Raw genomic sequence first — 57,671 nt, 5'->3', positions numbered from 1 at the left:
AATTTTGTTGCCCTGGCTGAAGGAAATATGGAAAACGATGCAAAGCCACAGGGGAACCCTTATTATGATGGATTAAAATTTCACAGAGTCATAGCAGATTTTATGATTCAAGGGGGGTGCCCACAAGGAAGTGGATTTGGAGGACCCGGTTATCAGTTTGATGATGAATTTCACCCGGAACTTACCCACAACCGAGCAGGGGTATTATCAATGGCAAATAGCGGACCAGGTAGTAATGGGAGTCAGTTTTTCATAACCCATGTGGAAACACCTTGGTTAGATGGTAAACATACAGTATTTGGATTTGTTGAAAGTGGTCAGGATATTGTAGACGCTATCGCTCAAGGTGATTTGATCGAGACTTTGGAAATTATCAGAGTAGGAGATGAAGCTGAAAACTGGAATGCTATTGAGGCATTCAGAACTTTTGAAGGTGAGCGCGAAAAGCGTATCGCCGCAGAAAAGGCCCAAAAAGAGGAAGAACTTGAAAAAGTTTCAGCCGGATTCGATAAAACAGCTAGTGGTTTACGCTATAAAATTATAGAAAAAGGAAATGGTCCTAAAGCAGAAAAAGGGCAAACTGTTTCTGTACACTATGAAGGAGCGTTAACTAACGGACAAGTATTTGATTCTTCATTTAAAAGAAAACAGCCTATTGACTTTACCCTGGGTGTAGGACAAGTTATTCCTGGTTGGGATGAGGGTATTGGATTATTGAATGTGGGAGATAAAGCACGTTTTGTAATTCCATCTGAACTGGCTTACGGTAGTCGAGGTGCAGGAGGGGTAATTCCTCCAGACGCTGTATTGGTTTTTGATGTTAAACTCGTTGATGCCAAGTAAGTTAAAACTTTTGTAAGAACCATATAATTTTACCAAAAACGCTCCTGCTTCAGGGGCGTTTTTTTTATCTTTGAGTATGACAACAGCAGCACAACTAGAATTATTGAAATATCCGATTGGTAAATACAATCGTCCATCGACTATTTCAGAAACAAAATTGGCGGAATGGATAGGGGATATAGAGGCCTTACCTTCGAAACTCAACAACTTAGTGTCGGATTTTACAGAACAGCAATTAGATACTCCCTATAGAGTAGACGGTTGGACCGTTAGGCAGGTTGTTCATCATTTAGTAGACAGTCATGTTAATAGTTATGTGAGGTATAAATGGACACTTACAGAGGATAAACCAACCATTAAGGCCTATCATGAAGACCGTTGGGCAGAACTCGATGATTATAAAGCTCCTATAGATACTTCCCTCCAAATGCTGGAAGCTCTACATAAGCGTTGGGTATATCTCTTAAAAAGGCTGACTAAGGATGATTTGTCCAGAACTTTTATACATCCAGAACATAATACTGAAATTTCACTTGCAGTGTTGACCAGTATCTATTCCTGGCACTGCAGGCATCACTTCGCACACATTGAGCATTTAGCTAAGCGAAAGGGATGGATTTGATAAATAAATGCCAGCCAGGGCTTGCTGATGGAAAAGGATAGGATGGTATAATTACAACAAGCCAAGCTTGACATTTATTTATAATATTTTTCTCAAATTAATCCAGATTCGGTTGTGGTGTAAGACGTAAATAAGGTCTTATTTCTTTAAACCCTTTAGTGAATAATTTTTCTGCCTCTTCGTTTGAAACGGCAGGACTAATTACAACTTCTTCACCATGCTTCCAATTTGCAGGTGTAGCTACTTTTTGATATGCTGTAAGTTGCAAGGAATCAATTACCCGTAATAACTCTTCAAAGTTTCTACCTGTTGAAGCAGGATAAGTAATTATGAGTTTAATGCTTTTATCGGGCCCGATTACATAGACAGATCGTACTGTAAGCGTCTCATCTGCATTTGGGTGAATCATATCATAAAGGCTCGAAACCTTACGATCTTCATCGGCTATAATCGGAAAATTTACCGTAGTATTCTGGGTTTCGTTGATATCATTAACCCATCCTTTGTGAGACTCTATTCCATCCACACTAAGGGCCAATACTTTTGTATTTCTTTTGGCGAACTCGTCTTTATATTTGGCAACGGCGCCCAGTTCGGTGGTGCAGACTGGAGTATAATCTGCAGGATGAGAGAACAGGACTCCCCATCCGTCACCTAGATAATCGTAAAAATTAATTTCACCTTCTGTGGTTTGTGCTGTAAAGTTTGGGGCTTTGTCTCCAAGTCTTAATGTAGCCATGATCTTATTTTTTAGATTCTCTATTTACTCTACAAAATTAGTAGATTAATGAAATAAATCACTTTAATCTTAAAATAATTTCATGTTAATTTTATGCTAATGGTTGTAAATAGCCTGTTAATCAGTGATTAACATTATTTTTTCCATTTGATATTACAGCCGATGCTGGGTTTTTGGTCTATTTTAAGAGGGACTCCAGTGAGTAAGCTGTTAATGGCAGTTCTCAAATCTTTACCCGTAACGGGTAAATCGTTTTGAGGTCTGGAGCTGTCTAATTGCCCTCGGTATATTAATTCCATACGATCATTAAAAACATAAAAGTCGGGGGTACAGGCAGCATCAAAGGCTTTGGCAACTTCTTGACTTTCATCGTACAGGTACGGGAAAATAAAATCTTGTTCTTTGGCATTCTCTTTCATTTTATCCGGAGCATCATCAGGGTAGTTTTCTACATCATTACTAGATATTGCAATGAACTTAATGCCGACAGGAGTATATTGTTTAGCCATACGCGATATTTCTTTGTTCACATGCTTGACAAAAGGACAATGATTGCATATAAACATTACTACGGTACCTTTATCGCCTTTTAACTCATCGAGTGAGTACATATTTTCAGATACGGTATCATAAAGTGTAAAATGGGGCGCTTTGGTGCCCAATGGTAACATATTACTTTCGGTATTAGCCATAGAAGTTTGTATTTAAATGAAACTACAAAATATAAAAATCTCTTGAAATTTCAACATATACTTTAAACGAATAAATTTTGATGCTACATCCTTAAGTTGTAAATTAAGGTAAAAAATAAAAGGTCATGGAAAGGTCATACGAAACACTCTCAGAAGCTATAAATTCACTGAAGGCAGATGGTTATGTTGAAGATTTTAACTTATGCGATGCAGGGGTAGAGAACAAGCATAAAAAAACTATTCATAATTCAGATGAGTTAAAAGTAGTTGCTTTTTATCGATTTGAAGGTCAAACCAATCCGGATGACAGTTCTGTACTTTATGTCATAGAAACGACTTCAGGTGAAAAAGGCTTGTTAATAGATGCCTATGGGATGTACTCAGGAAATGTATCCCAAGACATGATTGATAAGTTAAAAATGCGCTGATATTTCTTTTAAACCTATCAGGTACTTGACTAGTTTAATGCGTTGAGAATTTTTCCATGTCCAACAGGTTGTTTTAAGAACTCAAGAAACACAAATAAATCGCACTTGTAAAGGTGCGATTTTTTTGTGTTATGTCCTCTGGGTAATAGTTAATGGTTAGCAGATGAAATACTTTATGATAAGGATACAATAGGGAAAATATGGGGATAACATGGGGATAACATGGGGATAATATAGGGATAACTTAGAGATTACTATGGAGGAAGCATATTTTTAGTATATCTTTAATATGGATTAAGGTTAACTTTAAGACTACGGATTTGTACAGGGAACACTATATTTTCGTGTAATTTTCTTTATGGATTTTTTTTGGACTTTTAAAGTTCTTCTAATCTGACAGATGTAGATAATTTACAACGGTTTTCTTTACTTTATTTCATTGTGTATATTTGAGTTTCGTCGGGCTAAATACGGCTAATGGCTATTTATATGTATTTGCTATCACAATGATTTGCTATTATTTAAATCCACAGAAAAATTGAATTCTAAATATCTTTTTACCTCAGAACGATTAGGCTTCCGCAATTGGAATGACAATGACCTCGAAGAATTTGCAAAAATTAATGCTGATCCGGAAGTCATGGAGCACTTCCCAAAACAACTTACGGTAACAGAAACTTTCGATTTTATCCAGCGACTCAAAAGGCATTATGACATGCATGGTTACAATTACTTTGCAACTGAACTTTTGGGTACGGGCGAGCTTATAGGGTTTATTGGTTTAGCTTATCAAACCTATGAGTCAATGTATACTCCTTCGGTGGATATTGGGTGGAGACTTAAAAAAGATGCCTGGGGATATGGATATGCTACTGAGGGCGCTAAAAAATGCCTGGATCTGGCATTTAATGAATTAAATATCGATTCTCTAATTTCTACGTGCACCGAGAGGAATATAAGATCAGAAAATGTTATGAAAAAAATCGGGATGAAGAGAGAAGGTCTATTTAACCACCCGAATCTGAAAGCATACCCGGCTTATGAAAAATGTATTTGTTATCGTATAAGAAAGGATCATTAAGTGAGGTGGAAAGCAAAGATTTGGCATCCCGATACTCTTCTTTGAATTACGATACATTATTAATTTATATTGGTCCGAAAGAATCGTAGGTTTTCATTAAGGTGTTAACTATGGGTGTTTTTTTTGAGGTATTTTCTTATAAAATTACTATATTAGAAGAAAGGACTTGCTTTTGTCTATGACTTAATTTAGCTACTTTTTAATTGTCAGTAGCGTTATGAATCTATTAAAATTATGAGTTTTGGAGCCGGCCACATACAAGATATGATCAATCGAATGAAGCAGAATCGATCGCTTCGCCCTTCTGCCCGTGCTAAATTTAAGGATCATAACAGAGCTGTTATTTATGGCGATGGTGAAACCCAGCTGCAGTTTAAAACGGTATCCAGGGAAAAACTTATTCAAATAAAAAAGAATATTCAGCAACGTGCCAGGCTCGATCGACGTCGTGAACTTATAGTATATGGTTTGATTCTGGGAATCATCATTTTTTTACTTCTTCTTTGGTGGTAGTTTTCTTTTTAAAATGATTTAGATTAGGGCATTGTTTTTGATGCATACGCGGAAACGTTATTCATGAGATTTTTCGGATTGCTTCTGGTTTTTTTGACGGCCTCCTCCTGTATTCCTTATAGTTTTGCTCCTAAAATAGAAAGCTATAAAGTTCTCAAGGCTAATAAAATTAAAAGAAATATTAGTCCCCATCATGTATTTGCTTTTAAAGATACAAAGGAGGCTAATGCGTTTTATGATTTTTTATATATGAAATACCCAGATCACGATGGTCCTGTAAATCAAAATATAGCGGTTACCATCGCAGGAAGGATGTATTATATGTCGTTTTATGAATGTGAACGAAGTACCAATACGGTAAATATTTTACCCATGGCGCTCGATGGCGTCTTGGCCTCTAAAGATATGGATTCGGTTTTAGAAGAACACCATACTTCCAGATTTGGGAATTGGTATATTTTGATAACCATAGAGGATTTAGGTTTTAAAGATGGTCTTCAACCAAATTATATCCACCAGGAGAAAATTGTGAGTTTCCTTAATCGTTTACGCGAATTGTATTATGCTACAGATAATTATAAAGAGTTACTTTTTAAAAGTAAGTAATTCATCGTGAATTTTCGTCGGGTCATTCTGTTTTATTTTTCGGAGCCTATTGATTAATTAACTTTAATAGAAGTGGATTATACGGGCTGTAATGATTTTAAAATTGAATCTATTACCGTTTTAAATAAATTATTATGATCAGGTTGATTTGGCTTTTCATTTTGACGAATAGTTTTCTTCTTGGAGGTGTATTATACGCTCAGCCTACAGTGAGGGTCAATAATGAAAAAACAACTGTAGAGAGTTTACCTGATTTATTGACCTTAAAGCATGGTGAGCCTGTAAACAGTCCTGAAGTTTGGGAACGATTAAAGCGACCTGAGTTACTGCATCTTTTTAAAAATGAGGTTTATGGAATGGTTCCGGATGGTGATCCCATTCCTTCATCTATAGAAGTAATAGAAGAATCAGATGCTGCTTTTAATAATAAAGCGCATCGTATACAGTTTGCTCTCGATTTTAAAAAGGGGCATCGTAATTTAAGAGTACACATTTTATTATATCTTCCAAAGGACGTTTTTAACCCGCCTGTATTTTTAGGTTATAATTTTTACGGAAATCATACGGTGGTTCACGATGATAATGTCTTAGTTTCAGATTCCTGGGTTCGAAATAACGAAACTTTAGACGTATACAACCACAAAGCCAATCAAAAATCAAGAGGGAAGCGGAGTTATCGATGGCCCGTAGATAAAATACTTCAGGAAGGTTTTGGTATTGCCACGGTATATTATGGAGATATAGATCCGGATCGAAATGATTTTACAGATGGAATTCATCCATTTTTCTATAAAGAAGGACAGGATGAACCGGGTTTGAATGAATGGGGCTCGTTGACTGCCTGGGCATGGGGTTTGTCGCGAATTTTAGATTGTTTAAAGGGATATGAGGCTACGGCAGACTCAAAGTATATACTTTTTGGTCATTCCAGATTAGGGAAAACGGTATTGTGGGCAAGTGCTTTAGACCAACGATTTGATATGGTTATCGCTAATAATTCAGGATGTGGTGGTGCAGCTTTGTTTAGAAGAAAAAACGGAGAAACCATTCAACTTATAAATAATCGGTTTCCTCATTGGTTTAGTAAAAGCTTTAAAAAATATAATGACAAGGAGGCGATGTTGCCTCTTGATCAGCATATGCTAATAGCTTTAAATGCCCCAAGACCTGTATATATAGCCAGTGCAATTAAGGATAAGTGGGCAGACCCGGAAGGGGAGTATTTATCAGCCTATTACGCAAGTCCTGTTTATGAACTCTACAACAAAAGAGGGTTGTCGGATAGGAATTTTCCGGATGTAAATAAGCCCATCCATCAAACCATTGGATATCATGTTCGAAGTGGGAAGCACGATGTAACAGCTTATGATTGGAAGCAATTTATGATATTTGCAAAAGGACATTTAAACGATTAAGCAGCGATTGCGGTAGTCGTACTGATTATTATGAAGCACCAATCAAGATTAAGTGAAGTAGCCAGGGTATTTTTTAAATTAGGGTGCGTTGCATTCGGTGGTCCTGCAGCCCATATCGCCATGATGGAACATGAAATCGTGGATAAAAGGAAATGGATTGACCGGCAGCATTTTTTGGATTTAATGGGAGCTACCAATTTGATTCCTGGTCCGAATTCAACTGAAATGACCATGCATTGTGGGCATGAACGTGCTGGAGTTCCCGGATTATTTGTAGCTGGCATATGTTTTATATTTCCTGCTGTTGTTATAACCGGAGTTTTTGCCTGGTTATATGAGTCCTACGGTTCGCTCCCTTCCGTATCACCATTTATATTTGGTATTAAACCTGCAGTATTAGCTATTATTGTAGCAGCCATATTAAAGCTGGGGAAAAAAGCACTAAAAAATTGGGAGCTTGGGTTTTTGGGTATTCTGGTGTTAATGGCAAGTTTGTTAGGTGTTAATGAAATACTGGCCTTGCTCGTGGGAGGTGTTTTAGGAGCCTTGTATTTTTATTTAAAAACCAGCTTCTCAGGTAGCCTGAAATCTTTTTTGCCTTTTTTAATGGTAAATTTTACCGGCACCAGTGATTCCGGGTTGACGAGCTTAAAAGTATTTTGGGTTTTTGCGAAGGTCGGAGCGGTGTTGTACGGTAGTGGATATGTTTTGTTTGCTTATCTCGATGCAGAACTGGTAACAAGGGGATGGTTAACCAGGCAGGAGTTGATTGATGCGGTGGCTGTTGGACAGTTTACTCCCGGTCCGGTATTATCGACTGCTACTTTTATCGGGTATCAGTTAAGTGGATTCTGGGGAGCTGTAGCCGCTACCCTTGGAATATTTCTACCTTCTTTTCTGTTTGTTCTTGTTTTAAATCCGCTGGTGCCAAAAATGAGAAAATCGAGATTGCTTGGCTATTTTTTAGATAGTGTAAATATTGCAGCGGTTGCTGTAATGGTCGCTGTTCTTTTTAAAATGGGAGCCGATACCTTAATTGGGTGGCGGAGTATTTTAATTGCAGTTGTTAGTTTGGTGATAACATTCGGCTTCAAGAAAATCAACGCCATGTGGACCGTAATAGGCGGATCGTTGCTAGGTTACCTTCTTAATTTGATTTGACACAATTTTATTCTTCATTCAGTAGCTGATCTAAAAACGTGGTGAATTCTTGCTGAAATGATTTGTATTTATCCCCTGTTGCTGGTCCGTTGAATCCAGTATGTATTTTACGAACCTTTCCTTTTTTGTCTATAAAGATGCTGGTAGGGTAAGAGAGTACATGATTGAGCATTGGTAGTTTTTCCTGGGCTTTTTCTTTGCTAGTTGTGCCGTACTGGGCAAGAAGTATTGGGTATTCAACATTTACACGATCCTTTAAGCGATTGATCGCTTTGAAAGCAAGCGTATCACTTTTTACATATTCAAAAGCCAGGCCAATGAATTCAAGGTCTTTGTCTTTATTCGCTTTGTAATATTCGCTGTAATATCGGGTTTCATCAAGACAGTTAGGGCACCAGGTACCCATGATTTGTACAACCACCACTTTATTTTTAAATCGATCATCACCTAATGAAATCATGTTGCCATTTTCATCCGGAAATGAAAAGGCGAGTTTGTCATACCCCTCTTTTAAATGGGTAAGGGTATCGGCATTGGCCAGTTCAAATGATTCATTTCTTTTAGCGGTAAAAGGTTCTTTGTAATGATTTCCAGAATAAAAGTTACCGCTCATTGTGCTGTCGGTAACCGTCGCAGTAAACAAATAAGCATGTGCGCCATCGAAGGTAGAAAGTTGAAGTTGGTTATTGTTTATAACGCCTTCGAGGTATCGATAGTCGCCTGTGGTGGTTCTTATAGTACCGGTTACACGATTTCCATTTTGCTCGAAAATACCTTTGGCTGCATTGGTTTCTTCATGATCATTCGGGCTGAATTTAACCTTCCAATTTCCTGAAATATTTTCGTTCGCTTTCGAATTAATTTCAAATCTGTCTTCGTTTGGACTGGCATTAAAAGGAACTATCCTGTTAAGATTTGGTTTTATATAAAAGCCTGTCAGGCTACTATCTTTATTGACAACGGCCTTGATAACACTTTCAAAAACCGGCATTTTAATTATAATGGTATCTTTTTCATAGGTTATTTCATCGACAGTAATGATTTCATCTGCATTATAAACTTTAAGGGATTGCTCATCGGTTACCTTAAAAATAAATTGAATATTTTTTTCATCCTGTGCTTCAATTGATCCTCTATAACTGACTAATGGAAGTTTGGATGTGTGCGTGTCATTTTTACATGAAAAAAGAAGGGATAGCACGATTAGCAAAATGCATATATATAATCTCATGAATCTTGTTTTATAAAGTGGTAAATATAAAAATCATATTCAGTACTTTAATGAAATCGACTTAGAATAGTTTAATTACCGAGTTTGGCTAACGCCATGAAATAGTATATTTTTACGTAAAAATTTGAAATGGAAATAGACTGGAACGATTTTGAAAAGATAGAAATGCGTGTTGGAACGATTACCGAAGTAAGGGATTTTCCTGAGGCTCGTAACCCTGCCTATCAATTGTACATAGATTTTGGAGATGAAATCGGGCTGCGAAAAACTTCGGCGCAAATAACCAAATTATATACAAAAGACAGTCTTTTGGGAAAGCAGGTTGTAGCTGTTGTAAATTTTCCTAAAAAGCAAATTGCGAATTTTATGAGTGAGTGTTTGGTTATAGGAGCCGTGAATGGTAAGGAGGTAACCTTGTTGAGTACCGATATGAAGGTGTCGAATGGTTTGCGTATCCTCTAAAAGAATAATCGTATAAGGTGGGTAAAGACTAATTACCCACTATAGGTGGTGTTTCACTTTTCTTCCGTACTTTTGCACTCCAAATAAAAAGCGATGAGAACCAAGTCTTTAAAAAAGAATAAGATTAATGTTGTAACACTGGGATGCTCAAAAAATGTGTACGATAGTGAAGTGCTCATGGGGCAGTTGAAAGCCAGTGGGAAAGAAGTGGTACATGAGGAGGAAGGAAACATTGTTGTAATTAATACCTGCGGTTTTATTAACAATGCCAAGGAGGAGAGTGTGAATACCATTTTGGAATATGTTCAGAAGAAGGAAGAGGGGGTTGTAGATAAAGTGTTTGTATCCGGATGTTTGAGTGAACGTTATAAGCCAGATTTGGAAAAAGAAATACCAGATGTGGATCAGTATTTCGGTACGTCAGATTTACCGATATTATTGAAGGCATTGGGAGCTGACTACAGACATGAATTGGTTGGGGAGCGATTGACGACTACCCCTAAAAATTATGCTTATTTAAAAATAGCAGAGGGATGCGATCGTCCGTGTAGTTTTTGTGCCATTCCTTTAATGAGAGGAAAGCATAAAAGTACCCCTATTGAGAATTTGGTAAAGGAGGCAGAGAAATTAGCGGAGAAAGGAGTAAAGGAATTGATCCTTATTGCTCAGGATTTAACCTATTATGGGTTAGATTTATATAAAAAACGTCGTTTAGCCGACTTGTTAAGATCATTAGTACAGGTAGAGGGGATTGAGTGGATACGTTTACATTATGCTTTTCCAACTGGTTTTCCGATGGATGTACTTGAGGTCATGAAACAAGAACCAAAAGTGTGTAATTATATAGATATTCCTTTGCAGCACATAGCGGACCCTATATTAAAATCAATGCGCAGGGGAACCACCAAGGAAAAAACGACAAAACTTTTACAGGATTTTAGAGCGGCGGTACCAGAAATGGCTATCAGGACTACCCTTATTGTGGGCTATCCCGGAGAAACCGAAGCTGATTTTCAAACCCTTAAGGAATGGGTAAAGGCCATGAGATTTGAACGTTTAGGTTGTTTCACCTATAGTCATGAGGAAAACACGCATGCTTATTCTTTAGAGGATGATGTTCCGGAAGCTGTAAAACAGGAAAGAGCTGCTGAAATAATGGATCTTCAATCACAAATTTCCTGGGAGTTGAATCAAGAGAAAATCGGTAAAACATTTAAGTGTATTATCGATCGAAAAGAGGGGACTCATTTTGTAGGAAGAACAGAATTTGATTCTCCTGATGTGGATAACGAAGTAATGATAGATGCTACCAAGCACTATGTTCGCGTTGGGGAGTATGTTGAAGTGAAGATAGAAGAGGCTGCTGATTTTGATCTTTATGGTGTTCCGTTGACTTCGGAATAAAAGCATGAAATAGATTATAAGGTATATAATTGTCCGCGGTGAGGTTTTAATTCATCGCGGATTTTTTTCATATATACTTCCTCAACCGCGATATAGGCTATGGTGTGAAATTCAGATAGAGATTCTATATCCGTAACAATAAATGGAATTTTTTCCAGAGCTAAATATTCTTGTAAATGGATGAGGTGATGCTCAGCTGTTTTTTTAGCGGCAGGGCCTCTGAAATCCCAAATCAATTTAATTTTTTTCATTTGCTACCGAAATGTCATTTTCTGCAAAGTTCTTAAAATCTACCATATAAGCATAGCTTTGCTTTTTAAAAACATTAGGCATTAGGGTTCCAATTATTTTCATGATTAGATTTGTGAATTTAAATTCAGAAATAGCTATCCATTTCGTATGGTAATCATCAATTATTTCAAAATAGTTTTCCTGGCGGTTAAAGACTCCTTCGGTTTCATATGTTACATGAAAAGCATCAGGTAAATCATTTTTTAATACCGTTTCGGTCATATCTATTTTTCTATTTCCCAATTGATATTTTATATAAGATTTAGCATTCATTTTACGCGGAGTTCCTTCGAGATGTTCAAAGCTTATGAACCCCTTTTGCCAATGTCGCAGATTGTCAACGCTGTTAAATTTTTCAACAACTTCATTCCGGGGAAGATCTATGATGATAATATGCTGATATTTCATACGGTAACCAGATTTTTTTGGTATATATAAGATACAGAATTAAAATTAATCCTAAGGCACTTCCTTTGATAACTTGCACGGAAAGTTTTAATGTTTAAATTTGTGAACCCCCAATGATCTTAACATTTATCTTATGTTGTTTAAACTCATTATTTAAGAGAACTTTAAGTGTTTTAAGTAAAATAAAGTATTTAAAGTTACGATATTAAAGATAAAATTTTTCATGATGATAAAGCGGCTGGTAGTTACAATGCTCTTGTCGGGATCTTTGCTTAGCTCCTGTAAATTCTTTCAAAAGGAAGCTGAAGGTACCATTATAGCCAGGGTTAATGACGAATACTTATTGGAGCAGGATGTAGAGGGCATTGCAGGAGAAGGACTCTCAAGTGAGGATAGTTTAAATATTGTGACCAACTACATAAACAATTGGGCGACGACTAAACTACTATTGCAGAAGGCTCGAATTAATCTTTCTGAAGAGAAAACGCTGGCATTTGAAGAGTTAGTGAATCAGTATCGTGCTGATCTGTACATTAATGCTTATAAAGAGGCTCTGGTAACAAAATCATTAGACACTTCAATAACCAAAGAGGAGCTGGAGCAATATTATGAACAAAATAAAGATAATTTCAAACTAAATGAGGAGTTGGTTCAACTTCGATATATAAGTGTTACCAAAGATTATAATGAGTTGGAAGCTTTAAAAGAACAATTTGACCGTTTTGATGCTCAAGACCAGGAATTGTTGCATGATCAATCGCTTCAATTTAAATCTTATTCATTAAATGACTCCGCATGGGTAAAAGTGTCGGATGTAGTTCAGAAAATACCAATACTAAATACTGAGAATAAGGATGATTATTTAAAGGCATCAAATAAATTTGAGGTAACCGATTCACTTGGAGTTTATATGGTAGTGGTAAAAGATATTCTTAAACGGAATGAAATATCTCCATTAAGTTACATACAGCCCACTTTAAAACAGATTATCTTAAATAAGCGAAAGCTTGAGTTTATAAGGAAACTAGAAAAGGATCTTATTAATGAGGCCTATCAGAAGAAACAATTTAAAATTTATGAGTAGGTTCGGAATACATCTTTTAATCTATATAGTTAGTTCTTTTTTAGTGCTTTAATTGTTAAGTTAATGTAAAATATAAATTTGTACATTAGCGCCTTTCGCAAAAAGGATAGAAGTGAAATTAAATGATGGTATCGTTTCTGAAATCTCTAATGGAAATTATTTGGCTTTCAAAAGTTTGTTCGATAATTTTTTCACTTCCCTTTGTCTTTTTTCCAGTCAAATTGTAAAATCTAATGTTGCTGCTCAAGATATAGCCCAGGAGGCATTAATAGCCTATTGGAAGCGAAAGTCGGATTTTGAAGAGCTTATAAAAGTCAAAGCTTTTTTATACATAACTACAAAAAATTTAAGTCTTTGAGTCGTCCTAATATAGGTTGACAGTTTTTAAAAAAGTTAAATCAAACCAGAGTAGTTCGCTTCTCTGGTTTTTTTATATGTACAAAATTAGGTGTTTTCATGTTAAGACTTAAATGTGGTCTTACATTATTGTAAGTATCAATAGACTCTTTAACCAGGAGTTCAAGTTCTTTCTTGTTATTGCATTGATAAATTAAAAATTCACTTTTTAAGATACCGTTTATTCTTTCGGCTAATGCATTTTGATAACAGTCATCCCCTGTAGTCATGGAAGGTCTGATATTGTTTTTTCTCAATTCCGTTTGATAAACCTCGGAGCAATATTGTAGCCCTCTATCCGAATGATGGATGAGCTTAGTGTCGTTTACTCTATTGTTGATGGCCATTTTAAGAGCCTTGACCACATTATCACTATTCATGTTGTCACTTAATTGATACCCCATTATCTTTCTACTGTAGGCGTCAGTAACTAACGATAGATAATGTGTGGCCTTCCTGGATTTCACATAAGTAATATCGCTTACAAAGTACTGTTCTGGCCTGTTGATTACTTGATCCTTCATAAGGTTGTCATGTTTTCTTAACCAGTGTTTGGAATCGGTTGTTTTTGTATAGTTCTTCTTTGGCTTAACAAGTAAGGCTTCTGATCTTAAGTAAGTAAATAGGGCATCTCTACCTATTTTTATACCCTGTAGCCTAAACTCGTCCCTTAGTAGATAATACAGCTTTCGCGTACCTATTCTTGGCATCTGCATACGCAATTGAAGTACTAATGCTTTTATTTTGGCAAGTTCCTTGGCTCGGGACTCCTGACGCTTTATGGACTGATAGAACCCTTGACGAGATATCTCAAACAACCGGCAACAACGTGATAGGCTCACTTCTTGTTCTTGCCTGATGCGTTGGATTGTTGAGATGAAAACTTTTTTCTGATTGAGGTACCATATTGACTGTCTGAGATATCAATCATCGTATTAAGAATCTTGTTCTTTAGTTTTTCATCATCTAACTCACGCTCTAAACGTTTAATTTTCTGTGCAGGTGTTTCTTTGGATTTCATAAATAGGTTTGGTTTGCTCCAGTCTAAGGTACCATGTTTTCTTAACCAAACCAAAACTGTGCTTCTACCTTGAATCCCGTAGTGTTTTTGAGCTTGCTTGTAGGTCATCTCGCCTTTTTCTACCTGCGAGACCACAGCTAATTTAAAGCCTAGGTTATAATCGCGCTGTGTGCGTTTGTTCCCTTTGTTCGTCTTGTCTTTCATAAATAAGTCGTTTTTGTGTCAACTTATTTCAGGACGGGACAAAATAATGAAAAAAGGCATAATCTTTATTATGCCTTTTCTTTCCAAATGCTATTTAGATGAAAAGAAATTTATGTAACCGTTTGATAATTTGGGCGGTATATGCCTTGTTGCCTCTTGTAATGATGTCGTGTAATGAAGTAGAGGTTGTAAAGCCCAATGAGTTTGTACTGAAGGGTACGATAGAAGGATTGAACTCCCCTTATATGCTATATTATTATAAACAGGATAATATATGGAAGGCGGATACGATTAAGGTGGAGGATGCTTCATTTTACTACAAAAAAGAAATCGATGAGATGACTTATATGAAGATCAACCCAAAGATGGAATCGGTTGTGGTTTCTGTTGAGGGAGGAGGGTATATTCCAGCGATGTCTTCTTATATCAATTTTTTTGCAATTCCGGGTCATGTTACGGAAGTGAATGGGCATATTAAAGATTTTGTGGCTGCCTATCCTTCTGGTAATTCTGAGAATGAAGATTTGGCAATGTTGCATAAGGTGTTAGTCCCATTGAGTAATGAGGCAGCAAGATTAAGGGCAGGTATGAATTCTGAACCAAATGAACAATCTCAGGATAAATATGAAGAGTTAATGCATCAGATTACAGATGTTAAACGTCATTTTATAAGAGGTAATCCAGCTTCAGTGGTTAGTGCCTACTATTTAATGGATATGATTACAAGGAGGGAGTTAAAGGAGGAGAAGGCTATCGAACTTTATGATTTAATAAAAGAAGAACAGCCTGAGAGTCCGTTTTTCGAAAAGTTATCTCAGCGTATAGCAGGAGCCAGAGCTATAAAGGTTAACAATGAATTACCGGAAATAGAGGCTGTAAATGTGCTTGAGAACACCAGGTTTTCTTCTTCAGATTTAAAAGGTAAATATTTGTTGATTGATTTTTGGGGGACATGGTGTGGACCGTGTGTTGCTGAGATGCCTAAAATTAAGGAGTATTATTTGAAATATGAGGATAAATTGGAGATCGTAGGTGTCAATAATGGAGATAATATTTCTAAAATATTGGATTATACATCGAGTAAGGAATATACATGGCCGCAGTTAATGGATAAACAGGAAGACTTTGTTTATACAAGTAAATTCAATGTGGTAGGATTTCCTACAAAAATATTGGTCGACCCGGAAGGGAAGATTATTTATAAAAAAACCGGAGGTGGAGAAGAAATTTTTGAGATGCTGGACGAACTTTTGAATTAGTTGTTGAATGCCTACTAAATGTAGGCATTTTTTTATTTTAATTGATCTGTAATTTGAGACTATCAAGAGTCTCAAATACCTTGTGCAAATACAACATTTGGTTAGTGTAAATGTATCTCTAACTTCAATATTACCAGCTTACACGTATAAAATAATCACAAAATTTTGAGTTAACTGATTCTTTAAGGTATATTTGGTGGCTGTGAACTATTTTGGCACCTTGAAAATGTTTAAAAAAGATGCCAGGATAAAGCGTTTAGGCGGTTTTTATGAGATAAAGGTTGCCTAATATTAATAATAAAAAAAGGACCTTTTTGAAGGATATTTAAAAAGAATCAATTTAAAATTTATGAATAGGATACGTATTGCTCTTTTAGGAATAATGATGATTTTGAGCCATGTGGCACTGGCGCAGGAAGATAGCTTACAGACCGAAAACAATACTAAGGCAGTAACTTTAAAGGACTCTGTTTCTGAAACCAAGGTGATCAGCAAAAGAATTAAGGTTGATGGCGTAGCTTCAGTGGTGGGAGATTTCGTTATTCTGGAATCTGATATTGATAAAAGCTTTATCGATATGGAAACCCAGGGTATGCCGACGGATGGAATTACGAAGTGTCAGGTTTTAGGGAAACTGATGGAAGACAAATTATATGCACATCAGGCTATTCAGGATAGTATTGTTGTTTCTGATGCTGAAATAAGTGGAGAAGTTCAAGGTAAAATAGAATATTTGGTAGGTGCTATAGGCTCTATGGAGAAATTGCTTAACTACTACAATATGGAGGACGAGCAAACCTTCAGAGAAGAGTTAACAGAGATCACTAAAATGGCGATGTTATCTCAAAGAATGAGGGCTAAAATTTTGGAGGAGATGGAAATTACTCCTGAAGAAGTTCGTATTTGGTTTAACGGTATTCCGGAAGATCAGCGACCTGTTTTTGGAGATGAGGTTGAGGTGGCTCAAATTGTTAAAAAGCCAAAGCCTAGTAAAGAAGAGGTTGAAAAGGCAATTAACCGTTTAAAAGAGATTAAAAGGGATATTGAAGAAAATGGGTCGAGTATGGCTATAAAGGCGACTTTATATTCTGATGATCCAATGGTTACCGAAAATCAAGGTTTTTATTCATTCTCTAAAAAAGATCAATTTGTAAAAGAATTTAAGGATGTAGCATTTAGTACGCCGGAAGGAGAGATTTCTGAGCCTTTTGAATCAGAATTTGGATGGCATATTCTAAAAGTTGAGAAGATAAGAGGTCAGGTGGTAGATGCACGCCATATCCTAATTCAGCCTGAGATTTCAGACGAGGCCCGTGAGCAGGCAAAAACTGAGTTGGATAGTATTCGATCTAAAATATTAGCAGGTGAATTTACTTTTCAGACTGCTGCCCGTAATTTTTCTGATGAAAAGGAGACTCGTTTTGACGGAGGTGTTTTGAGAAATCCGGTAGATTTTAGTACGCGATTTGAATTGACAAAAATGGATTCAAAGCTATACAGTCAGATTGGAGATTTGCAAGGAGACGAAATTTCCCAGCCATTGATGGAAGAGACCAGATCGGGAATCGTATACAAATTAGTTAAGGTAATCAAACGTTACCCATCGCATACTGCGGATTTTTCACAGGATTATTTAAAGATTCAGGATCTGGCTTTAAAAGATAAGCAGCTTGAAACCATAAGAGAGTGGATGAATGATAAAATAAAAGATACGTATATTAGCGTTGGGTCGGATTTTAAAGAGTGTGATTTTACCAATAACTGGCTCAAAAAATAATATGCCTCATGTCTGATACTATAGCTGTAAATAATTTAGTCGAACGTCACCGTGCACTAAAAAATGAAATTTCAAAAGTAATTGTTGGGCAACAACACGTCATTGATGAAATTTTATTAGCTATATATTCAGGAGGTCATGTACTGCTTATAGGAGTCCCCGGGTTGGCAAAAACTTTAATGGTGAATACGATCGCCAAGACCTTAGGGTTGGATTTTAAACGTATTCAGTTTACTCCCGATTTAATGCCAAGTGATATCATTGGGAGTGAGATTCTAGATCAGAATCGTGAATTTAAATTTATCAAGGGACCAGTATTTGCTAATATTATTTTGGCCGATGAGATTAATCGTACTCCACCAAAGACGCAATCTGCTTTACTGGAAGCTATGCAGGAAAAAGCGGTTACGGTGGCAGGGGAGCATTATAATTTAAACCTACCTTATTTTGTATTAGCCACTCAAAATCCGATAGAGCAGGAAGGGACTTACCCTTTACCGGAGGCGCAATTGGATAGGTTTATGTTTGCCATTGAGTTGAAGTATCCTTCTTATGAAGAAGAAGTGGCTGTTGTAAAGTCGACTACAGTAGATAGTAATGTTGAGGTGAATACGTTATTTAATGCCGATGATATTATAGAAATACAGCATTTGGTTCGTCGGGTGCCAGTTGCTGATAATGTGGTTGAATATGCTGTTAAGCTTGTTGGTAAGACAAGACCTGATTCTGTGTTCGCTCCGGAAATAGTTAAAAACTATGTAGACTGGGGAGCCGGGCCAAGAGCTTCGCAAAATTTAATTCTTGCTGCGAAAGCCCATGCTGTTATTAATGGTAAATATTCTCCTGATATTGAAAATGTACAGGCGGTGGCATTACCGATTTTAAGACACAGGGTAATTAAAAATTACAAGGCGGAGGCCGAAGGTTTATCGGTCGATGAAATTGTAACGGCTATCTTCTAGTTGTTTAATCTGCTTTTGTGTTCTCTTTTTGTGATATTTTCTTTCTAATATCCAGGTATCCATGTGATAAATTCTGATTATTAAGTTGTTATTTTATGTTTCATATAAAACGAACTACCTTATTTTATCATATTGATAAAAAAACTGTTCAAAACGTCCCTTTTTTTGTAGATAAAATCATTTAATGAATGTTTTGTTTTAAACTTTAAAAACTCTACTGTTTTTCGTATTTTTGCTACACTTTCAAACTAAAATTCAAGTATATATGGCTTTTGATATTGATATGATTAAGGGTGTTTACGCTAACATGGCCGAGCGAGTGGATAAGGCTCGTGAAATTACCGGCAAGCCGTTAACGCTATCTGAAAAAATATTGTACTCTCATTTATGGGACGGAAAGCCGGGCAAGGCTTTTGTTCGCGGTAAGGATTATGTAGATTTCGCACCTGATAGAATTGCATGTCAGGATGCTACAGCTCAGATGGCTTTGTTGCAGTTTATGCATGCCGGAAAACCTAAGGTAGCAGTACCAACTACGGTACATTGCGATCACTTAATTCAAGCTAAAGTAGGAGCAGAAGCGGATTTAAAAAGAGCAAACGAAACGAGTAATGAAGTATTTGACTTCTTAGAGTCGGTTTCTAATAAATATGGAATTGGTTTCTGGAAACCTGGAGCAGGTATTATTCACCAGGTTGTTTTAGAAAACTATGCATTCCCTGGCGGGATGATGATCGGTACCGACTCACACACTGTTAATGCAGGTGGTCTTGGGATGGTAGCCATTGGTGTTGGTGGTGCAGATGCTGTAGATGTTATGGCTGGTATGCCATGGGAATTAAAATTCCCTAAATTAATTGGGGTTAAGTTGACAGGTAAACTTTCAGGTTGGACGGCTCCAAAAGATGTGATTCTTAAAGTGGCAGGTATCCTTACTGTTAAGGGTGGTACCGGAGCTATTGTAGAATATTTTGGTGAAGGTGCAGAGTCAATGTCTTGTACCGGTAAAGGAACCATTTGTAATATGGGTGCTGAAGTAGGTGCTACTACATCAACATTTGGATATGATGAATCAATGGATCGTTACCTGCGTTCTACGGACAGGGCTGATGTTGCTGATGCTGCTAATGCGGTTAAGGAATATCTTACTGCCGATCCAGAGGTATATGCAAACCCTGAGCAATATTTCGATCAGGTTATTGAGATCAACCTTTCTGAGTTAGAGCCTCATTTGAACGGTCCATTTACTCCGGATTTGGCGACTCCAATTTCAGAGATGAAAGAGGCTGCTAAAGCAAATGACTGGCCATTGAAAGTGGAATATGGTCTTATAGGTTCATGTACCAACTCTTCTTATGAAGATATATCAAGAGCAGCCTCATTGGCTAAACAGGTTGCAGACAAAAAACTTAAAACAAAATCTAACTTTACCATAACTCCTGGTTCAGAGCAGGTGCGTTATACCATTGAGCGAGACGGATACATTGATACTTTCGATAAAATCGGTGCTACTGTTTTTGCTAATGCTTGCGGACCTTGTATCGGTATGTGGGACCGTTATGGAGGGAATGATGAAGATAAAGACAGAAATACCATTGTTCATTCTTTCAACAGAAACTTTGCAAAAAGAGCTGATGGAAATCCGAATACTTTAGCGTTTGTTGGTTCTCCGGAATTGGTTACTGCTATCGCTATTTCAGGTCGATTGGATTTTAATCCACTAACTGATAAGCTTATCAATGAGGATGGTGAAGAAGTTATGTTAGATGAACCAAGAGGGTATGAATTACCACCAGAAGGATTTGCAGTTGAGGACGCCGGTTATATCAAGCCAGCAGAAGATGGTAGTGGTGTAGAAGTAGCCGTTAGTGAGACTTCTGAAAGACTACAGTTATTAGAGCCTTTCAAGCCTTGGGATGGTAAAAATATCACAGGAGCTAAACTATTAATCAAAGCATTTGGGAAATGTACTACCGACCATATTTCGATGGCTGGACCTTGGTTACGTTTCCGTGGTCATCTTGATAATATTGCCAACAATACCTTAATAGGTGCTGTGAATGCATACAACCAGAAGACAAATTTTGTAAAAAATCAATTGACTGGCGAGTATGGAGGTGTTCCTGATGTTCAGCGCGAGTATAAAGCTGCCGGAATCCCTACAGTAGTTGTTGGAGATCACAATTATGGAGAAGGTTCTTCTCGTGAGCATGCTGCAATGCAACCACGTCACTTAGGTGTTCGTGCGGTATTGGTAAAGTCTTTTGCTCGTATACACGAAACAAATCTTAAGAAGCAAGGAATGTTGGCATTAACTTTTGCCAATGAGGCTGATTATGATAAAATACAGGAAGATGATACCTTTAACTTCTTAGATCTTGAAAGCTTTGCTCCAGATACTCCGCTTACAATTGAGTTGGTGCATGCTGATGGTAGTAAAGATACCATTGTAACAAATCATACTTATAACGATAGTCAGATTGCCTGGTTTAAAGCTGGTTCTGCTCTTAACCTTATAGCGGCTAAAGGGAAGGCTTAATAAACCTTGTGATTCTCGATAATTAATTAGGCTCCTTGCTGTTGGTTCGGCAAGGAGTTTTTTTTGTCAATTTATTTTAGAGGCTGTGTAAAGTTTATGTAATCGATTCGAACTAACTGAGTGTATATTTTTATTTTAGGTACTTATGAAATTAAATAAAAGTCAGATTTCCAATTTATTTTTCCTGGTATTTATCGTGGTTATTTTGTTCACGCCGCTAGGGACAACGGTAAAGGTATGGGTGAATCGCGTCATTGCCTTTAGTCCGAGTGTTGTAGATGTCGATGATAGGATAGTGCTTACGGATTATGACTGGAAGCTTCAGAAAGCAAATACCGGAACCCTTCTTAATTTTGAAAATACCAAAGGAAATGTGGTTCTTGTTAATCTATGGGCAACATGGTGTCCGCCTTGTATTGCGGAAATGCCAAGTATGCAGGCGCTTTATGAGGATTATGGTGATAAGGTGTCATTTCTTTTTGTTACCAATGATAAGGAAGCGTCGGTTGCAAAATTTATGACTGAGAATGGATATTCTTTCCCGGTATATTTTGAACGCTCCCAAACTCCGGTTGAATTGTATTCGCGATCTATTCCAGCAACCTATTTAATTGATAAAAAGGGTAATATTGTTATCGAAAAAACCGGTGCTGCAGATTGGAACAGTGATGCGGTACGAAAACAATTAGATCTATTGCTACTTCAGAAGTAAAACAATATGTGTTGTACAGGTGATGGATTATGAAGTCTTGACTTCAAATACTTTTGTTTAAGTCTTGTGGAGGGGTTTTTGAGTTCTTCTTATATGTACGGGGATGTAGCATGTGAGTAGCATCGTAAATGCATACATTATATCTTCTACTGGAATCGTAAGCAAACGTATCCCGAGATTTTCTTCATTATTATACCAGACTACCTGAGATTCAATTGCACTTCCTGTCAAAAGTCCGTTAACAACAAAAAATGGCAGTAGGATAACGATAAAAGTCAGATAGAATTGTTGAAGGATGGTAGGGAATTTTATAAGCGTAAAACTCAGGAGGATTACCGCGTACAGGTAGTTTGTAAAGGTGTAGGCGCGAGAAGTGTTTAACAGGCAAAGAATCGCGCTTATAATTATAATCCCGATAGTGAGGTTACGGGTAGTGTTGCTGCTGAGCTTAATTCCGGGGTAGAATTTGGTTAAACAAAAATGCGTGAATATACAGGCAAAAGGAATGCAAATAAAAAACAACCACTCTTCAATCGGAAGTCCTAATAACCTTTTGCCAATTAGGTATTGATCATTAAATCCCCAAAATCCGTGCTGAGTAAAATAAACATCCCAGGGTATAAATATCGCCATTGTTAAAGCAATACCGATGAAGACGGATTTAAAATAGCGGTTAAATTTAATTTTTGAATGAAAGCTAAAAATGAAAGGAATGGCCATTGAGCCGAGGTCCAGAATAAGGTATAAGCTCTTCATATTTATTTAGCTTCTTTGTAATATTTAAAGGGAACCCAAAGCATGCCAAAACATTCTCCATCATTTTTTCCGAGATGTTTATGGTGCATTTTATGAGCTCTTCTTATGGCTTTAGCGTATCTGTTATTGGCATTTCTGAATATTTTAAATCTTTGGTGAATAAAAATATCATGTACTAAAAAATATGTTGCACCATAGGTGAATATGCCCAGACCAATTGGGAGTCCCAGCCAAAAACCTTCAAAGCTCCACAGATAAAATAATATAATACTGATGGCTGCATAAAAAAGAAAAAAGGCATCATTCCGTTCGAACCATGAGTCGTGATCTTTTTTATGATGGTCTTTGTGTAATTTCCATAAAAAGCCATGCATTACGTATTTATGAGTAAACCATGCCATAAATTCCATAATGCAAAAAGTTGCAATAAAAACACCGATCCAGATAATTGTATTCATGACAATAATTAAAATATGTTGAGTTTATAATTTACATAAGATTTGGCTAACAAACCAAACTTTTGGTAATTTGGAACACGAACTCTTTTAGATTGAATTTGGCGTGCAGATGATTTTTTCAGTTTGTCCAATAATTTTTTGTAATATCTGTATGCTGTATAAACACCAAATTTAGCTTCTTTTGGTAATACGAGGATACCTTTAAAGGCTTTTTTAAAATCTTCTTCAATTTCTGCAATAATTTCGAGTTTAGTTTCGTTCGTGAAGTTTTGGGCGGCATTTGGAAAATACGATCTGTTCAATACTTCCAAATCATCTTTTAGATCTCTGAGGAAATTTACTTTTTGAAATGCGGAACCAAGGGCTTTCGCTGCATCCTTAAGTTCATTATATTTTTCCTGATCTCCTTTTACAAAAACTTTTAAACACATTAATCCCACAACATCTGCCGAACCATAAATGTATTCATGATAATCAAGATCGGTAGTGTAGGTTTGTTTGGAGAGATCCAATCGCATGCTTTTTAGAAAAGAGGCAATAAGATTGTAGTCAATACTGTACCTGTGTACGGTATGCTGAAAGGAATTTAGAATCGGATTCAAGCTTATTTTGTCTTTAAGCGCTTGATCCAGATCTGATTCAAATTTGTTAAGCAGCATTTCTTTGTTGTAGTCGTGAAATGAATCTACTATTTCATCAGCAAAACGTACAAACCCATAGATGTTATGAATGTCTTGCCTTATGGAAGGAGCAAGCATTTTTACTGCCAGGGAAAACGATGTGCTGTAGGTTTGAGTGACTCTTTTGCTACAGGCGTAGGATACGGTGTCGAAAAGTGTTTTCATGTTTTATTGGTGGTGTTTGTTAATTAGGTCTGCAACCAGTTTTCCTGAAATAAGCGATGGCGGTACTCCAGGCCCCGGAACTGTTAACTGTCCTGTAAAGTATAAGTTACGAACTTTTTTACTTTTCAGTTTTGGTCTTAGAAAGGCTGTTTGTGTCAGCGTGTTGGCCAGGCCATAGGCATTGCCATTGTACGAATTGTAATCTTTGATGAAGTCATTAACACAATACGACTCTTTGAACAAGATATTATCTGTTACCTTTTGGTCGGTTAGTTTTTCTAAACGCGAAATAATGGTGTTAAAATACTGCTCTCTTAACGCTTCTGAATCTTCCAGGCCGGGTGCCAATGGAATTAAAAACGTTCCGGACTCTTGACCTTCGGGGGCAAAAGAGGGATCTGTTTTGGAGGGGAAACTAGCATAAAAGAGTGGTTGCTCAGGCCATTTGGGTTCGTCGTAAATTGCTGCTGCGTGCGCATCAAAATCTACGTCAAAGAAAAGTGTATGATGCGATACGTTTTTCAGTTTTTTATTAAATCCTACATAAAATAGAAGTGAAGAGGGAGCAAATGTTTTTCTTTTCCAATAAGCCTCTGAATAATTTCTGTATTTACGATCCAATAGCGTTTCTGTATGATGGTAATCGGCTCCGCTAAGCACAATATCAGCTTGTATAAAATTGTTATTAACTAAAATACCTGTGGCTTCTTTGTCCTGAACCTTGATTTTTTGCACATTGGCTTTGGTTTCTATTTTAACGCCCAGAGAAATAGCCAGGAGTGTCATAGCCTGAACAATGCTATACATACCCTTATTCGGATGCCAGGTTCCCAGTCCGAAATCTGCATAATTCATAAAATTATAGAAACTGGGGGTAGCGGAGGGCTTGGCGCCTAAAAAGAGTACCGGGAATTCGAGAATTTGAACCAGGTGTTGGTTTTTAAATTCTTTCCTCACCATGGCTTTGATACTGCTAAAAAACTGGTTTAGGTTTTTTATGGTTTCAGGAGTGATGAGTTCGAGGGGGGATACCCCAGGTCTGTAAACCAGGTCTGTAATGGCAATTTCGTAGTTCTTTTGAGCCTTTTGAATAAACTTCTTTAGTTTTTTAGAACTGCCTTTTTCTTCATTTTCAAAGGCTTCATAAATCTTTTCCAGGGTGTCTCCTATGGTAATGCTCTTGTCTTTATCGAAATAAACCTGATAGGCCGGATCGAGCTTCATCAGTGAATAATAGTCTGAAGGTTTCTTGTTGAAGTCTGCAAAGAAACGTTCGAACACATCGGGCATCCAATACCAAGTTGGTCCCATATCGAAGGTGAACCCATCTTTTTTTAATTGACGGGCTCTGCCACCTGTTGAATCATTCTTTTCAAATATAGTTACTTCGAAACCTGATTTTGCCAGATAACAAGATGCAGCAAGGGAAGAAAACCCGGAACCTATAACAATTGCTTTTCTATTCATGTTTAACAAATATACTATAAAGTTAAACAAAAAAAGCTTAGGTAAAAAAAATTATAATATTTCTAACACTTCTTGGATAGATTTCAGTAATCTAACGTTAGGTGGTATGGAGCTTAATTTTAAATCGTGAACCTGTTTACCAAGAACCCACAGCGCTGTGTCATTACCCATAAGTTCATTAAACTGTTCAAAATAAGTGTAGATTCTTTCTACAGTAGGTTCAACAGTAAAATAAGATATAAAGGTTACATTTTCGTGATTTTTCTTGATGTCTTCCAGGCTTTTTAATGGCACTGTTTGCCCGAGATAAATCGATTTATATCCGTGAAGATTAACCTCGTAGTTCAGATATAGTAATCCAATTTCATGAATTTCATTTTCTGGCAGGTAAAGAACGAAGGTTTTATTATGGCTAGGAGCTTCCTGGTACAGGTTTTCTGTATTGATTAATATTTTTTGCTTTATAAGGTTCGAAATAAAGTGTTCCTGAGCGGGTGATATGGTATTTGTTTGCCAGAGAAGGCCTATTTCGTTTAAAAGGGGTATAAAGATCTTGTAGAAAATCTCTCTGAAGCTTTTTTGATTAAGCAGGTTGTTATATGTTGTGTAAAAGAGTGATTGATCGAAATTGATCATTGCCATCTTGAACTTATTCATATAATCGTCTGAGGATCGATCATTATTTAAGATCTCACGTACAAGTACTGGTATCTTATCTGCACTTAATTCAGCAATTTTGGAGATCTTATATCCATGTTGATTTAAAAAGGATATGTTCAATAGTTTTTGCAGATCATCCAGGGTGTAAAATCTAATATTTGTTTCCGTGCGTTTCGGAGCTAGCAGGTTGTATCTTTTTTCCCATATACGTATGGTATGTGCTTTGATACCTGAAAGGTTCTCCAAATCCTTAATGCTGAATGTTTGTTTTGTATTGTTCATCATTTAAGAAGAATGATTAAACAAATTTAATAAAATATTGACTTTAAATGGGAATTTTGTTTAAAATTTTACGAGAAATATTAAAGGAAAGTAATTTTTTGTGCCCACGACTGGATTCGAACCAGCACGTCCTTGCGGACACCACCCCCTCAAGATGGCGTGTCTACCAATTTCACCACATGGGCCAGACAATTATGTCAAAAATAAAAAAAGTTAAGCATTAGCTCAACTTTTTTTAGTGACTTGACTGGGGCTCGAACCCAGGACCCTCTCCTTAAAAGGGAGATGCTCTACCAACTGAGCTATCAAGTCTAAATTAATTAAAGCCTATGTTTGAAGGCTTTTGTGACCTGGCTGGGGCTCGAACCCAGGACCCTCTCCTTAAAAGGGAGATGCTCTACCAACTGAGCTACCAGGTCATTGCTTGAATGCGGGTGCAAATATAAGACCTATAATTTATTTTTCAAGCCATTTTTAATATAAATTTGCTTTTTTTTGCAGGCAGTTTATTTAACCTGCTGTATTTTAATAATTTGTTTAAATATGAATATTGTTTTATTAGGTTATATGGGGTCCGGTAAGTCGGCAATCGGTAAGTTTTTAGCTAAAAATACTGATTTAGACTTTTTAGATTTGGATTCATTCATAGAAGAAAAGGAAGGTAAAACCATACGTGAGATATTTTCTGACCACGGAGAAGTCTATTTTAGAAAAAAAGAGACGACTTATTTAAAAGAAGTTTTGGAGACGGAACGTAAAAAGATAATTTCTTTAGGTGGAGGAACGCCATGCTACGGGAACAATATGGATTTAATTTTAGAGGCCACTGATCATGTTTTTTACTTAAAGGCTTCTATTGAGACATTGATTGGCAGGCTGGAGAAGGAGAAGGAGCAACGTCCACTGATAAAGGATTTAAATAAAGAAGAATTGCCCGAGTTCATTCAAAAACACTTGTTTGAGCGTAATTTTTACTATTTACGGGCAAAACATATTATTAACGTTGATAAAAAATCAATTGAAACACTATCCGGTGAAATTCAATCTTTACTAGTGTAAAAAGACAGCATCATTGTTTTCTTCGAATACAACTTCGACATGTTCTTGTAGGGAAGTAGAAAGTGAGATGCCTTTAAAATCTGCTTTTATCGGATACTTTTTGTGGTTTCTATCGACCAGAACCACTGTTTTAAATTTTTTCAGAGGGACGTTCAGGAAGTGTTTTACGCCATAGATGAGCGTTCCTCCGGTATTTAATACATCATCTGCCAGCACAATGGCTTTGTTTTGGTAAGCAGTTTTGTCTAAGCTGGTGGATATTGGTGCTAATGGGTTTTGTTTGTCGATAACTACTTCGCAAATCGTGGTTTTGATGTCGGCGATTTCATTGAAGGTTTGTTGGAGCTTTTTAGCAAAATCAAGTCCTCCTTTTGCAATCCCGGCGATAATGATTTCATCTTCTTCTACAAATGTTTCGTATATCTGATATGCAATACGCTTTATTTTATGTTGAATTTCATCGTGGCCGAGTATTTTATTTTGCGTAGATGTCATGTGTTCTTGTTTTTTATAGTGTCTGTTTTTTTTCAAAAATAAAAAAGAGTTCGTTTCCTTGTCGTGGTTTAATCGAGTTATAGCATTTTTCTAATGTTTTTATATTAAAATAAGGATCGAAAGTCTTTTCATAAGCCGTCTTGTTTCCTCCGAATGGCGGGCCTTGGTTCGTTAGGGGAAAGTTAAATAGTAGTCCGGCTATTTTTCCATTCGGATTTAAAAGTTCATAGGTTTTCCTGGCGTAATCAAGTCTTAAGTCCGGATCCAAAGCGCAAAAAAATGTTTGTTCGATGATTAGATCAAATTTCAGGTGCAGGTCAAAGAAATCCTTGTGGATAAGTTGCTCTCCAGGGAAGCTTTTTATTCGTTTAGACAGGTTGGCGAGGGGGGTAGAAGCAATGTCAATCACATATACATTCTTAAAACCTTTTTGATACAGGTATTCAGCCTCATAGCTATTGCCAGCTCCCGGGATTAAGATTTTAAGGTTTTTATTGGTTAGTTGATCGATATAGTTTTTGACAGGTGTCGAGATTTCTCCAAGGTCCCATTGGGTCTCTTTGGTTAGGTATCTGTTTTCCCAGTATTCTTTATTCAGTTCCATGTTCTATATCATCATTAACAAAGTCATCAATATCTCTACGATCTTTTTTGGTAGGTCTTCCGGTTCCCTTTTTACGATAATGTTCTTTGGCATGCTTGAGAAGCTCAGCATGATCAAATGCCTCTTTGGGAGTGGTATCGTGCCTGTAAATATCAACAAGTTTGGCTCCAACCCGATTTGGCGGTATATCCAGCACCGTAAGTTGGTATTCGATCTGATTTTTCCGAACGATCAGTTTGTCGGTTGGAAATACTTCTCTGGAAGGTTTTACTGCCTGTCCGTTTACCCTGATATGGCCTTTTTTACAAGCTTCGGTTGCCTTATTTCGGGTTTTGTAATACCGTATACACCACAAATATTTATCAATTCTCATTTGGTAAACAAAAAATTTCGTTAATGCTTCAAGCAAAAATACGAGAAAATACTATCTTGCGTGCTCTAAAATATCGAAGAAGATGAAGATACGCAAACTATCTGCTTTACTAATACTTACTACAATTTTCATTTCGTGTAATAAAGATGACGATGGAGGTGAAACTACAGTTGATCTGAGAGATCCTCAGGAGGTGTCTGAAGAGAATGATGCTGAGATCGTTGCCTTCCTGGAAACGCATTTTTATAATTACGAGGAATTTGAAAATCCGCCGGCAGATTTTGATTATAAAATAGTAATTGATACGATCGCGGGGGATAATGCAGGTAAAACTCCAATGATTGATCAGGTTGAAGTTCAGTCGTTAGAACATGCGCCTGATCCTGATGAAGCGGCTGTAACTCATAAGTTGTATACCCTGACGGCTAGGCAAGGTGTTATTGATGAAACACTAACAGTTGCAGACTCTGCTTTGGTTCGATACGAGGGAAACCTTTTAAGTGGCGATGTTTTTGATTCGAGAGAAGTTCCGACATGGCAAAACTTACCGAGTTTGGTAAGGGGGTATTATACCGGTGTAGTTAAATTAAAGAGGGGTACAGGATTTGTAGAGAATTCTGATGGTTCTGTAACTTTTAATAATGATTACGGTGTTGGGTTGATTATAATGCCTTCTGGATTGGCATATTTTGGTGCTGCCAGATCAGGGATTCCTTCTTATTCTCCAATTATATTTAAGATTGATATGTTGGGAATGCGTTTAGAGGTTGATCATGATCAGGATGGTATTCCTTCTTATCTGGAGGATTTAAATAATAATCAGTATTTGTTTGATGATAATACCGATCTTGCGTGGGAGCTTAAAAATGGCTATTCTGTGAATAATGGCGTTGCTAACTTTGTTGATACCGATGATGATGCGGATGGTACTTTAACCAAGAATGAGTACGATATTAAAAATAATGTCACCGGCGAATTTGAGCCTGATGGAATACCAGACGATACTGATGGTGATGGGATTCCGGATTATTTAGATAATGATTAATTAAAGCCGGTTCTTTAAGATATACAAAGGGCACCTTGAAATGACAGGGTGCTTTTTTTTATTTCTATACTCATGTAGCGTGCCTGAATAGGTGCTTTTAGTGGTGTCTTACTTTTTGGGAAATAAACATTCATGATGTTATTCAACGTATAAAGGATTTGTTTTAGTAGCCTGGAGGTGTGTTAACTGTTTTATGCTCTTGTCAGGGGTCTGTTGACTCACCGCTATTGAAAAAGATGTGTACCTGTGCCAGACTGTTGCCTTGAACTGTATTTCGTCTTATCTCATCTTTTGCGATCTTTTTGAAATAGGTAGTTCTTATCAGGGAAATCACATTGAATTCACACCAACTTCCATGGAGCATTTTGAGGTAAAATGAATTTGTTAGCAGAAGCCGGTTTTGTTCGGTAGTTCTCTTTAATAGCAGCGCAGCAGGTCTATGCGTCTGATCGGGTATATAGGCGTGTATAAATAGGGGATGAAAGACGACAGGAGCGTAGTGTATAAAAAAAACGTCTTTCCCGATAGAAAGACGTTTTTGTATTATAGTGATAATAATGTTTATCAGAGTCTTAAAGAAACTCCCAGAACCAATTGTTCAGGACGGGTGTCTACACGTTGTTCAAAGCCATCTAAAATATTATTGTTAACATAACGTGCTTGGTTATCAGAGAATCCTCGGTCGTATCTTAAATCGATACCGATATTTCCGAGGCTGATACCAACTCCTATGTTCATTCCGATGGTAAAGTCGTTTTCAACATCTTCCATGGTTATTCCGTCGAATTCTGTGTCCAGAATATATTGAAATGCCGGGCCAGCGAATACTTCAAGCGGACCTAGTATTTTATATCCAAGTAAAACAGGCATGTCAAGTTTGCTCATGTCGAACTTGTCTCCGTCGTAATCACTTTTGATTTTGGTGTAAACCAATTCAGGTTTAATAAATAAGGATCCGGTAAGGTTGCCTTTACCGAAAAATCCGAAATGGTAACCAACATTGCCGTCAGGATTGTCTATGATTTTCCCTGCATCGTCAAAATATTTACCATTTGAGTTGTAGTTAAGTCCTCCTTTGATTCCCCATCCGGAGTTTGTTTGGGCCATAATGGTTGTACTTACCAGTACGAAAAATAATAAAAGTGTTTTCTTCATAATGATTTTTTTGAGTTTGAATTAATAACAGGTAGGGTCACAAAAACCCTACCAATTATTTATTTTCTTTTCAACACTTTTACAACGGCCTCTTCAATAGCTTTATTGTTAAGTCCGTATTTTTCCATTAGCTGAGCTGGAGTACCACTTTCACCAAATGTATCATTGGTAGCTACAAACTCCTGAGGTACAGGATTGTTTTTCACCAGAACTCTTGATACACTTTCTCCAAGTCCTCCTAAGAAATTATGTTCTTCACACGTTACAACACATCCTGTTTTAGCTACAGAGGCTAAAATTGCTGCGTCATCCAATGGTTTAATGGTGTGGATATTGATTACTTCAGCAGAAATACCTTTTGCTTCTAAAGCTTCTGCGGCCAATAAGGCTTCCCATACCAAGTGACCTGTAGCGATAATAGTAACGTCTGTACCTTCTGTTAACTGAAGTGCTTTTCCGATTTCGAATTTCTGATCTTCCGGAGTGAAGTTAGCTACTGCCGGTCTTCCAAAACGCAAGTAAACAGGTCCTTCGTGTTCAGCAATTGCAAGAGTTGCCGCTTTCGTTTGGTTGAAGTCACAAGGGTTGATTACAGTCATTCCCGGTAGCATTTTCATCAGTCCGATATCTTCCAGAATCTGGTGAGTAGCACCATCTTCACCTAGTGTTATACCAGCATGTGAAGCACAGATTTTTACATTTTTACCTGAATAAGCGATTGACTGACGTATTTGATCGTAAACTCGTCCGGTAGAAAAGTTTGCGAAAGTACCAGTAAAAGGTATTTTGCCTCCGATGGTCATCCCTGCTGCAAGCCCCATCATATTAGCTTCTGCGATTCCAACCTGGAAAAAACGCTCTGGATTCTCTTTAATGAAATCATCCATTTTCAAAGACCCTACCAAGTCGGCACATAATGCTACCACATTCGGATTGGTTCTTCCTAATTCAGTTAAGCCAGCTCCAAAACCACTACGGGTGTCTTTTTTCCCGGTATCTATATATTTTTTCATTGTTGCTTGTGTCATGTTTAAAAAATAAAAGAGGTTAATACTTAGTAATCACCAAGGGTTTCAGGATTTTGCTCTAATGCGATAGCTAATTGTTCGTCATTTGGAGCTTTTCCGTGCCATGCGTGCGTATGCATCATAAAATCTACGCCATTACCCATTTCTGTATGTAGCAAAATACAAACCGGTTTTCCTTTTCCAGTACGTGTTTTCGCCTCTTTTAGACCTGCTATAATAGCTTCCAGGTCATTTCCTTGTTCTACTTCCAATACATCCCAACCAAAAGCTTCAAATTTCGCTTTTACACTTCCCATTGGCAGAACATCGTCAGTAGCACCGTCAATTTGTTTCCCATTTAGGTCGACTGTAGCAATTATGTTATCTACTTTTTTAGCAGACGCATACATAATAGCTTCCCAGTTTTGACCTTCCTGAAGTTCTCCATCACCGTGAAGGCTATATACAATGTGATTGTCGTTGTTAAGTTTTTTAGCTTCAGCGGCACCTAAAGCTACAGACATACCTTGTCCTAAAGATCCTGAAGCGATTCTAACGCCAGGAAGTCCTTCGTGCGTAGTTGGGTGTCCTTGTAAACGTGAATTGATTAAGCGGAAAGTGTTCAATTCCTCAACAGGAAAATATCCTTTTCTTGCTAGAACACTGTAGTAAACTGGAGAGATGTGACCATTGGATAGGAAAAACAGGTCTTCACCAATTCCATCCATGTCAAACTCTTCGTTTAGTTCCATGATTTCGTTGTAAAGAGCTACAAAAAACTCAGTACATCCTAAAGAGCCACCGGGGTGACCCGAATTTACTTTGTGAACCATGCGCAAAATATCTCTGCGAACTTGAATCACTAAATCGTTTAGTTGTTGTGTATCAGGCATTTTTATTCAAAAATTTTTTCGGGGCAAAAGTAAGTTTTTTATTGATGGCGAACAAAGACCTTGTGCCATCATTTTATAACTTTAGTATTTGTTTGTGAAATATTTTACAAATTAATAGCGGTTTATATAACAGCTAGTTGTTTATCTTTGCCGACATTGAAGGATTATTTATGAAATTTGACTTAAAAGGAAAAGACCAGGGAAGTAAGGCCAGAGCTGGGGTTATCACTACCGATCACGGTACCATCGAGACCCCAATTTTTATGCCTGTAGGTACGGTAGCCTCTGTAAAGGGGGTGCATCAAAGAGAATTGAAGGAAGATATCAATCCGGATATTATTTTAGGAAATACCTATCATTTGTATTTAAGACCTAAAACAGAAATTCTTGAAAAGGCAGGCGGGCTACATAAATTCATGAACTGGGATCGAAATATTTTAACTGATAGTGGTGGATTTCAGGTTTATTCTCTGTCTGGGAGAAGAAAAATTAAAGAGGAAGGTGTAAAGTTTAAAAGTCACATCGATGGTTCTTATCATGTTTTTACTCCGGAAAATGTAATGGATATTCAACGAACCATTGGTGCGGATATCATTATGGCTTTTGATGAATGTACACCTTATCCATGTGATTACCGTTATGCCAAGAGTTCTATGCATCGTACACACCGGTGGTTAGACCGCTGTGTTAGTCGTTTCAATAATACCCCATCCAAATATGGATATGAGCAAACGTTGTTTCCTATTGTGCAGGGTTCTACCTATAAGGATTTAAGATTGCAATCGGCAGAATACATTGCTAATGTAGGAGCTGAAGGAAATGCCATAGGGGGATTATCGGTTGGGGAGCCAGCGGAAGAAATGTATGAGATGACCGATATAGTATGTAGCGTGTTGCCGGAGGATAAACCCAGGTATTTAATGGGGGTGGGTACACCTATTAATATATTGGAAAATATAGCATTGGGGGTTGATATGTTTGACTGTGTGATGCCGACCAGAAATGCCAGAAACGGGATGTTGTTTACTGCCCACGGAACGATTAATATTAAAAATAAGAAATGGGAAGATGATTTTTCTCCCATTGATGAAATGGGGATTACTTTTGTTGATACCTATTATACTAAAGCTTATTTACGTCATTTGTTTGCTGCTAATGAATATTTGGGGAAACAAATAGCTACCATTCATAATCTTGGTTTTTATCTTTGGTTGGTAAGAGAGGCTAGAAAACATATCTTAGCAGGAGATTTTTATGAGTGGAAAAATAAAATGGTAAAACAAATGGACAAAAGGCTATAGGATGAAGATCATAGACTGGTATATACTAAAAAGGTATTTGGCGACATTTTTTGTGATGTTGTTGCTTTTTGTTCCCATCGGAATTATGGTCGACGTTTCCGAGAAGGTTGACAAAATGATTGCCCGAGAGGTTCCTTTCGATGAAATAGTGAATTATTATATAGATTTCACATTTTATTTCGCCAGTTTACTTTTTCCGATATTCCTTTTTTTGTCTATCATATGGTTTACTTCAAAGTTGGCTAATAATACGGAGATCGTTGCCATATTGAGTTCGGGTATCTCTTTCAGGCGATTTTTATATCCTTATCTAATGGGGGCTTCCATTATTGCAGTAATTACTTTTGTAATGGGAATGTTTATTGTTCCCAATGCCAGTAAAGGATATAATGATTTCCGATACGAGTATCTCAAGAAGAATAAAAATATACGGAAAACAACGAATTTATATAATCAGGTAAACGATAATGATTTTATTTATCTGAGTCATTTCGAGCCAACCAATAAAATTGGCAGGGATTTTACTTTAGAGCATTTTGAGAATAATGAATTGAAGTATAAGATCTCGGCTGCGAGCATTCGATGGATTGATAAGGATTCTGTATACCGTTTACGGAATTATATGAAGCGAACCATCGGGGGTGGAAATGATATCATTGAAACAGAGCGAAGGGTAGATACTGTATTCCCGTTTAATCTTGACGACCTTACGCCTGTGTCTTATATAGCCGAAACCAAAAACCTTTTTGAGCTGAACAAGTTTATAGAAAAAGAGCGCAGAAAAGGATCTCCGAATATCAACAGATATTTAGTTGTGAAATATAAGCGTTGGAGTTTACCGGTTTCAGCTTTCATTCTTACTATTATTGCGGTTGCGGTATCTTCGATGAAAAGAAGAGGAGGAATGGGTGTTAATTTGGCCTTAGGGATTTCTTTGGCATTTATATACATCTTTTTTGATAAAATATTTGGTACGATGGCGGAGCAATCTGGATTTCCTCCATTATTAGCGGTGTCGATACCAAATATTATGTTTGGAATCTTAGCTGCATACCTATTAAAAAATGCTAAACGATAACTTAAAGAATTACCTTCACCTCCATTTTATAGTATTTATTTGGGGGTTTACTGCGGTCATTGGAGCCTTAATATCACTAGATGCCACACCCTTGGTTTGGTATCGTATGTTGATGGCCGTTGGTTTTATCGGTATTTATTTATGGATAAAAAAGATTGACTGGAAGGTTCCCAGGAAAACCTTGATGGGTTTTATTATAGGAGGTGTTATAATCGCCTTGCATTGGGTTACCTTCTTTAAGGCTATAAAGGTGTCTAACGTTTCTGTGACCCTGGCTATGATGTCTACAGGTTCTTTTTTTACAGCCATATTGGAACCGATCTGGTACAAGCGCAAAGTTATTTGGTACGAAATATTTTTCGGTTTAATCGTGGTGGGCGGATTGTACATCATTTTTGAGGTCGAAACCGAATACGTGTTGGGGATAGTGTTGGCATTAACAGCAGCCTTGTTATCGGCTATCTTCACTTTAATAAATGGTAAGTTTATTCAAAGCTATAAGCCTTCAGTGATTTCTTTTTATGAGTTATTCAGTGGAGTTGTTTTTTTAAGTTTTTATTTGTGGTTTACCGGAGGGTACGGCACCGATTTTTTTAAAGTTTCAGTCTCTGACTGGGTTTATTTAGGTCTGTTGGCTTCTGTGTGTACGGCTTATGCCTTTATAGCGTCTGTTAAGGTGATGAAATTCATTAGTCCTTACACGGTTATGTTGACCATTAATATGGAGCCTGTATATGGTATAATTTTGGCATATCTGGTGTTTGGAGCGGAAGAGAAAATGAGCTCACAATTTTATGTTGGAGCAACGATAATACTCCTGACGGTTATAGTTAACGGGGTTTTGAAAAATAAAAGAAAAAGAAAAAGTACAATGTTTTAGGCAATAACATTAAAGTTTTATATTTGTGGGCTAACTAAAACCAATATTTATAAATAATAATGGAATATTTAGATTTCGAATTACCTATTAAAGAGCTTGAAGAGCAGTTAGATAAATGTAAAGTGATAGGCTCAGAAAGTGATATTGATGTTACAGATACTTGTAAGCAGATAGAGAAAAAGCTTAACGATACCAAAAAGGAGATATATAAGAATTTGACTGCATGGCAGCGGGTTCAACTTTCCAGACATCCTTCAAGACCTTATACCCTGGATTATATTAAAGCATTATTTGGAGATACATTTTTAGAGTTACATGGTGACCGAAATGTAAAAGACGATAAAGCGATGATCGGAGGATTAGGGAAAATAGGAGATCAATCTTTTATGGTTATCGGTACTCAAAAAGGGTATAATACGAAAACGCGTCAATACCGAAATTTCGGGATGGCGAATCCTGAAGGGTATAGAAAAGCACTTCGATTAATGAAGATGGCAGAAAAGTTTGGTATTCCGGTAATTTCCCTGATAGATACTCCGGGTGCATATCCTGGAATTGAGGCAGAAGAGCGTGGGCAAGGAGAGGCCATTGCCAGAAATATTCTGGAAATGACGCGCTTAAAGGTTCCTGTAGTTGTTATGATTATTGGAGAGGGAGCATCAGGAGGTGCCTTAGGAATCGGAGTGGGTGATAAAGTTATGATGCTTGAAAACACCTGGTATTCTGTGATTTCCCCGGAATCTTGTTCTTCTATTTTATGGAGAAGTTGGGAGTATAAGGAGCAAGCGGCAGAGGCGTTAAAACTTACTGCAAAAGATATGAAAAAACTTAAGTTGGTTGATGAAATTATAAAAGAACCACTTGGAGGAGCACACTCAAATAGAGAAGCTACCTATAAAGCAGTTGAGAAAGCAATTCTAAAAAATTACGACGAACTTAAAAAGTTATCACCAGAAGAACTGGTAAATTCTCGAATGGATAAATATGCAGAAATGGGAGTCTACAAAGGCTAACTACTGTTATTCTTAATAATATTGAAAAACCGAAGTTTTTTACTTCGGTTTTTTTTAACTTTATTAACAAAGAACTTGAGTTATTAACAGGTAATGAACACCCAACCTGTTAATTGTTAGTCGCTTAAAATTGAATATTTATTTTATCATTTTTCTACATTCGCAACTATGGAAAAAACAAACCCCATTTCTGGAGTTAAATTAGACAAGACGAATATAATCCATCTTGAAAAAGGGAAAATTCCACCGCAAGCAACTGATTTAGAGGAGGCTGTGTTGGGAGCTATGATGATAGATAAGAAAGGGGTAGATGAGGTAATTGATATATTATCACCGGATGCATTTTATAAAGAGGCGCATCGACATATCTTCGAGGCGGTTGTTCAGTTATTCGAATCTTCAGAGCCGATAGACTTATTAACAGTTTCGGCGCAGTTAAAGAAAAATGCCAAGCTGGATGTGGTTGGTGGCGATTTTTACCTGATTCAGCTTACTAAAAAAGTATCTTCTTCTGCACATATTGAATTTCATGCGCGAATCATTCTACAGAAATTTATTCAGCGATCTTTGATAAAAATATCAAGTGAAATTATCGAAGAGTCTTATGATGAAACTACAGATGTTTTTGACTTATTAGATAATGCTGAAGCGAAATTATACGAAGTTACTCAAGGAAACATTAAAAAGTCTTCTGAGACAGCGCAAAGCTTGGTGATGCAAGCTAAAAAGAAAATTGAGGAGATATCGAATAAAGAAGGACTGAGTGGTATTCCTACAGGTTTTGATAAACTGGATAAATTAACTTCAGGTTGGCAACCCAGTGATTTGATTATTGTAGCAGCGCGACCTGGTATGGGTAAAACAGCATTTAACTTGTCGATGGCAAGAAATATGGCTGTTAACTCTAATATACCTGTTGCCTTCTTTTCATTGGAGATGTCATCAGTACAGCTTATAACACGTTTGATATCATCTGAGACCGGACTTTCGTCGGAAAAACTGAGAACCGGAAAATTAGCGGATCACGAATGGAAGCAATTGAATGTAAAGGTTAAAAACCTGGAAAAAGCTCCATTATATATAGATGACACCCCTTCACTGTCCATATTTGACTTACGTGCAAAGGCAAGACGTCTTGCTTCCCAATTCGGCATAAGGCTAATCATTATTGATTATTTGCAGTTGATGACGGCAGGTGGTACCTCTAAAAATGGTAACCGTGAACAAGAAATATCCATGATTTCGAGAAACTTGAAAGCCCTGGCAAAAGAACTGGATGTTCCGGTTATTGCCTTATCTCAGCTTTCACGTGCTGTGGAAACCAGGGGTGGTAGTAAAAGACCATTGCTTTCCGACCTTCGTGAATCTGGAGCAATTGAACAGGATGCCGATATTGTATCATTCATTTACCGACCTGAATATTATAAAATTGAGGAATGGGATGATGAGGATCGAAGTCCTACACAAGGTCAGGCTGAATTTATTGTAGCAAAACACCGTAATGGTGGATTAGATAACATTAGGTTAAAATTCATTGGAGAACTAGGTAAATTTGATAACTTAGATGACTTTGATACACCTTTTGAGATTCCTTCGAAAATGAATGAAGATGAAGAGAATCCTTTTACTACTAAAAATTTACCAAGTGCTGATGAGGCATTTGGGAGTAGTATGAATGAAGGTTTTAATCCTAATGATGATGACGTTCCATTCTAAAAATATGCTGGCACTGACTTCTTATTTCAACAGGAAGCAGTGCTTTTTTTTTCTTTTTTTAATTTTTTCCACTCTTAAATCATTTGCTTCTTATGTGTTAATCCCAATGGATGCTGAACATCAGCAAAACCATTTGAAGGCTTATGGTATAACCTATTGGGTCCTGGAACAGGACGTTAAAGTAAAATGGCTTTTAAATTACAGGGGTGGCGCATTCCTTATACCAGATTTTGATGACTTACAGAAAGAGTGCAAGATCAGGGGAGTTTCGTATGAGTTGATTTCAGATTCCAAGACAGAAGAAATTCTAAAGGGTATTTCGAGCCCTGCAGTGAATCAGGAGTCAATTGTATTAGAGAAGGCCCCCAAGGTTGCTGTTTACTCTCCTAAAGGAAACCAGCCTTGGGATGACGCTGTAACTATGGTATTGACTTATGCAGAGATCCCATACGATGTTATCTATGATGAAGAGGTACTGAATAATGGACTTTTACTATACGATTGGCTTCATTTGCACCACGAAGATTTTACCGGGCAATACGGTAAATTCTATGGCGCTTTCAGAGCTACTCCATGGTACATTGAACAAAAAAAGGAAGCTGAAGCCTTAGCAAGTAAACTGGGGTATAATAAAGTTTCGGAAGAAAAGCTGGCAGTTGCTCTTGCCATCCGCGATTATGTAGTTGGTGGAGGATTTATGTTTGCCATGTGTTCGGCGACAGATAGTTTTGATATTGCTTTATCGGCCGAAGGGGTTGATATCTGTGAAGCCATGTTTGATGGTGATCCATCCGATCCAAGTTACCAGCGTAAAATAGATTATAATAAGACTTTTGCTTTTACCAATTTTACTTTAGAAAGGAATCCACTGGCTTATGAATTTTCATCAATAGATATGACTTCAAAGCGTCATGTTCCATTTGAGCGAGATTATTTTACACTGATGGATTTTTCCGCTAAATGGGATCCGATCCCTACGATGCTTTGTCAAAATCATACTTCTTTGGTAAAAGGTTTTATGGGGCAAACAACATCTTATAAAAGGGATGAAATTAAGCCAACTGTGTTAGTTATGGGTGAAAATAAAACGAATGGAGAAGCTCGGTATATACATGGAATTAAAGGTAAAGGCTTTTTTACCTTTTACGGAGGTCATGATCCAGAGGATTACCGTCACCGTGTAGGCGATCCTAAAACGGAGCTTGAGTTACATCCTAATTCTCCCGGATATCGGCTTATTCTGAATAATATATTATTTCCGGCAGCCAAGAAAAAGGAACAGAAAACATAGTCTGTAAAAAATAGAAAAGCGAGGTGTTGACCTCGCTTTTTTTGTTTGTATACTTATGAGAATTAATCGTCAGCACCGTATTCGAAATACATTGCCCAGTTATTACCAGGGAAGTCACATCCATCACCCCAAGCGGTTTCAGAACCACATTCTTTACATGGAATGTGAATTGGAATGAAAATTGGTTGTGAGTTGTCGGTAGGAACCAACAGTACAGCAATATAATCGCCGCAACCAGGCATAAAGTCAGCACCATTCTGCATGGCGGCATCAACAATTTCCTGTCCTTTTTCTTCACTCCAGTCATCACCTAAGAATGCGCAAGCAGAGCAGTTGGCATCATCAAGTAACTCCCAGATAGCCCACTGAATATCTCCGAAGGTATAAGTGCCTCCGCTTGGGCTGGCTTGTCCTAAGAATCCTTGATTCATGATCCAGTTTACCAAATCGATATTACCTGGATTTTCGATAATTCCATCAGGAAGATCTTCATACGATGCATATACATCGGCATCAAAACAATGACCTGCATCAAGTGATCTGTCAACATCGGCACACCAGGCTCCATAATCACCGGCTAACCAAGATTCTCCATCAACAGTTACGTCGAAATAACTGTTGGCTGCATCGGCTCCTTTGGCGGTGGCACATACGCTAACCATTGCTGGTAGAGCTTCGGTAATATCTTCAGCAGTGGTTTCCTCACAGGTAACCACAGCATGAACGGCAATGAAGGTTCCTTCAGACATTGCAACCACGAATTCTTCACCGGTTGTACAATCGTAGTCATCATTAATTTCGAAATGTCCTATTTGTGGGTTTCCACCTCCATTAATAGGAAAATCTTCAGGAACTGCTTCTACATCAATATGAATTTCACTCATGCAATAACCATCATCTGTTGAGACATTAATGATGTAATTATCACCATCTTCTGTAACGGTAACTTCTCCTACAGGTGTATGCTGACCAGCATATAAAATGGTTGAAGTTTTGACACACTCCTGACTCATGTCAAAAGAAATTTCTTTGTTTGATTTGCGGATGTTCTCCGTATCTAATACTTCGCCGGAGGTAAGTTGATCGGAATCACAACTAATAGAACCACACGCGATAATGATGCCGCATAAAACGGCACAATAACGTAAATACAATTTTCTCATAATGAAAAGTTTAATTGATTAAAAATTTAATGTTATGTGCTATTAATCAATTTCGGTTAAATAAACCGTAAAGGTGGGGTAATTAGTTGAGCCAAAAATACTTAATTGAATTTCTGTAGGGTATTAATGACGATGAAATCTAAGATTTATCGATGTAATTAATGGGAGTTTTACGGATTGTATTGATTAATGACTCTTTTTCGTTTTCCTGAAGATAAGACAGGGATCTCATTTACGTATTCAATGATTATCTGGGCATCCTCTCCGAGTAAGGACTTAAAGTTTTGCCTGAATTCTTCTTCTTTGATAAAGTCTTTTTTGTAATTCAGTTTGATGAGATACTCTGAGGCACCCAGTTGTATGAATTGATACTGATTAAAATATTCGTAATAATCCTGCATTTTAGGATATATGGCATAAGGGGACAATAGCTCACCAGAAGTTGTATATACAGCATCCATTTTTCTTCCTTCAACTTTTGTCAGCACCTTTTCGTTATTTACAAAACCGTAACTGGCAAGATCTCCGGTGTCATATCTAATTAGCGGCATCGCATAATTATAGAGGTCTGTAACCACAATTCGACCGACCACCCCCGGTTTGGCAGGAACGTCTGACTCCAGGTCTAATATTTCAACAAAGTAGGTTCCCCAATTGATCCTAAAAACATCACTTTCATTGTTTTCCTGTTGGGCGATAATGCCTAATTCTTCATTTGAATACCTGGAAACAATGGGAGCATCAAAATATTTTTTAACTGCCGTTTTGGTAAAAGGACTTAGGCTGTCTGAATTAGCTATAAAAAAATGGGCGTTGGTTTTTATAGGCTCATAATTATTATCTTCGAGATAATGACAGATGGTTTCAAGTGAAGAAGCAATGCCGATAAAGCATTTTAAGGAGGTGTCTTTTTTCAGTCTTTCTACTATTTGGAATATATCTTCTTCAGAGAGTTTGCTAATGTCTACTTTAGAAACATTTTGCAGGAAGCTTTTCATGCGACTTTTGGTTTCTCCTTTCCAAAGGCGAAAATAATACAGGGGTTCACCTACTTTATATCCATTTTTTTGAAGAAAATAAATGGTGTCGGCAGTATTTCTGACTCTTTTTTCGGAGTCGTGAAAAATGGTAAAAGGAATACCGGTTGATCCGCTTGTTGTTACTTTGTGAATTTTACTTTTGAGATATCTAATTGATCTAAACTTTTCAAAGTTTTCGATAACAACATTTTTCTTAATCACCGGGAAATCTTCTAAGGATGAATAGGTGTCATACTTCGAATAATAAGGGGTGGTATTAACGGCATGGTTTAAGAGTTCTTTAAGCAATTGCTCTCTTCGGTTAATAGATTCTTTTGCATCTAAATCGCGTAGGATAAATTCAATATCCCTTAAATGATGCCTTATTTTGTTTCCTTGAATGAAATCAAGACCCCAAAATATTTTGTTGCGTATCCAATTGCCTATTCTCATTTTCTAAAACCTCTAAACACTATAAATTTATCTCAATAAATTGGAAGCATTTATATAATAATGCGTAAATGCCATTTTTATCGATGTTCACACAAGATTTTATCCGACTGAGAATTTAATTTTAATACTGGTTTAAATATGATTAAATGGTTATTCTTCGATACTGACTTGGCGCAATTCCTTTGACCTTTTTAAAAGTGCGATTGAAATAAGACAGGCTATTAAAACCAGAGCGGTAACAGGCTTCAGAAATTGACTTTTGAGGTTCGGATTCATTGAGAACCTTGCAAGCGTAATTTATTCGGAGTTCATTTAAAAATGCTATAAAAGATTTATCGGTCTTATTCTTGAAGTATCTGCAAAAGGCCGATTTATTCATGCCCGACATATAGGCGATTTCTTCTAGTGCAAGCGGTTTTTGGAAATTTTCCATGATGTGCTGTATCACTTTATTCAGTCGGACATCTTTGACCTCATAATTTAATAACCAATGCTTACTGCTCAAAATGAATTTGTCTTCGATGTTATGCAGCTGATAGAATAGATTCAAAAGTGCAATACCATTTTCATGAATTGTATTGGTATTCATTTTGTCTAAAATTTGCATGATTGGATAGGTTGCCTGACTCCTGAACAGAATTCCCCTTTTGCCTGTATCCTGTAACTTTTTTATGTAAGAAAAGGTATTGCCGGAAGCTTTGTTGAATTGGAGTGTATCTTCTTTTATATGAATTACATAGGCAAGAGAATAATTATCATCTTGTTCTTCTTGCCTTGTGGAGTCAAACATATGCGGAACATTGCTTCCGATATAAAAAATGTCATTTTCCTTAAAGCTGCCAATGTAATCACCGGCATATAGGGTTCCAGTTCCTTTTACAATGTAAACAATCTCTGTTTCAGGGTGATAATGCCATAATTTGAGAAACTCTTTTTCTTTGTTTTTTGATACTTTTATGTCGCTGTCTAAATTTTTCTGAAGAAAATGCAGTTTCATGTCACCTATGATTGTGAATTCGTATAATTACATAACATTTGCAATTAATAGTTCGATTATGCAAATATTGTACAAGTATAAGCAAATTTAGTATAATCTATAAGGAGCTTTTAGGCTTAATTTTGAAGTTCTTTTAATTTAAGATAAAAAATACATTGAAAAATTATTTAATTATATCGCCTGAAGATAATGTAGCGGTTGCATTGGAAGATTTGAAACCTGGAGATAGTATCACTTTTCCCGATGGTTCTTTTTCATTAAAGGAGTTGGTTCCTGTGAAGCATAAGTTTGCCCTGAACGACTTTAATATTAATGACAGAATTATAATGTATGGGGTTCCGGTGGGCAAAGTTTTGAAACCAATTGCAAAGGGTGAATTGATAACTACGGAAAACATAAAGCATGAGGCAGCGACTTATGCATTTCAAAATAAAGAATACCAAACTCCCAAGGTTGATATTTCTGATTTAAAAGAAAGATCTTTTTTAGGGTATCATCGTTCAGATGGCCAGGTTGGAACGGCAAACTATTGGATATTCATTCCCATGGTATTTTGTCAAAATAGAAATTTAAAAGTGCTTAGGGAGGCTTTTGAAGCGGAACTGGGATATAAAAAAGAAAATCCGTACAAACTACAATTGAAGAAACTTGTTTCAGGGGAGTCTGCTGAAGTTTTTGTTGAAGATGTTGAAAAAGCTTCTGAAAAAGTATTTGAAAACATAGATGGGATAAAGTTTTTAACTCATGAAGGAGGTTGTGGAGGTACGCGTGCTGATGCAGAGGCCTTGGTAAATTTATTGGCCGGATATATAAAAAATCCGAATGTTGCGGGGGCTACGGTAATGAGTCTTGGATGTCAGCATGCTCAAATAAGTATGATTCAGGAGGCGCTGACCAAAGATATTAATTTAGAAAAGCCTGTTTTGTATTTTGAACAGCAACAGTTTAGTTCAGAAAAAGAAATGCTCATGTCGGCAGTAAATAAGACCTATAAAGAGCTTTCAGAAGTTAATAAAATTACTCGTAAGCCTGCACCTTTGAGTAAATTAACCCTGGGATTGGAATGTGGAGGTTCGGATGGCTTTTCCGGAATTACGGCCAATCCATTAATAGGCTTGGTGTCGGATAAGATTAATGCCCTTGGAGGAAAAAGTATTCTGTCGGAATTTCCCGAATTGTGTGGAGTTGAACAAGATTTAATAGATCGCAGTCCAAACCGGGATATTGCTGATAAGTTTATACATCTTATGGAGAGCTATAATAAAAAGGCTCATGAGGTGGGGTCAGGTTTTGATATGAACCCATCTCCCGGAAATATTAAAGATGGTCTTATTACGGATGCTATAAAATCGGCTGGAGCTGCAACAAAGGGAGGTCGTAGCGCTATTGCTGATGTACTTGATTATGCCGAATATGCAACTGAGCAAGGTTTGAATCTATTGTGTACTCCTGGTAATGATGTTGAGTCCACTACAGGACTTGCGGGCTCTGGTGCCAATATGATCTTATTTTCTACCGGACTTGGAACCCCAACAGGAAACCCTGTTTGTCCTGTAATAAAAATTGCCTCCAATTCTATGCTTCCGGCAAAAATGAAAGATATTATAGATTTCGATGCTGGTAAGTTGGTGTCTGAAGGCATATCTCAGGAAGAATTGTCAAATCAATTAATAGAATTAATAATTGAAATTGCCAGTGGTAAAAAACAAACCTGTGCAGATAAATTAGGACAAGATGATTTTATTCCCTGGAAAAGGGGGGTATCCCTTTAAATTAAAAACCAACCAATGATGAAAAAAGTAATAGGTACCTTGTTATTCTTTTTGGCCATTGCTCAAGTCATAAGCGCTCAGCAAAAATACGAACCTTCTAAAGAAAATCTGGAAGCTCGTGAATGGTTTCAGGATGCGAAATTTGGAATGTTTATCCACTGGGGGGTATACAGTATATTAGGAGATGGCGAATGGGTAATGAACAATCAGAATATTCCTGTTAACCGCTATCAATTACTTCCATCTTTTTTTAATCCTCAGGATTTTGATGCGAAGGAGATTGTGAGCCTGGCTAAAAATGCAGGGATGAAGTACATTACCATTACGACCAAACATCACGATGGTTTTGCTATGTACGATTCAAAAGTATCGGATTACAATATTGTAAAAGCAACCCCTTATGGCAAGGATATCTTTAGAATGCTGGAAGAAGAATGTGAAAAGCAAGGTATAAAGTTATTCGCTTATTATTCACAATTGGATTGGAGGGATTCTGATTATTTTCCAAGGGGAAGAACGGGTGTAAAAACCGGTCGACCAAACGAGGGTGATTGGGAAGCTTATTTGGAATTTCAGGATGCCCAGATCAAGGAGCTTGCTGAAAATTATAATATCGCAGGTTTTTGGTTTGATGGATGGTGGGACCAACAGGATAAAAGCGATAAAAACAATCCAAAGAAAACGAAGATTGATTGGCATTTAGACAGAACTTATAAGATGATTCACGATGTTGATTCGGCTCTTCTTATTGGGAATAACCATCATGTACTTCCATTTGAGGGAGAGGATTTTCAAATGTTTGAAAAAGATTTGCCCGGAAAAAACACGACTGGTTTCGGGGGGACCGAAATTGGAAGGCTTCCACTTGAGACTTGTGAGACAATTAATCATTCCTGGGGTTTCAATTTACAAGACGGTAAGCATAAATCGATTAAAACACTTATCCAGTATCTGGTGAAGGCAGCAGGAAATAATGCAAATTTCCTTCTTAATGTAGGGCCTATGCCAAATGGGAAGATACAATCAGAGCATAAAGACAGATTGTTGGCAATGGGAGATTGGATTCGCGAAAACGGAATGACTATATATGGAACCAGAAATGGGCCAGTCTCTATAGAAAATGAAATAGTCTCTACTCAAAAAGGGAAAACAATTTACCTGCATATTCTTGACCCGAAAGATGGAAACATTGTTATTGATGGTTTTAAAGGGAAGATAAAAAACATGAACTTTTTCAAGGATCAGTCAAAGCTGAAATTTAAACTCAAAAGCGACCAATTAATGATAGCGATCCCTGAAAATAAGCAAGATGAAATTGATACAATAATTGAAATAACACTTAGATAATATGTCATTTAGTTTAAAAAATAAGGTAGCGATAGTAACTGGAGGTGCAAGTGGAATTGGGAAAGCGATTACCACCAGATTTGCAGCTTCTGGTGCCACAGTACATATGCTTGAATTTAGTGAAGAAAATGGGAAGCAAGCTGTAGCAGAAATTGAAAAAGAAGGGGGAAAAGCTGTTTTTCATCAGTGTGATGTATCGAATCATTCGCAGGTAAAAGAAATTATTGATGCTATCGCGAGTGAACAATCTATCGACATTCTCGTAAACAATGCGGGAATTGCGCATGTTGGTAATGTTGAAAACACCACTGTCGAAGATTTAGATAGAATTTATAATGTAAACGTTAAAGGGGTGTACAACTGTATATATGCGGTAGTACCTCATTTAAAGAAAAAAGGCGGGATTATTCTGAATATGGCATCCATCGCTTCATCTGTGGGTATTTCTGATAGATTTGCATATTCGATGTCAAAGGGAGCTGTACTTACCATGACATATTCTGTTGCTAAGGATTATTTAGAAAGTGGTATTCGTTGTAATTGTATTTCTCCAGCCCGGGTACATACACCTTTTGTAGATGGTTTTATTAAAAAGAATTACCCAGGTAAAGAAGACGAAATGTTTGATAAACTTTCTAAAACGCAGCCAATAGGTAGAATGGGTAAACCCGAGGAGGTCGCCAATCTGGCACTTTACCTATGCTCTGATGAAGCTTCTTTTATTACAGGTACAGACTTTCCAATAGACGGTGGATTTATAAAATTAAACGGATAACTATGTTAAAAAGACTTTGTTTGTTATTGTTGTTAGCACTGATGAACTCAAATGTTTATTCACAAGAGCACAGTGTTGATCCATTAGCGCAGAAATTACAGGAAAGACCATTCCCTGAATGGTTTAAAGATGCCAAATTGGGGATTTTTATTCATTGGGGATTGTACTCAGTTCCTGCTTATGGAGGTAAGGAGTCTTATTCTGAATGGTTTTTAAGAGGGTTGCAAACGAATGATCCGATTCGTACGGAATACATGAAGAAGAATTTTGGGCCTGATGCAACCTATAAAGATTTGGCACCACATTTTAAAGCAGAACTGTGGGATCCTCAGGAATGGGCTCAATTCTTTAAAAAAGCGGGTGCGAAATATGTGGTGCTGGTATCAAAACACCATGATGGTTATGCACTATGGCCGAGTAAATTTAATCGTAATTGGAATAGTGTAGATGTAGGTCCTAAACGCGATATTGTTGGGGAGTTAACAGAAGCGGTAAGACAAGAAGGTCTTAAAATGGGATTGTATTATTCGCTTTCAGAATGGAATCATCCATTACACAGATGGTATACGGATCCTCATGATAGTATTGGAAGATATGTAGAAGAATATATGATTCCGCAGTTTAAAGAAGTGATAGGTACTTATAAGCCGTCATTGATTTTTTCTGATGGTGAGTGGTTCAATACAGCCAAGCAATGGCATGCTGCAGAATTAATAGATTGGTATTATAATTTGGTGGGCGATGAAGCTATTGTAAATAACCGTTGGGGTCATGGATTGGATGTTGGGTTTTTAACGCCGGAATACAGTGCCGGAATTAAAGTTACAGATCGTCCCTGGACTGAAGTGAGAGGGATAGGTCGTTCATTTGGACTCAATAGAAATGAAAATCTTGAAGCCTATGGTACCTCTGCAGAATTGATTCACCGGTTCGTGCAAACTGTTGCCAATGGTGGTGGGATGATTATTAATGTCGGACCAAAGGCAGATGGTCAGATACCATTAATTCAACAGGAAAGATTGGTCGATCTTGGTAATTGGCTTGCATTAAACGGAGAGGCTATTTATGGAGCACAACCTTATATCGTTCAAGAACAAGAAAAAGATGTTCAGGAAGAACGTATTGATTCTGTTATTAAATTTAACTGGGTACGTAACTCGCCGGTAAAAGGTATTAAAGAAGATTATTTTACTGCCGAATGGAATGGGTATATCGTAGCTCCTCAATCAGGGAAATTTAATTTTGAAGTGAAGGCAGATGATGAAGCAGCTGTCTGGATAGATGGCAAGGCAGTTATAAATCAAAATATTATAGCAGAGGGAAGTGACTCTGAAGTTATGGGGGCTAAAACAGGTGCTGCCACACAAGGTAGTATTAAATTAAAAAAAGGGAATATTTATCCGATCAAAATAAAGTACAAGGAAAACAAGCAGAATGCACACGTATCATTGTTTTGGAGTGCAAAGGGGCTTGATAAAGAAGTTGTTCCCTCTGATGCCTTTTATGTTGATATAAATAAAAGCGTTTCAGGTCTTAAAGGAGTATACACTTCTAAGAAAACCTATCTGTGCTATACCCAAAATAATAACAATACATACGCGATAAGTTTTGAATGGCCAGATGACGAATTGATTTTAGAAATGCCGAATCCGGGAATGAATGCAACAATCAAATTGATTGGATTGGAGAAGGACTTGCGTTGGAAATATGAAAATGGAGCTGTAAAGGTAAATACCTCTGAAATTAAATATTCTGAATTGCCTTCGCATATGGCGTGGACCTTTAAAATCAGTAAATAATGCTAAAAAGGATTCACCTGTTATTGTTGGTCATGATTATCATGCTGGGTTCATGTAACGTCAGCGAATTAACGCTTTATGTGTCTCATAGTGATGAGGCTGCTCAAGATGATCATGCTTTTCGTACCATCGAGGATGCCATGGAAATGGTTTCCAGACTTCGAAATGAGGGCGAAAAGTCACCTATTACAATATCCATAAAAGAAGGGGGTTATTATCTGAGTAAACCAATTCTTATCACCCCTGATTTAGGGCCGCTTAACCTTAGAGCAGCATCTGGTGCCAAGGTTACTATTAAGGGCTCTGAATTACTTGATTTGTCGTGGCAAAAAAATGAAGGTCAATTGTACGTTTCAGCCTACGACGATGATCGTATTATTGACCAGTTGTATATCAATGGAATTAAGCAAGTTTTGGCGAGATATCCAAACTACAAGGATGGAGATCTGCATTGGAATGGTTATGCTGAAGATGCAATCGATTCAGTTCGGGTTCAGGGTTGGTCGGATCCTGCCGGGGCTTTGGTTCATGCATTGCACAGTGGTGAATGGGGAGGGTTTCATTATAAAGTAACAGGTAAAGAAAATGGGAAACTTTCCTTAACAGGAGGACATCAAAACAACAGACCTTCTAAGATGCATAAAACCTATAGAATGGTTGAAAATGTTTTTGAAGAACTTGATACTATTGGAGAGTGGATACATAAAAACGATACGTTGTATTATTACCCAATACCGGAGGTGAATCTGGCTGAAGCCAAGGTAGAAGTTCCTGTGCTTAAGCATTTAATTGAGGTGAGGGGAAGTGAGAAGGAATTTGTAAAAGATATTACGATTGAAGGAATACATTTTGAGCATACGTCCAGAACATTCATGGAAAATTATGAGCCCTTACTGAGAAGTGATTGGACCATTTACAGGGGAGGTGCCATTTTATTGGATGGCGTAGAACGTGTGGAAATAAAAAATTGCGATTTTACGGATCTTGGGGGAAATGCCATTTTTGTTAGTAATTATGCTAAAAAGATAGCTATAAGGGGTAATCATATTTATCGTTGTGGCGGTTCGGCAATATGTTTCGTTGGAAGTCCGGAAGCGGTTCGTTCGCCTGCTTTTCAATATGGTGAATTTGTACCATTAAACGAAATGGATCTTACCAAGGGCCCAAAGTCTGATAAATACCCTGGTGCATGTTTAGTGTCTGATAATTTAATACACGATATTGGAACAATCGAAAAACAAACTGCGGGGATTCAAATTGCCATGGCAATGGATATAACCGTGCGTCATAATAGTATTTATAATGTTCCGAGGGCAGGAATTAATATTGGTGATGGAACGTGGGGTGGACACATCCTTGAATATAATGATGTATTTAATACGGTATTGGAAACCGGCGATCATGGAGCTTTTAATTCATGGGGAAGAGATCGGTTCTGGCACCCTAACAGAAGTTATATGGATAGTTTGGTGAAGGAAAAGCCGGAAATGCCATTTCTCGATGCTATTCATACTACAATAATTAGAAATAACCGATTCCAATGTGACCATGGATGGGATATTGATTTGGATGATGGGTCTTCTAATTATCATATATACAATAATCTTTGTTTGAGTGGGGGTTTAAAACTACGAGAGGGGTTTGACAGAACAGTCGAAAACAATATTTTGATCAATAACGGATTCCATCCTCATGTTTGGTTTGAGAATAGTCAGGATATATTCAGAAGAAATATCGTTTTCAATAGCCATAGGGATATTCGTTTAGGTGCATGGGGGAAGGAAGTAGATTACAACTTCTTTACAACAGCCTCAGACCTGGCAAAAGTTCAGGAGAAGGGAGTGGATAGTAATAGTATAACCGGAAGGGTGGCATTTGAAGATCCTGTGAATGGAAATTATAATTTGAAACCTGAATCTGATGCTTATAAAGTGGGATTTGAAGAATTCGATCAAAGTCAATTTGGAGTACAAAATACACGATTGAAGCCATTGGCGCAATCACCTAAAATACCACAGCTAATAGATGATCTCGGGGGCGATACCGATAATACTTATACATTGTTAGGTGCCCATATGAATAACATTCGTACCATGGAGCAAAGATCTGCTGCAGGACTTGATGAAACTCGTGGCGTTATTATTCAGGATTTTGAAGCCGGTAGCGATTTTAAGACATCGGGATTCTTAGTAGGTGATGTTATTCTGGGGTATGAAGGATCTGAGATTAAAAGTATGACCGATTTGTTAAAGTCTTATGAAGGGAGTAAATGGAAAAGCGCTGTTCAGGTTGAAGTGTTTAGAAATCAACAACCAATCAATATTACACTTAAAATTAAATAGTATACCCATGAAAGAAAAAAGTTTAATAATTGGAATATTTGTCAGCGTTTTGTTTATCGCATCGTGTTCTAAGGTTAAGGTGGCGGAGGAGAATTTGATGCTTGTAAACAATACAATTACGGTTGATACTGATGATACGAAAGACTCCATTGTTTTAAAAGCAGCACATGTAGTTCCTACTCCGAATCAGTTTGAGGCTCAAAAAGATGAATTCATAGCATTTGTGCATTTTGGTCCAAATACCTTTACCCGAAAAGAATGGGGTGATGGAATGGAGGATCCAAAAATATTCGATTTAAAAGAGTTGGATACAGATCAGTGGTGTGAAGCCATGAAATCTGCGGGGATGACAAAAGTTATTCTTACGGTTAAACATCACGATGGTTTTTGTTTGTGGCAAAGCAGATACACGGACCATGGCATTATGTCTACTGGTTTTCGAGATGGAGAAGGAGATGTTTTAAAGGATTTATCGAAATCTTGTGAGAAGTATGGTTTAAAACTTGGAGTTTATCTTTCTCCGGCCGATCTGTATCAGATTGAAAGCCCTGATGGACTATATGGAAATTTAAGTAAAACTACAAAAAGAACGATCCCAAGACCTGTTGAAGGTCGTCCATTTGAAAACAAAACAACATTTGAGTTTGAGGTAGATGATTACAACGAGTATTTTTTAAATCAATTATTTGAGTTACTTACGGAGTATGGACCGGTACACGAAGTTTGGTTTGACGGAGCTCACCCGAAACGTAAAGGAGGTCAACAATATAATTATTTAGCCTGGAAAGAGTTAATTCAGACGCTCGCTCCTAAGGCGGTTATTTTTGGAAAACAAGACATCAGATGGTGCGGTAATGAAGCTGGTGCCACCAGAGATACCGAATGGAATGTCATTCCATATAAAGAAGATCCGAATGATATGAATCGTTTTGGAGATCTTACAGCAAAAGATCTGGGAAGTAGAGAAAAGTTATATGAAGGGAAATATCTACACTATCAACCAGCTGAAACCAATACTTCAATCAGAGCGGGATGGTTTTACAGGGATGATACTGATCAGGAAGTTAGAGGTGTAGACGATGTTTTTGATATGTATGAGCGTACTGTTGGCGGTAATTCGATTTTCTTGTTGAATATTCCTCCTAATAGAGAGGGGAGATTTTCTGCAAGAGATGTTGAGGTGTTAAGAGAAGTTGGTGAGCGTATTAAAGAAACCTATACTGAAAATAAACTTGCTGGCGCTATGGGTGCTTCAGAGGTGTCAGATGACAATGAAGACACCTATGTTGTATTAGATCAGGTTAATAATGTAGTTGAATTAGAAACAGCTGAACCAGTAACAATTAACCGTGTAGTTGTTCAGGAAAAAATTGATACCCATAGTGAACGCATCGAAGCGCATACACTGGAGGCTTTTATTGATAATCAGTGGCAAACCATTACCAAGGCTTCAAATGTAGGTTATAAAAGAATATTGAGGTTTCCTGAAGTTACCTCGAACAGGTTTCGTATAAAAGTAGAGAAGTCTAGATTTAATCCAGCGATTTCTTTTATAGGGGGGTATTATTATGAATCAAGACCACCACAGCTAACCATTTCAAGAACCATTGATGGTCAGGTAACTATTACACCTAAAAAAGATGGCTTTAGCTGGAAGCCTCACGGTGAAAATGTTCAGGAAAATATTAATTCCAATCTGGAAATCAGATATACTACAGATGGTTCAGATCCTAACAGAAGTTCGGATGTATATGATAAAGCATTTGACCTTCCTTTTGGTGAGGTGAAAGCTGTAGCTTTTGCTAAGGATCAGCAAGGTGATGTTACTTCTGAAATATTTGGGATTATCAAAAGTGGTTGGAAAATTACAGAAGTGGATAGCGAAGAAGAAAAACATGCTTCGGATAAAAGCATAGATGCCTCTGCAGCAACGTATTGGAAGTCGAAAAAAGGTTCAGCATCACATTTTATAATTGTTGATTTAGGAAAGGAAGAAGAGTTTAATGGATTCGCTTATACTCCGCAGCAGGAAAATGCTGAGGGAATGCTTGAAAAAGGGGTGTTCTCGGTAAGTAAGGATGGAAAGAACTGGCAACAGGTTTCAGCTTTTGAATTCGGGAATCTGATAAATGATCCGGTAACCAGGAGGTTTAATTTTAAGAACCCTGCTGTGGGAAGATATATTAAAATTCAATCGACCAGGATAGCCGGAGGTGATAGTAGCTTGGCTATAGCTGAATTGGATATTATCAAATAAAAGCAACGACTTATGAGAAAGATATGGGTTTTTGTTTTAATAATGATGCTACTTTTCGGTAGTGAAAAGCTTACAGCACAAAAAAAATACGAGCCAACATGGGAGTCTATAGACAGTAGAAAAACTCCGGATTGGTTTGGTAATGCTAAGTTTGGAATATTTATTCATTGGGGACCTTATTCGGTGCCTGCCTGGTCTCCTAAAGGGACTTATTCTGAGTGGTACCAATATTGGCTTCAGAACAAAACCCTATTTGGTAATGGTAATTTTAAAGGTGATGAGGTAGTTAACTATCACGAAAAAACCTATGGTAAGGATTTTACCTATTACGATTTTGGTGAAATGTTTACGGCAGATCTATTTGAACCAGATGCATGGGCAACTTTATTTAAAAACTCTGGAGCTAAATACATCGTGTTGACCTCTAAGCATCACGATGGTTATACCCTGTGGCCAAATAAAGAAGCCAACGACAGGGGCTTTGCCTGGAATAGTATGGAGGTTGGAGCTAAAAGAGATCTCGTTGGTGAACTTTCAAAATCTGTTAAAGCTGTGGGCCTTAAAATGGGATTGTATTATTCCCTTTATGAGTGGTACCATCCATGGTGGCAGCAGGATAAAGAACGATTTGTGAATGATCATTTCCTGCCTCAGGTTAAAGACCTGGTTACTAAATATGAGCCTGATGTATTATGGGCAGATGGAGAATGGGATATGGATGCTGACAAATGGAAATCTAAGGAATTATTAGCTTGGCTGTTTAATGAATCTAAAGTGAAGAATTCCATCGTTATAAATGATAGATGGGGTAAAGGTGTCAGGAAACATCATGGAGGTTTTTTTACCACGGAGTATGAGTCTGAAGCTCCAGAATTTACTCGTCCCTGGGAAGAATGCCGAGGAATGGGTTTTTCTTTTGGTTATAATCAAAATGAAGATGCCCAAGATTATAATTCATCTAAATCTCTTGTGTTAATGCTTATTAATGTGGTAAGTACAGGAGGTAATTTACTATTGGATATTGGACCGGATGCCAGGGGGAATATACCGCCGATTATGCAAGATCGACTTTTAGACATTGGTAAATGGTTAAAGGTAAATGGCGAAGCTATATATAATACAAGACCCTGGAAAGATTCTTTCCAATGGTCTAAAGGTGAGCAAAACTATAAGCCTAAACAGCACTATTTGGGTGGCGATTTTATATTGAAGCAAACGATAGATCCTGAACCGGGTTATGCTGTGAAAGAGTTATTTTTTACTCAAAATGATGAGGCTTATTATGTGATTCTACCAAAATGGTATCCAAAGGAAATAATGGTTAAAGGATTTGAATCATCTAAACCTAGTAAGGTTACGTTTTTAGCAACTGGAGAGGAATTGAAATGGAAAAAGTCAGAGAATAACCTTAGCATACAAATGCCGGATTATTACCCGTCTAAAGTGGAATCAGATTATGCATTTGTTTTTAAAATTTGGAAATAATACAATAATGAAGAGAGTCGTAATTTATTTAGTCATCACTTTAGGACTGGTCTTAACCTTAAGCATTTTTTCATGTAAAGGGAAAGAATCATCACCTAAGGAGGAGGTAAAAAACAGGCAATTACCAAATATCATATATGTCCTTGCCGACGATTTGGGGTATGGCGATATTCAAGCCTTTAATTCAGAAGGGAAAATAAAAACTCCTCATCTTAACAGATTGGCCGAGGAAGGAATGCGATTCACGGATGCACATACCTCTTCTGCAGTTTGTACCCCAACAAGGTATGGTATTTTAACCGGGAGATACAATTGGAGAAGTCCCCTGAAAAATGGAGTTTTAACCGGAACCTCCGAAGCACTGATTCCTAACGACAGGGAGACTGTAGCCTCTTTATTAAAGCGTAACGGGTATCATACGGCCTATATTGGTAAATGGCATTTAGGATGGAACTGGGCGAAAAAAGATGCTGTGAAGGGGCTCGGACCAGGGTGGAATGATACCGATTATGAAAATATAGATTTTGAAGCTCCCATTACCAATTCACCAAACGATCTCGGTTTTGATTATGCTTATGGGCATTCAGGTTCTCTGGATATGGCACCCTATGTGTATGTAGAAAATGAGAAGGTAACTGCACAGCCAAACAGGGTTACAGTAAACAAAAGTAAGTACGGATGGTGGAGAAAAGGACCAACCGGAGCAGATTTTGAACACGAGCAGGTGACGCCTCATTTTTTTGAAAAATCATATCAATATATTCAGGAGCAGGCAAAATCGGAGCAGCCATTCTTTTTATACTTACCATTACCCTCGCCTCATACGCCTGTATTACCAACTGAAGAGTGGCAAGGTAAAAGCGGGATGAATCCGTATGCTGATTTTATGATGATGATAGATGATTATATGGGACAACTTGTACAAGTGATCAAAGAGGCTGGAATCGAAAAAAACACCCTTATTGTTTTTACAAGCGATAATGGATGTTCGCCTCAGGCTGATTTTGAGGTACTGGCTGAATATGGCCACGACCCGAGTTCTATTTACAGAGGTCATAAGGCAGATATTTATGAAGGAGGGCATAGGGTACCATTTATTGTAAAATGGCCTGCTCTTATTAAAGCTGGATCCGTTTCTGATAAAACCATTTGTACTACTGATTTTATGGCTACATGTGCGGCGATAGTTGAGGAGAATCTTTTGGATAGTGCGGCTGAAGATAGTTTTTCAATGTTGCCATTGTTGAAAGATTCCAACACAGATGGATATAAGCGCGAGGTGACCATTCACCATTCAATTAATGGAAGTTTTGCAATTAGAAAAGGAAAGTGGAAACTCATATTCTGTCCGGGATCCGGTGGATGGAGTTATCCAAAACCTAACTCAAAGGATATAGACGCATTGCCTGAATTTCAGTTATACGATTTGGAGAAAGATCCTTCAGAGACTACCAACCTGGTAGATTCTGAAACAAAAGTAGTTGATGAATTAAAGTCACTGATGGTTTCAGCCATCGAAAATGGACGAACTACTCCTGGGGTCAATCAGCAAAATGATGCACCTATGAATGGAAAAAAATGGAAACAAATTGAAATATTTAACAAGTAAATATAGCGAACAATGAAATTAATAAGATTTGGAGAGCCTGGAAATGAAAAACCAGGGGTAATTGTAGAAGGAAAAAGATTAGACGTTTCAGGTTTTGGTTCGGATTATACTGAACAGTTTTTTGAAACAGATGGTTTGAATCGTTTAAGCAAATGGTTAGAAGCCAACCAGGGAGATTGTCCACACGTGGATGAAGATGTACGTTTAGGGCCTCCAATTTGCCGTCCGTCGAAAATAGTTTGTGTTGGATTAAATTATGCCAAACATGCAGAAGAAAGTGGTATGGCTATACCGAAAGAGCCTGTATTGTTTTTTAAGTCAACTTCAGCTATAGTTGGGCCAAATGATGACCTGGTTATACCAAGAGGAAGTGAGAAAACTGATTGGGAAGTGGAGTTGGCAGTTATCGTTGGCAAAAAAGCATC

54 protein-coding genes and 3 tRNA genes (2 of these 57 cut by a window edge) are annotated in these 57,671 nt (G+C 37.3%); 34 read left to right on the top strand and 23 right to left on the bottom strand.

Annotated elements, in window-relative coordinates:
* Together P278_RS09495 and P278_RS09490 are read left to right on the top strand one after the other, a co-directional pair.
* A protein-coding gene (locus P278_RS09495) for a peptidylprolyl isomerase (protein ID WP_038265805.1) crosses the window boundary here: on the top strand, nucleotides 1-843 show its 3' portion. 90 nt of this gene lie to the left of the window's left edge; 843 of the gene's 933 nt are visible here — the last part of the coding sequence; its start codon lies beyond the left edge, outside the window; it ends in the stop codon at nucleotides 841-843.
* A gap of 76 nt (nucleotides 844-919) precedes the next feature.
* The gene (locus tag P278_RS09490) at nucleotides 920-1,465 is read left to right on the top strand and encodes a YfiT family bacillithiol transferase (protein WP_038265802.1); all 546 of its coding nucleotides are present in this window, start codon (nucleotides 920-922) and stop codon (nucleotides 1,463-1,465) included.
* 97 nt (nucleotides 1,466-1,562) lie between these two features.
* On the opposite strand, the gene P278_RS09485 is transcribed toward P278_RS09490, so the two are convergent.
* Complete coding sequence (locus tag P278_RS09485) at nucleotides 1,563-2,204, bottom strand: peroxiredoxin (RefSeq protein ID WP_038265801.1); 642 nt, start codon at nucleotides 2,202-2,204, stop codon at nucleotides 1,563-1,565.
* Between the two features lie 134 nt (nucleotides 2,205-2,338).
* The gene (locus P278_RS09480; RefSeq protein WP_038265798.1) at nucleotides 2,339-2,896 is read right to left on the bottom strand and encodes a thioredoxin family protein; all 558 of its coding nucleotides are present in this window, start codon (nucleotides 2,894-2,896) and stop codon (nucleotides 2,339-2,341) included.
* Nucleotides 2,897-3,021: 125 nt separating this feature from the next.
* Here P278_RS09480 and P278_RS09475 point away from each other — a divergent pair, with 125 nt between their 5' ends.
* The 6 genes from P278_RS09475 to chrA all read left to right on the top strand — a co-directional run bounded on the left by P278_RS09475 (nucleotide 3,022) and on the right by chrA (nucleotide 8,100).
* Nucleotides 3,022-3,324, top strand: a complete 303-nt coding sequence (locus tag P278_RS09475; RefSeq protein ID WP_038265795.1) for a hypothetical protein — start codon at nucleotides 3,022-3,024, stop codon at nucleotides 3,322-3,324.
* 538 nt (nucleotides 3,325-3,862) lie between these two features.
* Nucleotides 3,863-4,405, top strand: a complete 543-nt coding sequence (locus P278_RS09470) for a GNAT family N-acetyltransferase (RefSeq protein WP_038265980.1) — start codon at nucleotides 3,863-3,865, stop codon at nucleotides 4,403-4,405.
* A 234-nt stretch (nucleotides 4,406-4,639) separates the two neighbouring features.
* Nucleotides 4,640-4,918 (top strand): hypothetical protein, encoded by a 279-nt coding sequence (locus P278_RS09465; RefSeq protein WP_038265793.1) that lies wholly within the window; start codon nucleotides 4,640-4,642, stop codon nucleotides 4,916-4,918.
* Between the two features lie 63 nt (nucleotides 4,919-4,981).
* A complete protein-coding gene (locus P278_RS09460) occupies nucleotides 4,982-5,524 on the top strand; it encodes a hypothetical protein (protein WP_038265790.1) in 543 nt (180 codons plus the stop codon).
* 134 nt (nucleotides 5,525-5,658) lie between these two features.
* Entirely contained in the window at nucleotides 5,659-6,939 is a 1,281-nt protein-coding gene (locus P278_RS09455; protein WP_038265787.1) for a glucuronyl esterase domain-containing protein, read from the top strand.
* Between the two features lie 30 nt (nucleotides 6,940-6,969).
* Entirely contained in the window at nucleotides 6,970-8,100 is a 1,131-nt protein-coding gene (gene chrA, locus P278_RS09450; RefSeq protein ID WP_038265785.1) for a chromate efflux transporter, read from the top strand.
* A gap of 7 nt (nucleotides 8,101-8,107) precedes the next feature.
* Here chrA and P278_RS09445 read toward each other — a convergent pair whose 3' ends face one another.
* Complete coding sequence (locus tag P278_RS09445) at nucleotides 8,108-9,331, bottom strand: peroxiredoxin family protein (RefSeq protein ID WP_038265783.1); 1,224 nt, start codon at nucleotides 9,329-9,331, stop codon at nucleotides 8,108-8,110.
* Nucleotides 9,332-9,460: 129 nt separating this feature from the next.
* On the opposite strand from P278_RS09445, the gene P278_RS09440 reads away from it, so the two are divergent.
* Together P278_RS09440 and rimO are read left to right on the top strand one after the other, a co-directional pair.
* Nucleotides 9,461-9,793 carry a tRNA-binding protein gene (locus tag P278_RS09440; protein ID WP_038265781.1) on the top strand — a complete coding sequence of 111 codons (333 nt, stop codon included), beginning with the start codon at nucleotides 9,461-9,463 and terminating at the stop codon, nucleotides 9,791-9,793.
* A 93-nt stretch (nucleotides 9,794-9,886) separates the two neighbouring features.
* Complete coding sequence (gene rimO / locus P278_RS09435) at nucleotides 9,887-11,197, top strand: 30S ribosomal protein S12 methylthiotransferase RimO (protein WP_038265778.1); 1,311 nt, start codon at nucleotides 9,887-9,889, stop codon at nucleotides 11,195-11,197.
* Between the two features lie 14 nt (nucleotides 11,198-11,211).
* Here the strand turns inward: rimO and P278_RS09430 are convergent, their stop codons facing one another.
* Entirely contained in the window at nucleotides 11,212-11,448 is a 237-nt protein-coding gene (locus P278_RS09430) for a hypothetical protein (RefSeq protein WP_038265777.1), read from the bottom strand.
* Nucleotides 11,435-11,896 carry an SRPBCC family protein gene (locus tag P278_RS09425; protein ID WP_038265774.1) on the bottom strand — a complete coding sequence of 154 codons (462 nt, stop codon included), beginning with the start codon at nucleotides 11,894-11,896 and terminating at the stop codon, nucleotides 11,435-11,437. Before P278_RS09425 ends, P278_RS09430 begins: the two co-directional genes overlap by 14 nt.
* Nucleotides 11,897-12,119: 223 nt before the next feature.
* Between P278_RS09425 and P278_RS09420 the strand changes: the two genes are divergently transcribed.
* Both P278_RS09420 and P278_RS09415 read left to right on the top strand, forming a co-directional pair.
* Nucleotides 12,120-12,980, top strand: coding sequence for a peptidyl-prolyl cis-trans isomerase (locus P278_RS09420; RefSeq protein WP_235444273.1), 861 nt, complete (start codon nucleotides 12,120-12,122; stop codon nucleotides 12,978-12,980).
* A 112-nt stretch (nucleotides 12,981-13,092) separates the two neighbouring features.
* Entirely contained in the window at nucleotides 13,093-13,338 is a 246-nt protein-coding gene (locus tag P278_RS09415) for an RNA polymerase sigma factor (protein WP_051413503.1), read from the top strand.
* Between the two features lie 40 nt (nucleotides 13,339-13,378).
* Here the strand turns inward: P278_RS09415 and P278_RS09410 are convergent.
* Nucleotides 13,379-14,601, bottom strand: a protein-coding gene (locus P278_RS09410) for an IS3 family transposase (protein WP_152973924.1) whose coding sequence is annotated in 2 segments (ribosomal slippage) — nucleotides 13,379-14,259 and nucleotides 14,259-14,601 — 1,224 coding nt in all. Because the reading frame shifts where the segments join, the coding sequence is not laid out codon by codon here.
* A 98-nt stretch (nucleotides 14,602-14,699) separates the two neighbouring features.
* Here P278_RS09410 and P278_RS09400 point away from each other — a divergent pair.
* The 5 genes from P278_RS09400 (at nucleotide 14,700) to P278_RS09380 (ending at nucleotide 21,850) form a co-directional block, all read left to right on the top strand.
* Entirely contained in the window at nucleotides 14,700-15,860 is a 1,161-nt protein-coding gene (locus P278_RS09400; RefSeq protein ID WP_051413502.1) for a TlpA disulfide reductase family protein, read from the top strand.
* A gap of 349 nt (nucleotides 15,861-16,209) precedes the next feature.
* Nucleotides 16,210-17,637 (top strand): peptidylprolyl isomerase, encoded by a 1,428-nt coding sequence (locus P278_RS09395; protein WP_038265768.1) that lies wholly within the window; start codon nucleotides 16,210-16,212, stop codon nucleotides 17,635-17,637.
* Nucleotides 17,638-17,645: 8 nt separating this feature from the next.
* Nucleotides 17,646-18,599 carry an AAA family ATPase gene (locus P278_RS09390; protein ID WP_038265765.1) on the top strand — a complete coding sequence of 318 codons (954 nt, stop codon included), beginning with the start codon at nucleotides 17,646-17,648 and terminating at the stop codon, nucleotides 18,597-18,599.
* A gap of 265 nt (nucleotides 18,600-18,864) precedes the next feature.
* A complete protein-coding gene (locus P278_RS09385; RefSeq protein WP_038265762.1) occupies nucleotides 18,865-21,138 on the top strand; it encodes an aconitate hydratase in 2,274 nt (757 codons plus the stop codon).
* 145 nt (nucleotides 21,139-21,283) lie between these two features.
* Entirely contained in the window at nucleotides 21,284-21,850 is a 567-nt protein-coding gene (locus P278_RS09380) for a TlpA family protein disulfide reductase (protein WP_038265758.1), read from the top strand.
* Between the two features lie 57 nt (nucleotides 21,851-21,907).
* Here P278_RS09380 and P278_RS09375 read toward each other — a convergent pair whose 3' ends face one another.
* The 8 genes from P278_RS09375 to P278_RS09340 form a co-directional block, all read right to left on the bottom strand.
* On the bottom strand, nucleotides 21,908-22,606 hold the full coding sequence (locus P278_RS09375; RefSeq protein WP_038265757.1) for a lycopene cyclase domain-containing protein: 699 nt from the start codon (nucleotides 22,604-22,606) through the stop codon (nucleotides 21,908-21,910).
* A 2-nt stretch (nucleotides 22,607-22,608) separates the two neighbouring features.
* Complete coding sequence (locus P278_RS09370) at nucleotides 22,609-23,064, bottom strand: sterol desaturase family protein (protein WP_038265754.1); 456 nt, start codon at nucleotides 23,062-23,064, stop codon at nucleotides 22,609-22,611.
* An 8-nt stretch (nucleotides 23,065-23,072) separates the two neighbouring features.
* On the bottom strand, nucleotides 23,073-23,909 hold the full coding sequence (locus P278_RS09365; RefSeq protein WP_038265752.1) for a phytoene/squalene synthase family protein: 837 nt from the start codon (nucleotides 23,907-23,909) through the stop codon (nucleotides 23,073-23,075).
* A 3-nt stretch (nucleotides 23,910-23,912) separates the two neighbouring features.
* Nucleotides 23,913-25,376 carry a phytoene desaturase family protein gene (locus P278_RS09360; protein WP_038265748.1) on the bottom strand — a complete coding sequence of 488 codons (1,464 nt, stop codon included), beginning with the start codon at nucleotides 25,374-25,376 and terminating at the stop codon, nucleotides 23,913-23,915.
* Between the two features lie 51 nt (nucleotides 25,377-25,427).
* A complete protein-coding gene (locus P278_RS09355; protein ID WP_316930415.1) occupies nucleotides 25,428-26,321 on the bottom strand; it encodes a MerR family transcriptional regulator in 894 nt (297 codons plus the stop codon).
* 98 nt (nucleotides 26,322-26,419) lie between these two features.
* A tRNA-Leu gene (locus tag P278_RS09350) sits at nucleotides 26,420-26,503 on the bottom strand.
* Nucleotides 26,504-26,557: 54 nt separating this feature from the next.
* Nucleotides 26,558-26,630: transfer RNA gene (locus tag P278_RS09345), tRNA-Lys, on the bottom strand.
* A 34-nt stretch (nucleotides 26,631-26,664) separates the two neighbouring features.
* Nucleotides 26,665-26,737 (bottom strand) — tRNA-Lys (locus P278_RS09340).
* A gap of 124 nt (nucleotides 26,738-26,861) precedes the next feature.
* Between P278_RS09340 and P278_RS09335 the strand changes: the two genes are divergently transcribed.
* Nucleotides 26,862-27,377, top strand: coding sequence for a shikimate kinase (locus P278_RS09335; protein WP_038265744.1), 516 nt, complete (start codon nucleotides 26,862-26,864; stop codon nucleotides 27,375-27,377).
* Here P278_RS09335 and P278_RS09330 read toward each other — a convergent pair.
* Genes P278_RS09330 through P278_RS09320 form a run of 3 tightly spaced genes read right to left on the bottom strand, consistent with a single transcriptional unit; the run spans nucleotide 27,369 to nucleotide 28,849 of the window.
* Nucleotides 27,369-27,872 carry a phosphoribosyltransferase family protein gene (locus P278_RS09330; protein ID WP_038265965.1) on the bottom strand — a complete coding sequence of 168 codons (504 nt, stop codon included), beginning with the start codon at nucleotides 27,870-27,872 and terminating at the stop codon, nucleotides 27,369-27,371. The two genes, P278_RS09335 and P278_RS09330, sit on opposite strands and share 9 nt — an antisense overlap.
* A 13-nt stretch (nucleotides 27,873-27,885) precedes the next feature.
* Nucleotides 27,886-28,476 carry a methyltransferase domain-containing protein gene (locus P278_RS09325; protein ID WP_038265741.1) on the bottom strand — a complete coding sequence of 197 codons (591 nt, stop codon included), beginning with the start codon at nucleotides 28,474-28,476 and terminating at the stop codon, nucleotides 27,886-27,888.
* Entirely contained in the window at nucleotides 28,463-28,849 is a 387-nt protein-coding gene (locus P278_RS09320) for an RNA-binding S4 domain-containing protein (RefSeq protein ID WP_038265738.1), read from the bottom strand. The genes P278_RS09325 and P278_RS09320 overlap by 14 nt, the downstream gene beginning before the upstream one ends.
* Nucleotides 28,850-28,931: 82 nt before the next feature.
* On the opposite strand from P278_RS09320, the gene P278_RS09315 reads away from it, so the two are divergent.
* Nucleotides 28,932-29,894 carry an FKBP-type peptidyl-prolyl cis-trans isomerase gene (locus tag P278_RS09315; RefSeq protein ID WP_038265735.1) on the top strand — a complete coding sequence of 321 codons (963 nt, stop codon included), beginning with the start codon at nucleotides 28,932-28,934 and terminating at the stop codon, nucleotides 29,892-29,894.
* 564 nt (nucleotides 29,895-30,458) lie between these two features.
* Here the strand turns inward: P278_RS09315 and P278_RS09310 are convergent.
* From P278_RS09310 to P278_RS09300, 3 genes are read right to left on the bottom strand one after another with little or no spacing between them, the layout of a single operon-like run.
* Nucleotides 30,459-31,049, bottom strand: a complete 591-nt coding sequence (locus P278_RS09310; protein ID WP_038265732.1) for a porin family protein — start codon at nucleotides 31,047-31,049, stop codon at nucleotides 30,459-30,461.
* Nucleotides 31,050-31,108: 59 nt separating this feature from the next.
* The gene (locus P278_RS09305; RefSeq protein ID WP_038265729.1) at nucleotides 31,109-32,062 is read right to left on the bottom strand and encodes a transketolase family protein; all 954 of its coding nucleotides are present in this window, start codon (nucleotides 32,060-32,062) and stop codon (nucleotides 31,109-31,111) included.
* A gap of 41 nt (nucleotides 32,063-32,103) precedes the next feature.
* Nucleotides 32,104-32,949, bottom strand: coding sequence for a transketolase (locus tag P278_RS09300; RefSeq protein WP_038265727.1), 846 nt, complete (start codon nucleotides 32,947-32,949; stop codon nucleotides 32,104-32,106).
* A gap of 170 nt (nucleotides 32,950-33,119) precedes the next feature.
* Between P278_RS09300 and tgt the strand changes: the two genes are divergently transcribed.
* The 6 genes from tgt to P278_RS09270 all read left to right on the top strand — a co-directional run bounded on the left by tgt (nucleotide 33,120) and on the right by P278_RS09270 (nucleotide 40,228).
* A complete protein-coding gene (gene tgt, locus P278_RS09295; RefSeq protein WP_038265961.1) occupies nucleotides 33,120-34,250 on the top strand; it encodes a tRNA guanosine(34) transglycosylase Tgt in 1,131 nt (376 codons plus the stop codon).
* Between the two features lies 1 nt (nucleotide 34,251).
* Complete coding sequence (locus P278_RS09290; protein WP_038265724.1) at nucleotides 34,252-35,328, top strand: LptF/LptG family permease; 1,077 nt, start codon at nucleotides 34,252-34,254, stop codon at nucleotides 35,326-35,328.
* Complete coding sequence (locus P278_RS09285; RefSeq protein ID WP_038265721.1) at nucleotides 35,315-36,208, top strand: DMT family transporter; 894 nt, start codon at nucleotides 35,315-35,317, stop codon at nucleotides 36,206-36,208. Before P278_RS09290 ends, P278_RS09285 begins: the two co-directional genes overlap by 14 nt.
* A gap of 59 nt (nucleotides 36,209-36,267) precedes the next feature.
* Nucleotides 36,268-37,221, top strand: a complete 954-nt coding sequence (locus P278_RS09280) for an acetyl-CoA carboxylase carboxyltransferase subunit alpha (protein ID WP_038265717.1) — start codon at nucleotides 36,268-36,270, stop codon at nucleotides 37,219-37,221.
* Between the two features lie 168 nt (nucleotides 37,222-37,389).
* Nucleotides 37,390-38,937: a replicative DNA helicase gene (gene dnaB / locus P278_RS09275; protein WP_038265715.1), complete on the top strand. Its 1,548-nt coding sequence runs from the start codon at nucleotides 37,390-37,392 to the stop codon at nucleotides 38,935-38,937.
* A gap of 4 nt (nucleotides 38,938-38,941) precedes the next feature.
* Nucleotides 38,942-40,228 (top strand): hypothetical protein, encoded by a 1,287-nt coding sequence (locus P278_RS09270; RefSeq protein ID WP_038265958.1) that lies wholly within the window; start codon nucleotides 38,942-38,944, stop codon nucleotides 40,226-40,228.
* Between the two features lie 62 nt (nucleotides 40,229-40,290).
* On the opposite strand, the gene P278_RS09265 is transcribed toward P278_RS09270, so the two are convergent.
* The 3 genes from P278_RS09265 to P278_RS09255 all read right to left on the bottom strand — a co-directional run bounded on the left by P278_RS09265 (nucleotide 40,291) and on the right by P278_RS09255 (nucleotide 43,860).
* Complete coding sequence (locus P278_RS09265) at nucleotides 40,291-41,391, bottom strand: hypothetical protein (protein ID WP_038265711.1); 1,101 nt, start codon at nucleotides 41,389-41,391, stop codon at nucleotides 40,291-40,293.
* A 170-nt stretch (nucleotides 41,392-41,561) separates the two neighbouring features.
* Nucleotides 41,562-42,863 (bottom strand): phenylacetate--CoA ligase family protein, encoded by a 1,302-nt coding sequence (locus P278_RS09260; protein ID WP_038265709.1) that lies wholly within the window; start codon nucleotides 42,861-42,863, stop codon nucleotides 41,562-41,564.
* Between the two features lie 142 nt (nucleotides 42,864-43,005).
* A complete protein-coding gene (locus P278_RS09255) occupies nucleotides 43,006-43,860 on the bottom strand; it encodes an AraC family transcriptional regulator (RefSeq protein WP_038265706.1) in 855 nt (284 codons plus the stop codon).
* A gap of 155 nt (nucleotides 43,861-44,015) precedes the next feature.
* Here P278_RS09255 and P278_RS09250 point away from each other — a divergent pair, with 155 nt between their 5' ends.
* The 9 genes in view from P278_RS09250 to P278_RS09210 are tightly spaced (at most 15 nt apart) and all read left to right on the top strand, a layout consistent with a single transcriptional unit that may run on beyond the window.
* Nucleotides 44,016-45,632, top strand: coding sequence for a UxaA family hydrolase (locus P278_RS09250; RefSeq protein WP_038265703.1), 1,617 nt, complete (start codon nucleotides 44,016-44,018; stop codon nucleotides 45,630-45,632).
* A gap of 15 nt (nucleotides 45,633-45,647) precedes the next feature.
* Nucleotides 45,648-46,979 (top strand): alpha-L-fucosidase, encoded by a 1,332-nt coding sequence (locus P278_RS09245; protein ID WP_316930414.1) that lies wholly within the window; start codon nucleotides 45,648-45,650, stop codon nucleotides 46,977-46,979.
* A 1-nt stretch (nucleotide 46,980) separates the two neighbouring features.
* Nucleotides 46,981-47,754, top strand: a complete 774-nt coding sequence (locus P278_RS09240; RefSeq protein ID WP_038265699.1) for an SDR family NAD(P)-dependent oxidoreductase — start codon at nucleotides 46,981-46,983, stop codon at nucleotides 47,752-47,754.
* A gap of 2 nt (nucleotides 47,755-47,756) precedes the next feature.
* Nucleotides 47,757-49,553, top strand: a complete 1,797-nt coding sequence (locus tag P278_RS09235) for an alpha-L-fucosidase (protein WP_082436124.1) — start codon at nucleotides 47,757-47,759, stop codon at nucleotides 49,551-49,553.
* The gene (locus tag P278_RS09230; RefSeq protein ID WP_038265697.1) at nucleotides 49,553-51,895 is read left to right on the top strand and encodes a PDZ domain-containing protein; all 2,343 of its coding nucleotides are present in this window, start codon (nucleotides 49,553-49,555) and stop codon (nucleotides 51,893-51,895) included. Before P278_RS09235 ends, P278_RS09230 begins: the two co-directional genes overlap by 1 nt.
* Nucleotides 51,896-51,902: 7 nt before the next feature.
* On the top strand, nucleotides 51,903-54,152 hold the full coding sequence (locus P278_RS09225) for an alpha-L-fucosidase (RefSeq protein ID WP_038265951.1): 2,250 nt from the start codon (nucleotides 51,903-51,905) through the stop codon (nucleotides 54,150-54,152).
* A 12-nt stretch (nucleotides 54,153-54,164) separates the two neighbouring features.
* On the top strand, nucleotides 54,165-55,637 hold the full coding sequence (locus P278_RS09220; RefSeq protein ID WP_038265694.1) for an alpha-L-fucosidase: 1,473 nt from the start codon (nucleotides 54,165-54,167) through the stop codon (nucleotides 55,635-55,637).
* Nucleotides 55,638-55,644: 7 nt separating this feature from the next.
* Entirely contained in the window at nucleotides 55,645-57,246 is a 1,602-nt protein-coding gene (locus tag P278_RS09215; protein ID WP_038265948.1) for a sulfatase family protein, read from the top strand.
* Between the two features lie 12 nt (nucleotides 57,247-57,258).
* Nucleotides 57,259-57,671 carry the beginning of a fumarylacetoacetate hydrolase family protein gene (locus tag P278_RS09210; protein ID WP_038265691.1) on the top strand. The gene runs 442 nt beyond the window's last position, so 413 of the gene's 855 nt are visible here — the first part of the coding sequence; it begins with the start codon at nucleotides 57,259-57,261; its stop codon lies beyond the right edge, outside the window.

This window comes from Zhouia amylolytica AD3 (assembly GCF_000511935.2).
Taxonomy (GTDB): Bacteria; Bacteroidota; Bacteroidia; order Flavobacteriales; family Flavobacteriaceae; genus Zhouia; species Zhouia amylolytica.
The sequence above is the reverse complement of the archived record's forward strand: the minus strand, read 5'-3'. Positions and strand labels throughout refer to the sequence as shown.

Bases quoted from the DNA above. Each gene is read 5' to 3' on its own strand.
- P278_RS09490 (WP_038265802.1), top strand. From the start codon at position 920: ATGACAACAGCAGCACAACTAGAATTATTGAAATATCCGATTGGTAAA.
- P278_RS09485 (WP_038265801.1), bottom strand. From the start codon at position 2,204: ATGGCTACATTAAGACTTGGAGACAAAGCCCCAAACTTTACAGCACAA.
- P278_RS09480 (WP_038265798.1), bottom strand. From the start codon at position 2,896: ATGGCTAATACCGAAAGTAATATGTTACCATTGGGCACCAAAGCGCCC.
- P278_RS09475 (WP_038265795.1), top strand. From the start codon at position 3,022: ATGGAAAGGTCATACGAAACACTCTCAGAAGCTATAAATTCACTGAAG.
- P278_RS09465 (WP_038265793.1), top strand. From the start codon at position 4,640: ATGAGTTTTGGAGCCGGCCACATACAAGATATGATCAATCGAATGAAG.
- P278_RS09460 (WP_038265790.1), top strand. From the start codon at position 4,982: ATGAGATTTTTCGGATTGCTTCTGGTTTTTTTGACGGCCTCCTCCTGT.
- P278_RS09455 (WP_038265787.1), top strand. From the start codon at position 5,659: ATGATCAGGTTGATTTGGCTTTTCATTTTGACGAATAGTTTTCTTCTT.
- chrA (WP_038265785.1), top strand. From the start codon at position 6,970: ATGAAGCACCAATCAAGATTAAGTGAAGTAGCCAGGGTATTTTTTAAA.
- P278_RS09445 (WP_038265783.1), bottom strand. From the start codon at position 9,331: ATGAGATTATATATATGCATTTTGCTAATCGTGCTATCCCTTCTTTTT.
- P278_RS09440 (WP_038265781.1), top strand. From the start codon at position 9,461: ATGGAAATAGACTGGAACGATTTTGAAAAGATAGAAATGCGTGTTGGA.
- rimO (WP_038265778.1), top strand. From the start codon at position 9,887: ATGAGAACCAAGTCTTTAAAAAAGAATAAGATTAATGTTGTAACACTG.
- P278_RS09430 (WP_038265777.1), bottom strand. From the start codon at position 11,448: ATGAAAAAAATTAAATTGATTTGGGATTTCAGAGGCCCTGCCGCTAAA.
- P278_RS09425 (WP_038265774.1), bottom strand. From the start codon at position 11,896: ATGAAATATCAGCATATTATCATCATAGATCTTCCCCGGAATGAAGTT.
- P278_RS09420 (WP_235444273.1), top strand. From the start codon at position 12,120: ATGATGATAAAGCGGCTGGTAGTTACAATGCTCTTGTCGGGATCTTTG.
- P278_RS09400 (WP_051413502.1), top strand. From the start codon at position 14,700: ATGAAAAGAAATTTATGTAACCGTTTGATAATTTGGGCGGTATATGCC.
- P278_RS09395 (WP_038265768.1), top strand. From the start codon at position 16,210: ATGAATAGGATACGTATTGCTCTTTTAGGAATAATGATGATTTTGAGC.
- P278_RS09390 (WP_038265765.1), top strand. From the start codon at position 17,646: ATGTCTGATACTATAGCTGTAAATAATTTAGTCGAACGTCACCGTGCA.
- P278_RS09385 (WP_038265762.1), top strand. From the start codon at position 18,865: ATGGCTTTTGATATTGATATGATTAAGGGTGTTTACGCTAACATGGCC.
- P278_RS09380 (WP_038265758.1), top strand. From the start codon at position 21,284: ATGAAATTAAATAAAAGTCAGATTTCCAATTTATTTTTCCTGGTATTT.
- P278_RS09375 (WP_038265757.1), bottom strand. From the start codon at position 22,606: ATGAAGAGCTTATACCTTATTCTGGACCTCGGCTCAATGGCCATTCCT.
- P278_RS09370 (WP_038265754.1), bottom strand. From the start codon at position 23,064: ATGAATACAATTATCTGGATCGGTGTTTTTATTGCAACTTTTTGCATT.
- P278_RS09365 (WP_038265752.1), bottom strand. From the start codon at position 23,909: ATGAAAACACTTTTCGACACCGTATCCTACGCCTGTAGCAAAAGAGTC.
- P278_RS09360 (WP_038265748.1), bottom strand. From the start codon at position 25,376: ATGAATAGAAAAGCAATTGTTATAGGTTCCGGGTTTTCTTCCCTTGCT.
- P278_RS09355 (WP_316930415.1), bottom strand. From the start codon at position 26,321: ATGATGAACAATACAAAACAAACATTCAGCATTAAGGATTTGGAGAAC.
- P278_RS09335 (WP_038265744.1), top strand. From the start codon at position 26,862: ATGAATATTGTTTTATTAGGTTATATGGGGTCCGGTAAGTCGGCAATC.
- P278_RS09330 (WP_038265965.1), bottom strand. From the start codon at position 27,872: ATGACATCTACGCAAAATAAAATACTCGGCCACGATGAAATTCAACAT.
- P278_RS09325 (WP_038265741.1), bottom strand. From the start codon at position 28,476: ATGGAACTGAATAAAGAATACTGGGAAAACAGATACCTAACCAAAGAG.
- P278_RS09320 (WP_038265738.1), bottom strand. From the start codon at position 28,849: ATGAGAATTGATAAATATTTGTGGTGTATACGGTATTACAAAACCCGA.
- P278_RS09315 (WP_038265735.1), top strand. From the start codon at position 28,932: ATGAAGATACGCAAACTATCTGCTTTACTAATACTTACTACAATTTTC.
- P278_RS09310 (WP_038265732.1), bottom strand. From the start codon at position 31,049: ATGAAGAAAACACTTTTATTATTTTTCGTACTGGTAAGTACAACCATT.
- P278_RS09305 (WP_038265729.1), bottom strand. From the start codon at position 32,062: ATGAAAAAATATATAGATACCGGGAAAAAAGACACCCGTAGTGGTTTT.
- P278_RS09300 (WP_038265727.1), bottom strand. From the start codon at position 32,949: ATGCCTGATACACAACAACTAAACGATTTAGTGATTCAAGTTCGCAGA.
- tgt (WP_038265961.1), top strand. From the start codon at position 33,120: ATGAAATTTGACTTAAAAGGAAAAGACCAGGGAAGTAAGGCCAGAGCT.
- P278_RS09290 (WP_038265724.1), top strand. From the start codon at position 34,252: ATGAAGATCATAGACTGGTATATACTAAAAAGGTATTTGGCGACATTT.
- P278_RS09285 (WP_038265721.1), top strand. From the start codon at position 35,315: ATGCTAAACGATAACTTAAAGAATTACCTTCACCTCCATTTTATAGTA.
- P278_RS09280 (WP_038265717.1), top strand. From the start codon at position 36,268: ATGGAATATTTAGATTTCGAATTACCTATTAAAGAGCTTGAAGAGCAG.
- dnaB (WP_038265715.1), top strand. From the start codon at position 37,390: ATGGAAAAAACAAACCCCATTTCTGGAGTTAAATTAGACAAGACGAAT.
- P278_RS09270 (WP_038265958.1), top strand. From the start codon at position 38,942: ATGCTGGCACTGACTTCTTATTTCAACAGGAAGCAGTGCTTTTTTTTT.
- P278_RS09265 (WP_038265711.1), bottom strand. From the start codon at position 41,391: ATGAGAAAATTGTATTTACGTTATTGTGCCGTTTTATGCGGCATCATT.
- P278_RS09260 (WP_038265709.1), bottom strand. From the start codon at position 42,863: ATGAGAATAGGCAATTGGATACGCAACAAAATATTTTGGGGTCTTGAT.
- P278_RS09255 (WP_038265706.1), bottom strand. From the start codon at position 43,860: ATGAAACTGCATTTTCTTCAGAAAAATTTAGACAGCGACATAAAAGTA.
- P278_RS09245 (WP_316930414.1), top strand. From the start codon at position 45,648: ATGATGAAAAAAGTAATAGGTACCTTGTTATTCTTTTTGGCCATTGCT.
- P278_RS09240 (WP_038265699.1), top strand. From the start codon at position 46,981: ATGTCATTTAGTTTAAAAAATAAGGTAGCGATAGTAACTGGAGGTGCA.
- P278_RS09235 (WP_082436124.1), top strand. From the start codon at position 47,757: ATGTTAAAAAGACTTTGTTTGTTATTGTTGTTAGCACTGATGAACTCA.
- P278_RS09230 (WP_038265697.1), top strand. From the start codon at position 49,553: ATGCTAAAAAGGATTCACCTGTTATTGTTGGTCATGATTATCATGCTG.
- P278_RS09225 (WP_038265951.1), top strand. From the start codon at position 51,903: ATGAAAGAAAAAAGTTTAATAATTGGAATATTTGTCAGCGTTTTGTTT.
- P278_RS09220 (WP_038265694.1), top strand. From the start codon at position 54,165: ATGAGAAAGATATGGGTTTTTGTTTTAATAATGATGCTACTTTTCGGT.
- P278_RS09215 (WP_038265948.1), top strand. From the start codon at position 55,645: ATGAAGAGAGTCGTAATTTATTTAGTCATCACTTTAGGACTGGTCTTA.